This is a genomic window from Varibaculum timonense, from assembly GCF_027694345.1.
Classification (GTDB): Bacteria; Actinomycetota; Actinomycetes; order Actinomycetales; family Actinomycetaceae; genus Varibaculum; species Varibaculum timonense_A.
This window is the reverse complement of sequence record NZ_JAQEVU010000004.1, coordinates 57,672-115,342: the sequence shown is the minus strand read 5'-3', so window position 1 is coordinate 115,342 and position 57,671 is coordinate 57,672. Positions and strand designations below refer to the sequence as shown.

48 protein-coding genes and 1 tRNA gene (1 of these 49 only partly in view) are annotated in these 57,671 nt (G+C 50.1%); 19 read left to right on the top strand and 30 right to left on the bottom strand.

Annotated features, from left to right (window positions below; all coding sequences use genetic code 11):
• The 4 genes from PG728_RS04525 to PG728_RS04510 form a co-directional block, all read right to left on the bottom strand.
• Positions 1–3,734: the 5' portion of a VaFE repeat-containing surface-anchored protein gene (locus tag PG728_RS04525; RefSeq protein ID WP_270626057.1), read on the bottom strand. The gene continues 5,974 nt to the left of window position 1, outside the view; the window shows 3,734 of its 9,708 coding nt (coding positions 1–3,734); the start codon lies at positions 3,732–3,734; the stop codon falls past the left edge of the window.
• 526 nt (positions 3,735–4,260) lie between these two features.
• Entirely contained in the window at positions 4,261–4,707 is a 447-nt protein-coding gene (gene dtd, locus PG728_RS04520) for a D-aminoacyl-tRNA deacylase (RefSeq protein ID WP_270626056.1), read from the bottom strand.
• 10 nt (positions 4,708–4,717) lie between these two features.
• Positions 4,718–5,833: a CAF17-like 4Fe-4S cluster assembly/insertion protein YgfZ gene (gene ygfZ, locus PG728_RS04515; protein WP_270626054.1), complete on the bottom strand. Its 1,116-nt coding sequence runs from the start codon at positions 5,831–5,833 to the stop codon at positions 4,718–4,720.
• Positions 5,830–6,477 (bottom strand): heme-binding beta-barrel domain-containing protein, encoded by a 648-nt coding sequence (locus tag PG728_RS04510; protein WP_270626053.1) that lies wholly within the window; start codon positions 6,475–6,477, stop codon positions 5,830–5,832. Before PG728_RS04510 ends, ygfZ begins: the two co-directional genes overlap by 4 nt.
• Before the next feature lie 88 nt (positions 6,478–6,565).
• Here PG728_RS04510 and PG728_RS04505 point away from each other — a divergent pair, with 88 nt between their 5' ends.
• Positions 6,566–7,396: a hypothetical protein gene (locus PG728_RS04505; RefSeq protein WP_270626052.1), complete on the top strand. Its 831-nt coding sequence runs from the start codon at positions 6,566–6,568 to the stop codon at positions 7,394–7,396.
• Here the strand turns inward: PG728_RS04505 and PG728_RS04500 are convergent.
• From PG728_RS04500 to PG728_RS04485, 4 genes are read right to left on the bottom strand one after another with little or no spacing between them, the layout of a single operon-like run.
• The gene (locus tag PG728_RS04500; RefSeq protein WP_270626051.1) at positions 7,393–9,051 is read right to left on the bottom strand and encodes an NAD(P)-binding protein; all 1,659 of its coding nucleotides are present in this window, start codon (positions 9,049–9,051) and stop codon (positions 7,393–7,395) included. The genes PG728_RS04505 and PG728_RS04500 overlap by 4 nt on opposite strands.
• Positions 9,052–10,308 carry a thiamine pyrophosphate-dependent enzyme gene (locus tag PG728_RS04495; protein ID WP_270626050.1) on the bottom strand — a complete coding sequence of 419 codons (1,257 nt, stop codon included), beginning with the start codon at positions 10,306–10,308 and terminating at the stop codon, positions 9,052–9,054.
• 10 nt (positions 10,309–10,318) lie between these two features.
• Positions 10,319–11,584: a pyruvate ferredoxin oxidoreductase gene (gene porA / locus PG728_RS04490; RefSeq protein ID WP_270626049.1), complete on the bottom strand. Its 1,266-nt coding sequence runs from the start codon at positions 11,582–11,584 to the stop codon at positions 10,319–10,321.
• Position 11,585: 1 nt separating this feature from the next.
• Positions 11,586–12,161 carry a 2-oxoacid:acceptor oxidoreductase family protein gene (locus PG728_RS04485; protein ID WP_270626048.1) on the bottom strand — a complete coding sequence of 192 codons (576 nt, stop codon included), beginning with the start codon at positions 12,159–12,161 and terminating at the stop codon, positions 11,586–11,588.
• A gap of 271 nt (positions 12,162–12,432) precedes the next feature.
• Between PG728_RS04485 and PG728_RS04480 the strand changes: the two genes are divergently transcribed.
• Positions 12,433–13,791: a YwiC-like family protein gene (locus tag PG728_RS04480; RefSeq protein WP_270626047.1), complete on the top strand. Its 1,359-nt coding sequence runs from the start codon at positions 12,433–12,435 to the stop codon at positions 13,789–13,791.
• Between the two features lie 18 nt (positions 13,792–13,809).
• Here the strand turns inward: PG728_RS04480 and PG728_RS04475 are convergent, their stop codons facing one another.
• Both PG728_RS04475 and PG728_RS04470 read right to left on the bottom strand, forming a co-directional pair.
• A complete protein-coding gene (locus PG728_RS04475; RefSeq protein ID WP_270626046.1) occupies positions 13,810–15,168 on the bottom strand; it encodes a lipase family protein in 1,359 nt (452 codons plus the stop codon).
• 101 nt (positions 15,169–15,269) lie between these two features.
• Positions 15,270–15,533, bottom strand: a complete 264-nt coding sequence (locus tag PG728_RS04470) for a hypothetical protein (protein WP_072510495.1) — start codon at positions 15,531–15,533, stop codon at positions 15,270–15,272.
• Positions 15,534–15,696: 163 nt separating this feature from the next.
• Here PG728_RS04470 and PG728_RS09310 point away from each other — a divergent pair, with 163 nt between their 5' ends.
• Together PG728_RS09310 and PG728_RS04460 are read left to right on the top strand one after the other, a co-directional pair.
• Positions 15,697–17,574, top strand: a complete 1,878-nt coding sequence (locus PG728_RS09310; protein ID WP_333558163.1) for an ABC transporter ATP-binding protein — start codon at positions 15,697–15,699, stop codon at positions 17,572–17,574.
• Positions 17,571–20,126 (top strand): ABC transporter permease, encoded by a 2,556-nt coding sequence (locus PG728_RS04460; RefSeq protein WP_270626045.1) that lies wholly within the window; start codon positions 17,571–17,573, stop codon positions 20,124–20,126. The genes PG728_RS09310 and PG728_RS04460 overlap by 4 nt, the downstream gene beginning before the upstream one ends.
• Positions 20,127–20,242: 116 nt before the next feature.
• Here PG728_RS04460 and PG728_RS04455 read toward each other — a convergent pair whose 3' ends face one another.
• The 4 genes from PG728_RS04455 to PG728_RS04440 all read right to left on the bottom strand — a co-directional run bounded on the left by PG728_RS04455 (position 20,243) and on the right by PG728_RS04440 (position 21,994).
• Complete coding sequence (locus tag PG728_RS04455; RefSeq protein WP_270626044.1) at positions 20,243–20,455, bottom strand: DUF3073 domain-containing protein; 213 nt, start codon at positions 20,453–20,455, stop codon at positions 20,243–20,245.
• A 181-nt stretch (positions 20,456–20,636) separates the two neighbouring features.
• Entirely contained in the window at positions 20,637–20,918 is a 282-nt protein-coding gene (locus PG728_RS04450; protein ID WP_270626043.1) for a DUF3618 domain-containing protein, read from the bottom strand.
• A gap of 1 nt (position 20,919) precedes the next feature.
• Positions 20,920–21,477, bottom strand: a complete 558-nt coding sequence (locus PG728_RS04445; protein WP_270626042.1) for a phage holin family protein — start codon at positions 21,475–21,477, stop codon at positions 20,920–20,922.
• A gap of 112 nt (positions 21,478–21,589) precedes the next feature.
• Complete coding sequence (locus tag PG728_RS04440) at positions 21,590–21,994, bottom strand: sterol carrier family protein (RefSeq protein WP_270626041.1); 405 nt, start codon at positions 21,992–21,994, stop codon at positions 21,590–21,592.
• 94 nt (positions 21,995–22,088) lie between these two features.
• Between PG728_RS04440 and PG728_RS04435 the strand changes: the two genes are divergently transcribed.
• Positions 22,089–22,469, top strand: coding sequence for a hypothetical protein (locus PG728_RS04435; RefSeq protein ID WP_270626040.1), 381 nt, complete (start codon positions 22,089–22,091; stop codon positions 22,467–22,469).
• Between the two features lie 12 nt (positions 22,470–22,481).
• Here the strand turns inward: PG728_RS04435 and PG728_RS04430 are convergent, their stop codons facing one another.
• The 3 genes from PG728_RS04430 to PG728_RS04420 are packed head-to-tail and all read right to left on the bottom strand — an operon-like array spanning position 22,482 to position 23,472.
• Positions 22,482–22,952 carry a RidA family protein gene (locus PG728_RS04430; protein WP_270626039.1) on the bottom strand — a complete coding sequence of 157 codons (471 nt, stop codon included), beginning with the start codon at positions 22,950–22,952 and terminating at the stop codon, positions 22,482–22,484.
• Between the two features lie 4 nt (positions 22,953–22,956).
• A complete protein-coding gene (locus PG728_RS04425; RefSeq protein WP_270626038.1) occupies positions 22,957–23,115 on the bottom strand; it encodes a hypothetical protein in 159 nt (52 codons plus the stop codon).
• 27 nt (positions 23,116–23,142) lie between these two features.
• Positions 23,143–23,472, bottom strand: coding sequence for a WhiB family transcriptional regulator (locus PG728_RS04420; protein ID WP_072510487.1), 330 nt, complete (start codon positions 23,470–23,472; stop codon positions 23,143–23,145).
• Positions 23,473–23,657: 185 nt separating this feature from the next.
• Between PG728_RS04420 and PG728_RS04415 the strand changes: the two genes are divergently transcribed.
• The 8 genes from PG728_RS04415 to PG728_RS04380 all read left to right on the top strand — a co-directional run bounded on the left by PG728_RS04415 (position 23,658) and on the right by PG728_RS04380 (position 34,566).
• Positions 23,658–25,856, top strand: coding sequence for a transglycosylase domain-containing protein (locus tag PG728_RS04415; protein WP_270626037.1), 2,199 nt, complete (start codon positions 23,658–23,660; stop codon positions 25,854–25,856).
• 3 nt (positions 25,857–25,859) lie between these two features.
• On the top strand, positions 25,860–26,930 hold the full coding sequence (locus PG728_RS04410; RefSeq protein ID WP_270626036.1) for a metallophosphoesterase: 1,071 nt from the start codon (positions 25,860–25,862) through the stop codon (positions 26,928–26,930).
• 199 nt (positions 26,931–27,129) lie between these two features.
• Positions 27,130–27,645 (top strand): CarD family transcriptional regulator, encoded by a 516-nt coding sequence (locus tag PG728_RS04405; protein ID WP_072510809.1) that lies wholly within the window; start codon positions 27,130–27,132, stop codon positions 27,643–27,645.
• Positions 27,646–27,662: 17 nt separating this feature from the next.
• Positions 27,663–28,436 carry an IspD/TarI family cytidylyltransferase gene (locus PG728_RS04400; RefSeq protein ID WP_270626035.1) on the top strand — a complete coding sequence of 258 codons (774 nt, stop codon included), beginning with the start codon at positions 27,663–27,665 and terminating at the stop codon, positions 28,434–28,436.
• A gap of 12 nt (positions 28,437–28,448) precedes the next feature.
• Positions 28,449–29,867 carry an MFS transporter gene (locus PG728_RS04395; RefSeq protein ID WP_270626034.1) on the top strand — a complete coding sequence of 473 codons (1,419 nt, stop codon included), beginning with the start codon at positions 28,449–28,451 and terminating at the stop codon, positions 29,865–29,867.
• A 112-nt stretch (positions 29,868–29,979) separates the two neighbouring features.
• Positions 29,980–32,028 carry a DUF6541 family protein gene (locus tag PG728_RS04390; RefSeq protein ID WP_270626033.1) on the top strand — a complete coding sequence of 683 codons (2,049 nt, stop codon included), beginning with the start codon at positions 29,980–29,982 and terminating at the stop codon, positions 32,026–32,028.
• Positions 32,029–32,116: 88 nt separating this feature from the next.
• Positions 32,117–32,192, top strand: a tRNA-Thr gene (locus tag PG728_RS04385).
• 115 nt (positions 32,193–32,307) lie between these two features.
• Positions 32,308–34,566 carry a heavy metal translocating P-type ATPase gene (locus PG728_RS04380; RefSeq protein WP_270626032.1) on the top strand — a complete coding sequence of 753 codons (2,259 nt, stop codon included), beginning with the start codon at positions 32,308–32,310 and terminating at the stop codon, positions 34,564–34,566.
• Here PG728_RS04380 and PG728_RS04375 read toward each other — a convergent pair whose 3' ends face one another.
• Both PG728_RS04375 and betT read right to left on the bottom strand, forming a co-directional pair.
• Positions 34,567–34,935 carry a hypothetical protein gene (locus tag PG728_RS04375; RefSeq protein ID WP_072510481.1) on the bottom strand — a complete coding sequence of 123 codons (369 nt, stop codon included), beginning with the start codon at positions 34,933–34,935 and terminating at the stop codon, positions 34,567–34,569. It lies immediately after the preceding gene.
• Between the two features lie 208 nt (positions 34,936–35,143).
• Entirely contained in the window at positions 35,144–37,213 is a 2,070-nt protein-coding gene (gene betT / locus PG728_RS04370) for a choline BCCT transporter BetT (RefSeq protein WP_079985946.1), read from the bottom strand.
• A gap of 288 nt (positions 37,214–37,501) precedes the next feature.
• Between betT and trxB the strand changes: the two genes are divergently transcribed.
• The 3 genes from trxB (at position 37,502) to PG728_RS04355 (ending at position 39,624) form a co-directional block, all read left to right on the top strand.
• On the top strand, positions 37,502–38,422 hold the full coding sequence (gene trxB / locus PG728_RS04365) for a thioredoxin-disulfide reductase (protein ID WP_270626031.1): 921 nt from the start codon (positions 37,502–37,504) through the stop codon (positions 38,420–38,422).
• A gap of 34 nt (positions 38,423–38,456) precedes the next feature.
• On the top strand, positions 38,457–38,786 hold the full coding sequence (gene trxA, locus PG728_RS04360) for a thioredoxin (protein WP_072510479.1): 330 nt from the start codon (positions 38,457–38,459) through the stop codon (positions 38,784–38,786).
• 121 nt (positions 38,787–38,907) lie between these two features.
• Complete coding sequence (locus PG728_RS04355; RefSeq protein ID WP_072510478.1) at positions 38,908–39,624, top strand: LmeA family phospholipid-binding protein; 717 nt, start codon at positions 38,908–38,910, stop codon at positions 39,622–39,624.
• A gap of 207 nt (positions 39,625–39,831) precedes the next feature.
• Here PG728_RS04355 and pntB read toward each other — a convergent pair whose 3' ends face one another.
• The 4 genes from pntB to PG728_RS04335 form a co-directional block, all read right to left on the bottom strand.
• Complete coding sequence (gene pntB, locus PG728_RS04350; protein ID WP_072510477.1) at positions 39,832–41,373, bottom strand: Re/Si-specific NAD(P)(+) transhydrogenase subunit beta; 1,542 nt, start codon at positions 41,371–41,373, stop codon at positions 39,832–39,834.
• Positions 41,374–41,376: 3 nt separating this feature from the next.
• Positions 41,377–42,933 carry a Re/Si-specific NAD(P)(+) transhydrogenase subunit alpha gene (locus PG728_RS04345; protein ID WP_270626030.1) on the bottom strand — a complete coding sequence of 519 codons (1,557 nt, stop codon included), beginning with the start codon at positions 42,931–42,933 and terminating at the stop codon, positions 41,377–41,379.
• A 157-nt stretch (positions 42,934–43,090) separates the two neighbouring features.
• Entirely contained in the window at positions 43,091–43,309 is a 219-nt protein-coding gene (locus PG728_RS04340; RefSeq protein WP_072510475.1) for a carbon storage regulator, read from the bottom strand.
• 75 nt (positions 43,310–43,384) lie between these two features.
• Positions 43,385–43,786, bottom strand: coding sequence for a hypothetical protein (locus PG728_RS04335; RefSeq protein ID WP_270626029.1), 402 nt, complete (start codon positions 43,784–43,786; stop codon positions 43,385–43,387).
• Positions 43,787–44,200: 414 nt separating this feature from the next.
• Between PG728_RS04335 and PG728_RS04330 the strand changes: the two genes are divergently transcribed.
• Together PG728_RS04330 and PG728_RS04325 are read left to right on the top strand one after the other, a co-directional pair.
• Entirely contained in the window at positions 44,201–45,412 is a 1,212-nt protein-coding gene (locus PG728_RS04330; RefSeq protein ID WP_270626028.1) for a hypothetical protein, read from the top strand.
• 164 nt (positions 45,413–45,576) lie between these two features.
• On the top strand, positions 45,577–48,192 hold the full coding sequence (locus PG728_RS04325) for an MMPL family transporter (RefSeq protein ID WP_270626027.1): 2,616 nt from the start codon (positions 45,577–45,579) through the stop codon (positions 48,190–48,192).
• 61 nt (positions 48,193–48,253) lie between these two features.
• On the opposite strand, the gene dnaB is transcribed toward PG728_RS04325, so the two are convergent.
• Positions 48,254–49,579 (bottom strand): replicative DNA helicase, encoded by a 1,326-nt coding sequence (gene dnaB / locus PG728_RS04320; RefSeq protein WP_270626026.1) that lies wholly within the window; start codon positions 49,577–49,579, stop codon positions 48,254–48,256.
• Positions 49,580–49,825: 246 nt separating this feature from the next.
• Here dnaB and PG728_RS04315 point away from each other — a divergent pair, with 246 nt between their 5' ends.
• On the top strand, positions 49,826–51,136 hold the full coding sequence (locus PG728_RS04315; RefSeq protein WP_072510470.1) for an MATE family efflux transporter: 1,311 nt from the start codon (positions 49,826–49,828) through the stop codon (positions 51,134–51,136).
• 101 nt (positions 51,137–51,237) lie between these two features.
• Here the strand turns inward: PG728_RS04315 and rplI are convergent, their stop codons facing one another.
• The 6 genes from rplI to dnaA all read right to left on the bottom strand — a co-directional run bounded on the left by rplI (position 51,238) and on the right by dnaA (position 57,395).
• Entirely contained in the window at positions 51,238–51,699 is a 462-nt protein-coding gene (gene rplI / locus PG728_RS04310; RefSeq protein ID WP_072510469.1) for a 50S ribosomal protein L9, read from the bottom strand.
• A gap of 17 nt (positions 51,700–51,716) precedes the next feature.
• Positions 51,717–51,959 carry a 30S ribosomal protein S18 gene (rpsR, locus tag PG728_RS04305; RefSeq protein WP_072510468.1) on the bottom strand — a complete coding sequence of 81 codons (243 nt, stop codon included), beginning with the start codon at positions 51,957–51,959 and terminating at the stop codon, positions 51,717–51,719.
• 50 nt (positions 51,960–52,009) lie between these two features.
• The gene (locus PG728_RS04300) at positions 52,010–52,570 is read right to left on the bottom strand and encodes a single-stranded DNA-binding protein (RefSeq protein ID WP_270626025.1); all 561 of its coding nucleotides are present in this window, start codon (positions 52,568–52,570) and stop codon (positions 52,010–52,012) included.
• 21 nt (positions 52,571–52,591) lie between these two features.
• Complete coding sequence (gene rpsF / locus PG728_RS04295; RefSeq protein ID WP_072510466.1) at positions 52,592–52,876, bottom strand: 30S ribosomal protein S6; 285 nt, start codon at positions 52,874–52,876, stop codon at positions 52,592–52,594.
• Between the two features lie 212 nt (positions 52,877–53,088).
• On the bottom strand, positions 53,089–55,524 hold the full coding sequence (locus PG728_RS04290; RefSeq protein ID WP_270626023.1) for a transglycosylase domain-containing protein: 2,436 nt from the start codon (positions 55,522–55,524) through the stop codon (positions 53,089–53,091).
• Positions 55,525–55,982: 458 nt separating this feature from the next.
• Positions 55,983–57,395, bottom strand: a complete 1,413-nt coding sequence (dnaA, locus tag PG728_RS04285) for a chromosomal replication initiator protein DnaA (RefSeq protein WP_072510465.1) — start codon at positions 57,393–57,395, stop codon at positions 55,983–55,985.
• Positions 57,396–57,671: the final 276 nt, after the last annotated feature.

Genomic DNA, 57,671 nt, shown 5'->3' with positions numbered 1-57,671 from the left:
ATCGGGTTGGATAGTGCTGCGTTGTGCAGTACGTGTCCCCCGATGGTCACCTGCTGAGGTGCTTGACCATTAAAGGTGGTGGTCAAAGTGGTGTTCTGTACGTTGATACCGGTGGTATCTTCGTAGACTGCACATTGGGAACCTACTGGGATACCAGTAATCTTCTTGGTTTCACCTTTGTTTACGCTAATGGAGGTTAGCGGCTTGGTTACGCTTTCGGCTCTCTGTCCGGTGGCACAGATGTATTTCATTTCAAATGTGCCCGGAATCTTACCAGCACCAGCAGTTCCGTCTACTACCTGCTTAGAGATTTCCAGTTGCCCGGTCTTCTCGGTGTAGGTGTTGGTGGCAACTAGGGCGAGCTGGCTGGCAGCTTCTGCCTTGAAGGTTGCTACTCCTGCGGCCACGCTTTGGGCGCCTTGCCATTGCAGTTGCCGATCCAAGTTCTCCGGGGTCGCACTATTTTCCTTGATCCTGCAGGTTACACCGGGCTTTACTTTAACTGCCGCGGAGGTTTCGCCTGCTTTCAAGCTAGGTAGAGCCTTCCAGGAAGCATCTCCGTCACACTGGTAGGAGAAGTCGAAGGAGTTCGGCACACTGAAGTGGGTTACTCCGGCTGCTTCTACATTCTTGCGAACGGTGAATTTTGCTTCTTTCGGCGTGTAAGTGTTGGTGGCTGTCACCACTACGGTCTTAGCGTTGTCCTCGGTGAGGTTGAACTTCGCTACGGTACCGTCATTGTTGGTTTCGGTGCCAGTGAATTTAACTTTTACCGTGTTCAGGGTGTCGGTGACTGCTTTTTCACTTACCTGGCAGCTCATGCCGCTGGTGAGTGCCTTGTTAGAGACGGTGGTCTCACCTTGGGTTTCGCCTTTGCGCACCAACACGGTGGCGGTGGTCTTGAACCCGTCACAGCTTACATCGAAGTCGAATACCCGATCGGTGTCGGTGTTGCCACCTACGGTCTTTTTCACGATCTTGAACTCGGCTGGTACCGGGTTCTTGGGGGTCACGGTGATGGTTTGGGAACCATCGGTGATTTCTTCGTGTTTCGCGTAGGGGTCGCCACTCGGCTCGGTGCTTTGCTCACCTTGGTAGATGCGTTCGAATACTACGTATTTTCCGTCGGCTTTTACTTTTGAACCGGGTACGGTAAGTTCTACCAGGGTGCTTCCGTTTTCGGTGCCGTTGGTGAATACTTGACGTCCGCTAGCGATTATGTCTTTCGGGTTGTCTTTGTTTACCAGGGTGGCGAAAGCGGTGTAGGTTCCGGCTTTCAGGTTTTGGTATTCGATTTGGTCTTTGACTTTGAAGTCTTTGCCGTTTGCTTCAACGCTGGAAATCAGGGTGTTACCGTCGTCGCGTACCCACGCTTTGGTTTTAATGGTGGGTAGCTTGTGCTGTTTGGGATTAACGGTTACGGTTTGTCCCTTGTCGTTGGGGTCTTCGTGGGATGCCACGAGGATTCCGGCAGTGTTGTCAGCACCTTTGAATACTTTTTCGTAAACCACATAGGAGGCACCTGCTTCGATTTGCTTAGCGGGCAAGGTGAACGTTAGTTCCTGGGTGCCCTTTAGCTCTCCCGCGTTTACCGTGAAGTTTTTAGCTGCTTTAGTGCCCTCTACCGGGGTTACCTGGTTTCCTACTTTCTTCATCAGCTGTCCGCTGAGGGTGTAGGTTCCGGGGTTCAGCTTGTTCCAGGTAACCGTGTCTTTGATGAGGACGTCTTTACCTTCTTCGGGTACGGCTACTTTACCGTTGTCGGTGGATTCGCCTTGTGCCTGGGCACTGGTCCCGATGCGGGATTTTTCGGTTACGGTCTGGTTTTCGTCGGTCTTGTCTTTGTGTTCGGTAACTTTGATCCCGGTGTCAGGGTTTGTGCCCTGGTAGAGGGTCTCAAAGGCTACCAGTTTCGCGTTTTCACGGATTTTAGCTACTGGTACTTGGAACTTGATGTTGATGGTTCCGGAGTAGTAGCCATTGCCGTTGTCGCTTGCCCCGGACGCTTTGGGGTCAAAGGGGTCAGAGACGGCGGTTACGCCTACGCTGTTGCCATCACCATCTACGAGTTCGCCTTTGATGACGTAGTTTTGTCCGCCTTTAAGATTCTTGAAGGCTACCTTGTCGGTGAGGGTGACCGTGTCGGTATCGGCTTTACCCGCGGTATCGATTGCTTTAGCGCCATCAGTACCTTCTAAAGTAGTGCCAATACTAGGCTCCGGAGCCACCGGGCAAGTAGAGATGAAGTCAAAGGAGCTTTCCGCCGAGCCGGATACTGCTACTGCGTACTTACCAAGGTTTACTTGTGATTGGAACTGAACATACCCGCCCGCATTCTTAAATATGTAGGTGCGGGTTAGCTCGATACTACCTTTGAACGAGGCCTGAATACTGGCACGCTGAGCTTTACCGGAACATGCAAGGCGGGGGTCAAACTTAACAGCTACTAAAATTCCAGATGGAGAAGCTGCCTTTGCTATTGACAAATCAGAGGGAAGCTCTAGGTTACTAGACCCGCTAATTTGCAAGCTCCCTTTAGCCTGTTGCAATAGGGCTATAGCTTCGGAGCTGCCAATCAGATTTACTCGGAAATGAGTGTCATCGGCGCGACTTACGCTAAGTCGAATCGATTCCAGGAGCTGCTTATTGGTTTGATAAGTAGCTTCGTCCTTGGCCATGCTGGCAGCAGTTTCGGCTTTCCACTTTTCCAGAGCCTTTTTGTATGCATTCCAATCGGCAATTTTCTGCTCTTTAAGGGCTTGATAGGCCTGCCACATTTTAATTTCAGCATTCGCTATGTTCCTAATACGAGGTAGAATTGCGCGAGCTGCGTTGGTAACTTTCCAATTAACCTCGCCTTTTCGATAAACAATAATTCCATTCGCGTCAGAATTCTTCTCAATTGCCCAAATCAGAGCTTGTGCAGCCCCATTTTTCTCGTATTTATCGAGCTTATTCATCTCCGCTAAGGCAGCTTTATGCTCCTCAATTAGAATCTTGTTTTGCTCGTAAAAATCTTTCCCAGCTGGGAAACGAGTATCAATATCCATAAGGCGACGATCGCCACCGTTATAGATGTAAGCGAGGGCTTTTAGTTGGCGTTGAATATCCGGATCGGAAACTTTTCTATTTGCTTTAACATAACCCACTCTATCGTCAGCATCAATCGATACTTTCAAAGCTTTATTTAAATGTCCCGGCTTGCCCGGATCTAACCAAGAAGAATCAATTTTTAACTCGGGTTGAGCACAGAATATGCTGGTATAGTATTCAGGTGCTTTCGTAAGAAAACCGTGCTGATTAACATCCTGATAAACATCTTGACGATTCTTGACCATCAAGTAGTTTGCATTATGTCTGCGGAAGCTGTCCGAGAATTCTGCCTCCCAGTCATTTGACCAGCCATTGCTTTCCTTTACCGCATTATTATATAAATCTCTTTTTGCAAAATCCTCCCACTTGTTATTCCGTGGATTTTGACCAAACTGCCTTGGCCAGAATTCAGTTCCCTCGGTGAAAGGCGGATTGGCAACATCCCAGTTTTTGTCCTCTCTTTCCTGGAAGTTCATTCCGGCTTCGACAGCTTTAAAGTTCTTATCTAATTGGGCGCTTTCCCCATCGGAGGCCTGGGAGGGGGCTACCAGGGTGGTGATAGTCCAGGCCAGAGCTAAAGCGGCAGCTAAACCTGCAACAATCCAGCGCCGCAACAACTTCGCAGTTTGACTGTTAATCATTATTCATCCTGTGTCTACTAGAAGGAGGGATCGGCATCTCCACCAACAAGTCCTGAGGAGACGTTCGTCTGGGTTATGTCATGCCCAAATGCCCGTCTGGAGGGACCTGACCTGTTGTTAATGCCGACAGGAACACTATTAACTTGTCTGAGTGCAGTTAATATAGTTTAATGCAGCTACCATGTTACTAGATTTTCATGCAGAAACGCAATAGCATTTAGCGAGTTCTTCGCCATTTACTTAGCTAATCTTTAGATGTTAAGTCGCTACTAGCAGTAGGTTTCGCGAACCTTTACTGACAAAGAGCCATAAAACGTGCATAGATTCACAGGGATAACACCCTCCACAACGCCCCTAACAATTAAAAACCCATTAGAGCGTCCGGTCTGGATCCGCCGCCAGCCACTGAAACAACCCCTATACCCCCGAACCCAACTAAAGCACTCAGCTATAGCGCGAACGTTTCCTTAGCCACCACCGGCTGCCGCGCCAACTGGCAGGGCGACTCACGAATAAAAGGAGCAACTCATAACGGAAAGCCTGGTGGCTCCTTTGCCAGCCACAAAGTAAAAGGTCCCTCATTAACCAGGGAAACCTGCATCATAGCCCCAAAAATCCCAGTCTGAACCTGTGCGCCCCCAGCGCGCAAATCCGCAACCAGTTTCTCAAAAATAGGACGCGCCACCTCACCCGGCGCAGCATGAGTCCACGAGGGATGGCGCCCCTTACGAACCGAACCATACAAAGTAAACTGCGAAACCACCAACAAAGGCGCGCCCGCGCTCAAAACTGACGATCCGTCCTCAAAAACCTGTTGATTAAGCAGACGGCGCACCATCCAATCAATCTCAGCCTGCCCATCACCGGGGGTAACCCCCACAAACACCAACAGTCCTTGGCGGTCAAGACGGCCGACTACCTCCCCCGCTACGGAGACCTCTGCCGATGAAACCCGTTGAACTAGAGAGCGCATAAAACCCTACCTATCCTCCGATATTCAAAGAACGTGCAGCAGAGGGCGGTTTCAAATCAAAAAAGCCTTTGCGATCAACGCTCACCTGCCCGCGCCAAGAAACCCCAGAAGAATCCACAATCAGGCGTTGCAAAGCCGGTAAAGAAAACTCCTCGTCCCCGGCTCGCCACGAAACACTTAACTGCCCCAGAGGAGCCGCGCGCTTAACCAAACCCAAAGCAATCGGGCCGTCCTCAAAATGATTAGCGCAGCAAAGCACACTACCCACCCGGCCATCAGCAGAAAACAGCTCCGCCCCAGGAGGAGGCAACTGTGAAAGCGCCCCATCAAGCTGCAAAAACACGGCGCGGCGCGGCGGGCGACCCAAATTAACGATTCGTGCCACTGTCTCCTGCCCGCAGTAGCATCCCTTATTAAGATGTACCGCCGTGCGCAGCCAATCCAACTCGTGCGGCAAAGTGCGCTTATCAATATCGCGACCATAAGGACGCCACGCCGCAATCCGCAAAGCATCCCAATCAGAAACCTCAGCAAACACCGGAGCTGACAAACTATAGCCATCCTCAGTTTCCACCGGCCAAGAACAATCAGCCCAAACCGAATTCAAACGGGCACGCACCTGCGGCAACTGGGCGCGAGGAACCATCCCTAAATACGCAGCATAGCTTTCGCCGGGATGAACCAAATCGCGAGGAGAATAGGCAGTGCCACCCGCAGTAACCCCCGGCCAAGGGTCAGCCCAGATAGGCCCAAACTCCGCCAACACCTCTCGGGCAGCGCTGGGGGCAAAAAACCCCCAAACTAACAAATCAGAACGCAGCTTAACCTCCACCCGCGAGTGGAACTTCATCGACTCCAAAAACGCCGCCAAGCCGGGTGCATCCGCAGAAAACAGCCAAGCCACCTCACCTGCCCAAACAATCCCGGCAGCATGGCTAACATGACCTGCCGCATCTAAAAACAGCATTTCACGGCTCTCACCGGCCGTCATATCTGCAACTTTTTGCGAAGACAAAGTAGTAAGCCACGAGGGGGCATCCGGGCCTGAAATCGTCAAAACTTCCAAACCAGTCTCACAAACCCCAAGCCCCGAGAGTAAGGCCACCTGGTTATCAACAAAAGTCACTGCAAACCCTCCTCTCGCATCGGAAGCGAGCGCACCCCCGGAGCATTCAAAGTTTCTTCGCCAGCGGGAATACGTAGCAAGCGTGCCGAAAAATCAGACTCGCTCTTTCCGTCCAACAGCACCGAGTCCTGCGCCCAAAACAGCTCTGAAGAAACCAGCCCCATCATTCGCGAAAACTTTTCAAAAGGATTAGGGGCGCTAAGCGAAGAAACCATAACCCGAGGCCCCATCGAAACCGCTTCCCAAGAAACCTCGCTGGTAAACGGGCCGCCATTACTATCCAAGCGGCAGCGCGCCCTCGCCTCCTGTTCACTATCAGCAACCGCCGACGCCCTCACCTGCCAGGCAGTATCCTCCCGCCACAGCAAAGCACCCCGACGTAACTGAGAAAGCCCCGTCGCCGCATCAGCGCGCATACCAGGCTCTTCCCCAAATGCCTGTGCACCCCACGTTAGCGTCACCTGCTGCAGTGAAGTGCCAGTAGCGCGGAAAGAAGTCTCCTGCCAAATAAAACATTCCTGGCGCTCATCATCAGCATCTTCCAGGTTCTTCCACAAACGAGCCGTACCCCAGCCCCGCCAAGAACCCAAAAGCCATGCCAAAGGAATCAATTCCTTCGCCAGTCCCAAAGGTAAATCCATCATAAACAACAGCCTAGTAGAGTAGATGAAAAGCTATCCAATAGGCACAACTAATTGGGCGTAGAGCAAAACCCGTGAGAACATCAAGAACATGGAAGATATGGCAGCCAACCTAAAACACTCTCCTTCCCCCATAGCTGCCCGCCCCTGGTGGGTCGCCCTGTTAGCGGCGCTCCCGCCCTTAGCTATGTTGCTATTCCTGAACTGGAACCCCTACGTGCTGATAATTATTGCCGGGACAGTAACCGTGCTGGTCGCGATAAGTTGGGGCAGCCTTTCTCAAGCCCCCAGCCCCCCACGCACCGCGATTGTAGTGGGATTAAGCGGAATCGGTTGCCTCCTAACTGCTTTTTTAACCTCCAACCTCACCTGGGTGCCCCTGGTGCTCTCCTGGTGTGTATTTGCAGCCTTTATCGCCGAAATGACCCGCGGTAAACACCGTCCCCTAACAACCTGGTCACTGTCCAGCACAGTCACCGGATGTGCCCTGGTAGCAGCCGGTTCCGCATGGGGACTATCCACCGCCTACCCCACTATGAACCTCCTGGCTATGGCGGCGCTACCAGCCATGGGGCTAGCGAGCCTGACACTCGCACTACCCACCAAACATACCTGGATTCGCTGGCTATATTGCATCCTCGCAGGGGTAATCGCTGCCGGGATACTCACCTATTTTGTGCTATACGGATATTCAGACCTGGCACTGGCAATCCCCTTCGCCAGCCGCAACCCCTCCCTAGCAATCTGGGTAACCACCCTGGGGATAGGTTTCGGCTCCGGGCTGCTGGTTGGCTGCATAAACGTACTGTTTGTCGTACCCGCAGGTAAAAACTATCGCTGGCGACAACTAGCCCTCGCCCTGCTGCCTACCCTGTTTATATCGGTTCCGATTTACTCGCTAGCGCGCCTAATCACCGGCTAGTTTTCCTCTGGAACCATCATGATGGAACCGCAAGGACATTCCTCGACACAAATACCGCAACCCTTGCAGTAGTCATACTTGAACTCGTATTCGCCAGGCTTAATCTTCTTGATAGCGTTATCCGGGCACACCCCGAAACAGTTATCGCAACCAAAACAGTTGCCACAAGACATACAACGCCGCGCCTCAAATAGGGCAGAATCCTGATCTAAGCCCTGCACTACCTCGTCAAAAGTAGAAGACCGGCGGGCAGATTCAATCTTGGCGCGTACCCGGTGCGGAGCATCCGCGTAATACCAGTTAGTAAGCCGATCATAGGTAGCGTCCCCAGTAACCGGAGGCTTGTGGTACTCGGTGCCGTGCAGGAAAGCGTCAATATATCGGGCAGCTTTCTTGCCGTGACCGATTGCCACTGTAACGGTACGCTCGGAAGGAACCATGTCACCACCAGCAAACACGCCGCGGCGACCGGTCATCATTTGACCATCGACCTGAACGACCCCTTTTTCGATTTCAATATCGCGGGCACGCTCTACCAGACCCAAATCAGATTCCTGACCTAGCGCCATCACCACTGAGTCGGCGCCGAGTTCTTCAAACTCGCCGGTCGGTTGAGGGAAACCGTTCTCGTCCAGTTCCATCTTTTCGACCGTAAGTTTGCCGCCATCAATATGTTTAATGGTGGACAGCCAGCGCATCATAATCCCCTCTTCCTCGGCCTCTGTAACCTCAGAATCGTGGGCAGGCATCCGGTCACGGTTACGGCGATACACAATCACTGCTTCCTCGGCGCCCAAACGCTTCGCGGTACGAGCAGCATCAATCGCGGTATTACCCCCGCCATAGATAACAACCCGCCGCCCTAGCATCGGCTTGTCCTCGCCCTCCATATCGGCAAGCAGCTGAACCGCGTCCATAACTTTCGCAGAGCCACCAGCAGGAATATCTGCGTGACGCCCAATATGGGCACCGACCGCCAAAAATACGGCATCAAAATCATCGGCCACGTCATCAACGTTTTCAACCTTAGAGTTGAACTCGAAACGCACCCCCAAATCCTCGATCCGTTTAATCTCGGCATCGAGCACCTCGCGGGGCAGACGATATTTCGGAATCCCGAACCGCATCATTCCGCCCGCCATGGGACCCGCTTCTTTTACGGTAACTTCGTGACCTAGACGGCGCAGATGATAGGCAGCAGAAAGCCCCGAAGGCCCCGCACCCACTACCAGTACGTGTTTACCGCTGGGAGCAGCATCAACGCTAACATTCCAGCCCTGTTCAATGGCTTTATCGCCCAGGAAACGCTCAATCGCGTTAATCCCCACCGCTTCATCAACCTGACCTCGATTACAGGCAGTCTGGCAAGGGTGATAACACACCCGTCCCATAGTTGCCGGTAGTGGGTTATTTACCATGATTTCGCGCCAGGCAGCTTCGTAATCGCCCTCCTCGGCGTGGTAAAGCCAAGCCTGCACGTTTTCGCCCGCCGGACACGCCTTATTACAAGGAGGAAGCATATGCACATAAACCGGACGTTCAGTGCGCCAAGAACCAGTTTCGTTCGCCAGCGAAGACCCCACATTCAAAGTCACCGCCCAAGGAGCGCTCTCCTCAGCCCGAACTCTAGGTGTAGGCAGCTCAGTCGCAGTCATTTAGTTTTCCCCCTTTACGTCCGAATTAGCGGCAAGATGGCGCATTGCAGAAGCCGAAGTTTCCCCCGAAGCAGGTTGCGCCGCTAAAACATCACTTTGGGTACGTTTAGCTTTTGACGCTTCCTCGATAATTCGTTTCGTGTAGCGGCCCTCGGGATCTTCCCCGGCCGCCAAAATACGTTCCAAAACGTCCTCATCAAGCTGATCAGGATCAATCAAACCGTAGCGACGGATATTCCGGTCAGCGATTTGCTGCATTCTTTGTAGGACATCCTCTTGACCTGGTTTAAACACGTGAGCGAAACGACGCTGAGGACGCATATATTCAGTAACCGGCACCGGGCGGCGCAGCTTAGTTACCGAGGTAATCTCGCCATGCTCTGCCTCATAAACCGGGAAAAGCCCACATTGGGTGGCTAGGCGCGCCAGGCGAATAGTCAGGTTAGAGGGCGCGCCCCAACCTAGCGGGCAGGGAACCAGCACATGAATATAGCGCGAACCGCTAAAAGTCATAGCCTTGCGTACCTTGTATTCCAGGTCGCGCAAATCCGCGACAGTGGCGGTAGCAACATAGGGAACCTCGTGTGCCATGGCGATTCGTGGTACATCTTTACCCTGGCCAAACACGTTTCCGGGTTTTTCGCCTACCGGCTGGGTAGTGGCGGTACGCGCCGCGGGCGGAGTCGCCCCGCTGCGCTGCACCCCAGTATTCATATAGGCACCATTGTCGTAACAAATGTAGAGGACGTCGTCGTTGCGTTCAAACATTCCCGACAGGCAGCCCATGCCAATATCGACAGTGCCACCATCTCCGCCCTGGGCAACCACCCGGGTTTTCTTACCTTTAGCGCGAAGCGCTGCCGCCGCCCCCGAAGCAACCGCCGGAGCGTTACCGAACAGGGAATGAACCCAAGGAATCGTCCAAGCAGTTTCGGGGTAAGGAGTAGAAAAAACCTCTAGGCAGCCGGTAGCATTAACCGCCACCAGGTCGCGACCAGCAGCTTCCATTGCGGTGTCGAGGGCGTAACGCGCCCCCAAGGCTTCCCCGCACCCCTGGCAAGCACGGTGACCGGAAGTTAATGAATTAACCCGGTTCGGGTCAGACTGGACGGAACGATAATCAAGTTCCGCCAGGCGGTTACCCACCGCATAGGAGCCTACCTGGTAAAACTTTACGTTCTCGCGGGCTGGAATCGCAGTTTCGGCGCTTTCACGAAAACTTGGTGTCGGAAGAGGAACACTCATAGTTGCTGACATTGCCAACCTCCTAGATTCCGCGCGCCGCATTGGCACGCTGAGTGGCGTGACGTTGAATGTTTTCACTGATCGGACCAGAACGGCGAGTAGATTGTTCGCGTTTAAGTTCCGCTTCGACCAGCTCGCGATCTAAATCTAAGAACGTTAAATGTTCAAGCTGGTCAGTTAGTGCCTGGTCAATCATTTGATTTAGGGAACGCTCCGTAATGTTGCGTCCGCCCAAGCCGGCGATTACCTCGTAGTCGCGAACCGATTTTCCGACCATCGAAAGGGCGGAACGGCAATGAGGAGCCACGATTCCGCCGATACCCAGGCTAAAGGCTTTCTCTAAACAAATGAAGCGTTTAGCGCCACCCAGATAGTGGGCGACCTGTTCAAAGGGGAAAGGACGGAAAGAACAAATCCCGAGTACCCCGATTTTTTCGCCCGCTTCGCGTCGCTGATCCACCACGTCTTTAATCGTGCCCAGCACCGAACCCATTGCCACGATAATGGTTTCTGCGTCCTCAATCCGGTAAGGGCGAACCAGCCCACCGGAATCGCGCCCAAATACCTGCTTAAATTCGGCTTGTACCTGCGGAATCAGCTCTAAAGCTTGCAGCTGTTTAACGTGCTGGAGATATTTAACTTCCGTGAATGCTTCCGGCCCCACCATTGCCCCAATAGTGATAGGGTCTGCTGGGTCGAGGACGACGCGGGGATTATAGGGAGGCAGGAACTGTTCTACCTGCTCTTTTTCAGGTACATCTACCTGTTCGACCGCATGGGTCAAAATGAAGCCATCCATACAGACCATCACGGGAACCGAAAGTTCTTCGGCGATCCTGAACGCTTGTACGTGCAGATCCGAGGCTTCCTGGTTATTTTCGGCAAATAGTTGCAGCCAGCCGGATTCCCGCTGACTCATAGTGTCCGAATGGTCATTCCAAATGTTGATAGGACCACCAATCGCCCGGTTAGCCACCGTCATTACGATGGGCAACCCCAGCCCGGCAGCGTTATAAACTGCCTCTACCATGTAGAGAAGCCCCTGCGAAGCGGTAGCGGTATAGGTACGCGCCCCCACTGCCGAAGCCCCGATACACGCCGACATGGCAGCGAACTCGGATTCAACGTTTATATATTCCGCGCTGCCCATCTTGCCCGCTTTTACCAGGGCAGATAGCGCCTCTACGATATGGGTTTGGGGGCTAATCGGGTAGGCGCTGATTACCTCGGGGCTACAGGCGGCAACCGATTGCGCGATTGCTTGCGAACCTTCAATCTGTTTTAGCACGTTAGTTGCCCTCTTCTTTCATTGAGCTGACCATTTCATAGGCAGCAACCGCGGCTGCTACGTTGCCCTGCCCCACTTTTCCGTGGAAACGGTTTTGAATCGCCTGGGTAACGCTAGATAGCCTGACCATCCCAGTTAAGGCGGCGGCTCCCCCCAGCATTACCGCGTTCGGCAGTGGGCGACCCAGGTGCTTCTTAGCGAGATCAGTTGCGGGAATCATCACCACGTGCCCTTTGGGGTGAGCGGCTACCACTTCCGCTATCCCCAGCTCCTCAGCGGTTTTTGCCGAATTTACTAGGGCGAAGCCACCGGGTTTAAGCCCCGAAAATACGTCCATAATCGCCAGTAGGGTGGCATCTTGCACCACTACCAGGTCTGGTTCTTGAACGGGTTCGCGGGTACGAATTTCTTTATCTGCAATCCGGCAATAGGAAACTACCGGCGCACCGGTGCGTTCAGAGCCAAAAGAGGGGAATGCCTGTGCGTGATGCCCATCGGTGAATGCCGCGTAGGCAATCAGGTCGGCTGCGGTTACAACCCCTTGTCCGCCTCTGCCATGAATACGAACTTCAGTCATACTTTCACCTTAGGACTGCTGTCCCAGACAATTTGTATCCTTTGTTCTAAATTCGCGTTACCAGCAATTTTAATGTCCATTTTTATTAACGCTGTTCAGGGATTCCCTGACACCGATGTATCTTAAATAAGAAAAATCACCCTTTACGGTTGATATGAAAATGTAATCGAAGTGTTACAAAACCCTTTAACCAGCAATAACGTGCCGTTAGTTACGATAGGTATCCCTAGGTGAATCTCGGGGATTAAGCATAATCTGATTTGGTCATAGTATGGTTGCCCTTGTGTTAAATGCGAACGAAGCCGAACGCCCTCGCAGCCAAGAGGGACTAAGCGATACTTCGCGCACAAACATACCCGATACCACTATCCCCGTAAGCAGCGAGCAGGACACCGCCAGCCCCCTGCCGGAAAATCGCCCTAACCGGCGTTCACTGCTGGTACGTAAACCTCAAGGATTTAGCGCCGAGGACGGAAATACGGTTACCGCCACCGGCGGAGTTACTGCCGTTCCCAACACGGGAAATATTCAAAAAGTTCGCGCTCCGCTGCTAGGCAAAGATACCTCTAACCTCGCCACTGCTGCGAGCGAACCTACTTCGGAGGAGATTGCGGTTAAACCGACGGCAGATAACGGTTCTTCCGTATTAGAGAAACTGCAACTGCCAGGCGTAAAGGCACGCACCTCCCGATTTCGGCGGGTACACAAGAGCGAAAACACCGCTAAAACCCAGGTAAACACCGAAAACCCAGAAATAGTTAGCCGAAACAGCAATAAAGGTAAAGGCTTTAGGCACTGGGCGCGCGCTGGCTGGATTCCAACTCAAGAGGGCGCGTGGGCAATGGCGTTAATCCCCTATTGGGTTGGGGTTATCGAGTCGTCACTACTTTGGATTCACTGGCTGGTTTTTGCTTTATGGATTTTTGGATATTTTGCCTTTAATGTGGGGGGAATTTGGCTGCGCTCGCGCCGTAAAGACCGCTACCTACTTCCCTTGCAGGTCTATGGCTCAATAACCCTGGTTTTGGGGATTATCAGTGTTCTACTGGCTCCGCCCTTGCTGGAGTGGGCGTTAGTTTTCTTCCCGCTGATTCTTATTGCAGTGACCGAGTCTGTACGTCACCGCGAACGCTCATTTTTGGCGCGCACCAGCACTATTTTGGCAACCGGAGTTATGAGTCTGGTCGCTTACGATATTGGAACCCAGTTTTCTCGTTCTTTTGCAGCTATTTCTTGGCTAGAGCATACCGGCACTGCCAATGTAGACTGGGTGGTTTCCCCTACCGGCACCTTGCAAGGTTGGGGCTGGATGTTCGTAGTTGCCTGGGCTATCACCTCCTATTACTGGGTAACTATCCCGTATGTGCGTTCCCTGGTTAGGGCTCGCGGCTCTCAGACATTCCTGGCTTTCTCGGTTGGCGTTCACGCTGTTTTGACCGCTGTAATCTTGGCGTTTTTTATTCTGGGCTGGGTCACTTTCTGGCATCTTTTGGTGTGGCTAGGGCTATTTGCACGCTCCCTTGCCGTCCCCCTGATTCAGCAGCGTTTCCCGCAGACCGTCACCATCTCGAGGATTGGTTTCATCGAGGTTGCGGTGGCAATGCTGGTAATAATCACCTTGCTGTTTTAAGGTAAGCCTAATTTTTAGCTATCTGAGGCGTTTCACCACCTTTTCATATACTTTGGGATCGAAACTGCTGGGACTGGCCTCCCGCTGCACTACAAAGGATTGGGCAGTTGCTTGGGTGGTGTGGTTAATCCCCAGGTTGTAATTTCTAGCTTCAATAAAACGCGCGTAATCACCATCCCCAGACCGTTCCCACGCCCTTGCTACCTGGGCATATAATTCTTTGGAATGATTGGCGCTGATACCGCCAGCATTCTTGTAGGTTTGCACCGTAGTCAGATTAGGCACGTTGGGATTTGCTCTGCCATCTAGGCGAGGCACAATATCGGCAGTATTTTCTAGCGCCACAATGTGAACCCCCGGAGCTGGACGGAACCCTCCAGTGTTAGAACCTAACGTAACCACGCTTTTTACGTTATATTTCTTCGCCAATTTAGGGTCGGAACCTACTTGGGCGGCAACCGCGCCGCCTTGGGAATGACCTATCAGCTCTACCGGTTGCCCGCTGCGGTAACCAGCCTGATCAAGTGCGCGGGTAACCGCCTTGGTCATATCGGATTTACCCGCCAATCCGCAAGCATTCGTTTGTAGATTAGTACGCATATCCTGTGGGTTTGCACCGGTGACGCTCCAAACCTGGGTACCGCGAATATCTACCCGCCAGGAGATTTTATTACCTGTACGGTATTTAACTACCCTCAGCTCTCCATGATCTGGATAGGCCTGGGCTTGATTAAACTGGGTAACCAATTGAGATGCCGAAAGAGGAACCGGAACTTTTTGCTGGCTAGAACCAATTTTGGGCGTAACCGATACCCCCGGAGAACCGCTGGCAAGGGCGATTAGTCCCGCTAAATGGGCAGATGGTAGCGCTAAAAATAAGCCGGAAATACTCTCGCGGGCATTTTGAAAATAGTTTAGCCAGGATTCTTCGGTTTGCTGAGAGGTATTGCCAGCAGCACTGGCGTTAATATCTAGCTGTTTATTCAGGTACCACCAGCTAAGCGCTATTGGCAGTCCTAAACTTACCGAAGAGGGGAGGCTAGAAAGCGGGGAAAACAATTGCCGAGAACGAGCTTCACAGTTCTCGTAGCGAGCTGCCGCTAAATCCAAGCTGTTTTGCAGAGCCGTAATTTGAGAACACAAATCAGTAGCTGCTTGCATTAACCCACGTAGAGCGGTTTTCAAAGCAGTAGTGGCATAAATGTTGGGCAAAGCGCTAGCGGCACAAAGCGCCGCGTAAGAAATTTCTTTCACTTTCGATACTTTCAAAATCGCAGCGCTCAAATCACGGGCATTAGCGCGGATAGTGGCAGTATTAATCCCCAACTGGTGACCGCCATTTACGCTAATAGGAAGCAGATTATCATTCTGGGTCATGACACCTCCTTACGCAGCATAGTGCCGAACTCTAAATAAAGTTTTCCGGGCAGTTTTCCACCCTGCGTTATCCCCCAAATCCGCCACCGCCTGCCTATTCATCACAGTTTGCCAGCTTGTTGCAGCGCCAAAAGCGCTCCGGTCGTTTCCCTTGCCAACCGGCCAGCATTTACTGCCGCTTGAGCCAGTGCACCCATATCTTGCTGGCGGCGCTGCAAAACACTTTGGGCAACCATCCCGGCTTGTGATTCCCATTGTTCACGCAGATTTATCGCCGCTAACTGCGCCGCACTGCTACCAGCTAGGGACGCTGCTTGCTGCATATTTGTAGCGATACTGGAGACTATCGCAATCTCACCTGCCATCTTTACCCCTCTCTACTCGTTACTCGAACCCTAAGTTTTAGAAGATTCGCTATTCTTTTCGGCAATAACTATGCCGGGAAAACTACCCTCCATTACCCGGTGTGCACTAAACGCGCGTGAAAGACTAACGGCAGAGCTCGCCCTATGAGATAACATGAAACACATGGTGAAACCCGCACAAACTCGCCTGAAGTCAGGGCTGAAGTTGCCCTCAAGCGTTCCCGATCCGGTAATTGAGGTCAATGAGCTGACCAAAGATTATGTTTCTGGCGCGGGCAGCGTGCGCGCCCTAGACCATATTTCAATAGGAATCGCCAGGCGACGCTTTACCGCAATCATGGGTCCATCTGGCTCAGGAAAATCCACATTTATGCACTGTTTAGCCGGTTTTGAATCCGCCACCTCCGGCTCTATCAAAATTGATGGCACCGAAATTGTGGGAATGAATCAGCGTCGTCTAACTCGGCTACGTCGCGACCGTATAGGCTTTATTTTCCAAGCCTTTAACCTAATCCCCACCCTCAGCGCGAAAGAAAACATTCTTTTACCTTTTGAAATTTCCCGTCGTAAAGTTCCCGAAGACCGTTTCGAGCAGGTAGTTAGAGCTTTAGGGCTAGAAGATAGGCTACGTCATCGCCCCAGTGAGCTCTCTGGTGGGCAACAGCAGCGAGTAGCTTGCGCGCGGGCGCTAATGCAAGATGCGGTAGTGCTGTTTGCCGATGAACCAACCGGAAACCTAGATTCTGAATCCTCCAAGCAGGTGCTACGCTACCTGCGGGAAGCTGTTAATGATTTTGGGCAATCAGTGGTGATGGTTACCCACGAGGCCGCTGCTGCTGCCTATGCTGACCGGGTACTTTTCCTCTCTGACGGTCAAATAGTTGCCGAACTGAACCATCCGGAACGTGAAAGTGTGCTAGCGGCACAAAGCGAATTGCCTCACTTCATACAAACTCATCCGCTCAGCCGTGGTTCCCAAAATACCGATAAACCGCAAAACGGTGAGCTATCTAGTCCCGACTATCTTCCCGCCACTAATAAGGCTGGAACCTGGCCGGATAGGGAGAAAATGCAGACCCGACTCGCGAACTTGCAGATAGCGCGGGGAGCAAAAATAGATACCGCTCCTGCCATCATGCCACAAACCAAAGCACCGGCGATAGATGCGGGCGCCCTTAACGCTCTAATGGGAACCGCAAAACCGGTAGTACCAGCGGAATTACTAACTAAAGAGGGCGCACGGAGAGCCCTGGCGCAAAGCCGGCAAGAAAAGCCGCAAACCACTAAAACAACGCCTAATACCCGGAAGATACCGCTAAAACCCACACCCGCTAAAACGGATACGCCCGGCACTAATAAGCTACCCAAACAGCTACTTAACGGAAGCGCCTGGGAAAGCCGTGATGAACGTGGCACTACTTGGCGAGGTTGGACACCAAAGCCTGGACAAAATCAGCTAGCCAGCGAAAAAGATTCAGCGCCGCGCCCTAAAGAGACAAAAGCGCCTACAACCAGGAAAAAGCAGGAAAAAACTAGCGGGCAAACAAATAGGCAACTACCGAAAAAAGCGACGCCCGCTAAAGAGTCTCGCCACGATGCCGATAATAAGCGCTGGTCAGGGCTTTACTCGGTATTTTCTAATCCGGTAAACGAAACTTCTGGTTTTTGGGAGGATGCGCCCTCAGAAATAAAATCAGACAACCCAAATCGGGACGCAAAGAAAAAGGCACGGGCGACAATATCTGCCTCTAACACCACAAACGATATTAACTCTGCTCACTCTCGTAGTGCCAACGCCTCAAATAACCCTGGAGAAAGTAAGGGTGCGAAACCCCGAGTCGCTTCCCCCATTAAACCTAAAGTGGCAGTTCCAACAGGCACTAAATCCAGGCTGAGCTCAGCACCCATAGCACGCACCCCCGAAGAGACCCTAAATCAAGAAAAACAACGCCTATTCAACATGATTAAAAAAGCGGAAGCGCTGCTAGAGTCCTCACAAGATGCGATTGATTCTCTGCAAGATTCACAGGATAAAGCATGATAAAACTAGCCTGGCGTAATCTTTGTGCCCACCTGGTACGTTTTCAAATGGCACTGCTAGCAGTAGTGCTGGGGGTGGGGTTTCTATCCGGGATTTTCGCCCTCCGCGCCACCCTCGCTGATTCCTATAATTCCTTGATTTCCTCTGCAAACACCTATCAGTTTTACCTGGTAGGCAAGGTTCAAGGTGAAAAAGTCCCCGGGCAAGCCCCGGTAAGAGAAAACCTCCCTCTAAAACTAGCTGAAAAGGCAAGTAACGTAACTGGCGTAAAGGACGCCGACCCCTACCTGGTAGACGTTTGTATGCTTGCCAATCAAGACAATCAACGTCTAGGGCAAGGGGAGCAAGTATCGGTTTTACAGGCATTTTTCCCCGGTCACACCAGCCAACCACGCCTAGTTAAAGGATATGCCCCTACGGGCAGTTCCGAAGTCGCCTTAGAGGAATCCGCCGCCAAACGCCTGGGAATAACCACTGGTCAATCCCTTAAAGTCTATGTTTCTAGCGAGGGAAAAGACGCCAAGGTTAGCGGGATTTACCGTTTCCCCACTCCGGTAGCATTCACTAACTATGTGTTTGTAGGCGCAGACAGTTTTGCGAGCTTCACCCAAAAACCACGTCCAACCCTTACCAGCGCTATCGGTATCACCGGCGAAAAAGGGGTATCTTCCCACAACCTACAGGCAGAACTTAATAAAGAGTTTTCAGGCACTGCCGAAGTTATGACCCAGACCCAATACAACGATGAAATCAATGCGGCAGCTGCTAGCTCCCTAGCTTTTGTGAACATATTCTTGCTGGTATTCGCGGCAATCGCCCTCTTTGTGGGGGCGTTCATCATTGCCAATACTTTCCAAATGATGGTGCGTGCCGAGCAATCCCAATTCGCGATGCTGCGGGCAATCGGAACCGGACCTACCCAGGTATTTTCTATCGTTGCGCTCCAGGGGTTATTGGTAGGGATTATAGGATCCGTAATCGGGGTAGGAGCAGGGTTTTTACTGACCCGGCTAGTATCATGGGCGCTAGTTACAACCGGATACGAAGCCTTACAAATCGGCTGGTCATGGTCGATTACCTGGCTATCTTTAACGGTAGGAATCATAGTAACCGTGCTTGGTTCCCTCTGGCCTGCCCGCGCAGCTGCCCTTACCGCCCCGATAGAAGCTATGAGGCAAAATACCCAAACCCAAAAACCTATCTGGCCGCGTGCGATTATCGGGACGATATTTCTCGCCCTCGCTATCGGGACATTAGTTTGGGCTTGCTCAAAGGACGCAAAGAGCGGATCGGGTTTAGCTATCGGTGTCTGCCTGTTTTTGCTGTCCATGTTGATTCTGGTTACCCCGCTTACGGCGATAATCGTTAGGACGTTCGCTTTGCTTATCTGGTGGCTACGTCCTCATGCCCGCCTGGCAATGCGCACCTTGACCGCAAATAAGCGCCAAAGCGCCAATACTGCCGCCGCGTTAATGATTGGGGTGGCTTTGGTAGCCGTAGGGGCAACCCTAGCTGCTTCCACAAAAGCCTCCACCGAATCTACCCTGAATCAGCAGATAAACGCAGATTTAATGATTAGCCCCAGCCCTAAGGTTGTTTCAATTCCGGATACAGTAATAGACAAAGTTGCATCCGTTCCCGGGGTCAAACAGGTGGAACCGGTCACCGGCATGGGGCTATTTAGGGTGATAACTGACGCGAAAACCCCGGAAGAGACCATTACCCAAGTAACCTATCCTCATTTCAATCAGTACCGAAAAGTCCCGGTAGTTACCGGTTCGGTTAATAAGTATTTCTCGCAATCTTTAACTGCCCCTCAAGCCTTAGTTTCAAATTCTTGGGCAAAATCTCATGGACTATCCGTGGGAGATACTTTCCGAATCAGCGGTTTTAACGCATCAGAAACACTCACTATCGCTGCCACCATCGACGCGGGATTCTTGTTCCGGGATGTGCTGATAGAGCGTTCCTTAGCCAAGGAATTGGGATCGCAGGCACTTGATATTACCACTAGCTGCGCCATTAATCTTAAAGCAGGGGCAAATCAGAGCGAGGTACAAAAAGAGATAGAAAAAGCAATCTCCGATAACCCCTTTATGGTGGTACAAAATAAAGTACAAGCAGCCGACAAAGTAGCAACCACCATCAATCAGGTGCTGACAGTTCTCTACGCCCTCTTAGCATTATCACTGATAATCGCGGCTTTAGGAATTATGAACACCCTGTCACTGTCGGTACAGCAGCGTTTTAGAGAACTGGGGCTAATCCGCACGGTGGGGCTTTCTTCTTTCGGATTATCCCTGATGATTACTGTCGAATCTGTGTTTATCACTTTGGCAGGAACGCTGTTGGGGATTACCGGCGGGGTTTCCTTAGCGGTGTTCATCTGTAAATACCTAGCTGACTCGGGTATAACCACGATTGAGATACCGTGGGTTTCCCTAGGCTGGATTTGCCTATTGGCGGTGCTAGTAGGCACGATTGCTGCCGCAATCCCGGCGCGACGTGCCCGAAAAATACCTATGCTCCAGGCAATAGCCACCGAAGATTAATCGTAAAACTGGGGCTAATGCCTGTTTGGGTATTAACCCTAAAACTGCATCCTGGACAGTTAGTCCCCATAAAGGTCGTCTATTTCAAAGATGCACTCTGTCCTGATGGGCGACAGCTAGTTGAACCAATCGTCATCAGTTGCAGACGGAATGTCTTTACGCCAATCCTCTAGGTCTTCGCCTTGCTCATCATCGACATCGACATCGACATTATCGCGCTGTTTAGCCTGTAGTTCGCGCTGCAATGCAGCATAGTCCGTCTCGGGACTGTAGTACTTTAACTTACGTGCTACTTTTGTCTGTTTCGCCTTTTGACGGCCGCGCCCCATGGCGTGACCCCCTCCACAATAATCGCGGGTACGTTAGCGTACCCTAAAACTTACCTTAAATATCCTGTATAAAAGATACCCCATTGCGGGCATCAAGACCATTTTGATTCCACGGTTGAGGTGTACGGCACACCATGTCGTACACGGAAAATCTTCCGCTTCACCAACCCTAGCTTTAGAATTACTTTAACATACGCCGCACGATTAGCGCACCGAGCAGCACAGCCCCGCCGGCAACCGCCACCACCTTCTTGATTGCCTCCGGTTTGCCACTGCTTGCCGCTTCCACGGTTTCCTGGGCTTTATCGGCGAGGGCGCGTACCTTTTTTTGCGCATCCGCTTTTGCTCGCTCCACATTAGCCTTGGGAGAAAGATAATCAGAGAGCTCCTCAACAGTTCCGCTCAGATTCTTACGTGCAGCCTCCAGGTCTGCCTGTATTTGGCTTTCGCTACGCTGTGTCATCTTATTCAAGCCCTTTCTTTACCGCAGCAATACTTTCTTTTATCCCCTCTTGCGGAGCAGGTTTGTCAGATATTCCCTTTTGCAAAGAAGCCTTGCCTACCAGTGCCAATATCAACAGCACAACCAGTAGTATCCCGGCAACAATCAGTTTAGCTGCCCAGATAGGAACAACTAATGCCAGGGCACTAGCTGCTGCCCCAAAAAGGTATCCCAACATATAGAGGCCGAGCACCCCCGCTACTACCAGGAGGGCAATCCCCATTCCGGAACGTTTAGCCATATTGGTAGCTTTAACCTTTGCCAGCTCAATCTCGCCCTTTACCAGAGCCTGTATTTGATCGGAGAGCTTTGACAGCAGATTACCCAGATTGGGGCGCGTCGAAGCTGCGGAGTCCTCAGTAGATTTGGGGGTGTCAGGCTCTTGGTGAGGGACACCTGATTGCCTCGCATGAAAACCGGGAGTTGCAGGAACTCCGGGAACAGCGCGGTGAGCCGGCGCCGCCGAGGGAGCAGAATGATATCCGGGGGTGGCCGGTACCGACCGCTGAGGATTTGGCATAATCAAAATCTCTCCTATCCATTCTTGAGAGCAGTTTTTGCTAATTACTATCCATTCTATGCCTTGCGTGGTGTTTTATGCCCAGCATAAGTTTTTCGCTGCGCGAAACGCGCTAATGACACCGCTTGGAAGGGGCGGAAACAGGCTCAGATAGTGTAGATGGAGCTGAAAATACGGGCAAATAGGCGGACAAGTCCGAACCGACCCCGGTGGCGTTAATCTGACCGTCCACTACGACCTGTTTCCAGGAGATATTCCCGCAAGCTAACGCCAGCCAAGTGTCAGTATCCATTTCGACTACCGCCGGCGGAGTTCCCCGCCGATGCACGGTTCCCACCCCGATTTGCACCGCCCCAAAAGGAGGAACCCGCACTTCTACGGCTTGACCAGGGTGACGCTCTGTCAATACTTGCAGGCTATAACGCACAGCGCACGCTTTAGCGTCCCTGTCTGCTTGGTAAGCAAGCCAAGCCGCTATCGCCCTGCGCCCTAGAGAATCAGAGATTTTGCGTCCCAAAACGTTTACTCCTTTAGTTTTAGAATAGTTTTAGCATTTGCAGCTTTGCTTCGTTAGCCCTTAGGTTATACCGCTGCAGGAGGGAAATAAATATATGCTTGCACTGGTTATAGGAATCGTTTATCTACTTTTGGCAGCCTATCTGGGAGCGGGAATGATTCTATTTCATCACCGCCGCTTACCTATTGGCAGCCCACTCGGAATCGTTAATGAAGCGACCACTGCCGATGAGGACGCCTGGGGGCGTGCCCACCGCGCAGCCTGGCCACTACTGGGGGCAACCGCATTTGTGTGCGTCCTCAACGGGTTCACGATTGCTACCTTGAGCGCGCAAGCTGAGCTTTTCGTGCAACTTAGCATGGTTGCAGGAACCGCGATTTTCACCGGCATTGTGTATTGGGCGGCGCGCCGGGTGGCAAGTGTGAGGGCAAAAACCCTTAAAGAGGACGCAAACGTTCCTAAAACAAACCTTTAGCTTTACGGGTTATTAAGTGCGCGCCAGGAATTCAACCTCTACTTCGCAAGGAGCGCCCAGCGGCAGCGAAGCTACCCCAACCGCAGAACGGATATGGGGCTGGTCAAATAGTTTTCCAAAAGTATCGGAGACTCCATTAGCCACACTTGCCTGACCGGTAAAGTTGGGGATAGATGCCACGAAGACGGTCACTTTTAACACCCGCTCTAGCCTATCCACCCCGCCAGCAACCTGGGCGCCAGCAGCCAGGGCATTAAGGGCGCACACCTGGGCGGCGCTATATGCCTCCTGAGGGCTAACTTCTGCCCCTACCAGCCCGGTTGCTACCAGTTCGCCGTCTTTTACCGGTATCTGCCCGGAGGTACGCACCAGTAATCCGCCCTCGGTTTCAAGACCAATCGCCGGAGTGTAGGCAGCTACCGGAGCCGCCACCGCAGGCAATACCAAACCTGCCTCTTCTAAACGCTTTGAAACCGCCGACATTTAATTAACCACGCGGACGTTTAAGATAGGCTACCGGGTTTTCCCAGCCATTAGGACCGGCGATGACGCTGACCAGTTCCCAGCCGTCCTCGCCCCAATTGTCTAGGATTGCTTTCGTGTTATGCGACAGTAGCGGGATTGTCGCGTATTCCCATTTCGTCATGTTCTCAGTTTAACGACAGTTAGCGTATTAACGCACTCTTGCTAAAACGTTGGGAGTAGCCGGTTGGCGCAGCTCTACCGCAAGCTCATCAGCCGAGTTATTTAACCAATCCCACCAATCAGTTACGTCCTCGTAATAGCGCAGCATCGCGCGCCTTTCCCGCTCGGTCAGACCGCCCCACACCCCGTAGTTAGCCTCGGATTGGAGAGCATCAGCCAAACATTCAAGACGTACCGGACAGGAAAAACAGCGGGTACGAACCTGTCTTTGCGCCGCGCCCTGCACAAATAAAGCATCTGGTTCCTGACCAGCACATAAAGCTTGAGCTGCCCAAGTCTCGTCCTGTCTAAAGTCCATTGTTCACTCCTTGAACTATTACGGCTACGTTGCCTTTATATGTGACCGTACCCATATTTTACTAAAAACACAAAACGAAACCGTAAGCTAGCTTTAGTCAGTAACCTAGATAGTGATTGCCCACATTCTGTTTATTTACGTCGCTTAAGATGCCGAAATATAGGGTGGCAAAGTAGGCTAGGACTATGCAAAAAGGCACCAATCGTTATCTGCCGCGCCAGCAGCTACGCCGCACTCTAGCAGCGCTGGCAGCTTTGATTGCTCTGTCAGCAGTACTGCTGGCAGGATTGGCTCTGCCAGTCATCGGCGCAGCCGGGCTAACCGCCCGGGTAGGGGTAAGCGCCCTCACCGAAATTCCTAGCGAGTTCAAACCCACACAGCCCTCCCAGCAATCCGTGCTTTACTCTCGTGACGGCAAAGAAATAGCCCGCTTTTATGCAGAAAACCGGATTATCGTCAAACTAAAAAACATGTCCCCCTGGGTACAAAAAGGGACAATCGCGGTTGAAGATCACCGTTTTTATCAGCACCGCGGGGTAGACCTAGAGGGTATTGCCCGCGCCATTGTCAATAACTTAGCGGGGCGCGACACTCAAGGCGCTTCCACCCTCACCCAACAGCTAGTAAAGAACACCCTAATAGACAAGGGTCTACGTTCTGGAGATATGAACGAGGTTCGCAAAGCCCGCGAGCAGAGCATCTCCCGCAAACTGCGAGAAGCCAAAGACGCCCTCGCCATTGAAAAGAAACTAACAAAAGATGAAATTTTAGAGGGGTATCTAAATATAGCCCCCTACGGAATTTCGGTTTACGGGGTGGAATCTGCCAGTCGCTACTACTTCTCTAAAAGCGCGAAAGACCTGACGATTAGTGAGGGGGCGTTGCTTTCTGGCATCACCCAGTCGCCGGCAAAATATGACCCCACTATCCACCCAGATGCCAGTCAGAACCGGCGTGACCAGGTATTGAAAGCGATGCTGCGCGAGCAGATGATTAGCTACGAGCAGTACAACGAAGCCAAGGCGATAAAAGTTACCGATATGCTGAAAGTTTCTCCTGGTAAACAGGGATGTGCGACTGCTGGTAAGGCTTCTTATTTTTGCGCTTACGCGGTTAATGAAATCTACAATAATCCTGCTTTCGGCAAGTCCCTTAATGACCGGCGGCGTCTGTTGCTACGTGGGGGTCTGCAAATTTACACCACCATGGATTCCAATATGCAAAATGCGGCAACCGATACCGCTTTTAACCGAATCCCTGAGGCAGACGGTTCGGGGCTTTCAATCAGTATTACCTCCATTGAACCTGGCAGTGGAAAAATTCGAGCGATTGCCCAGAACACCACTTATGGCAATCCCGATAAGGAACACCCCCGTGCCACCCAGAACTCTTTCGGGGTGGATAAGGCTCACGGTGGGGGCGCGGGCTTCCAGCCCGGATCTTCCTATAAGCCCGTAACCTTGGCTACCTGGTTTGATAATGGCTACTCAGCCTATTCGGTGGTGGGAGGACGCACCCATTATTCCACCCGGGAATGGAAGGTTTCTGGTAACTGTCCGGTACATGCCAGCTCTTGGGATTTAAAGAACGCCACCGGGGGTAACAACTATGCCACTTCGGTTTTAGAAGGTACCCAAAAATCTTTAAACACCACCTATGCCGGGATGGCTACTAACCTTGACCTTTGCGATATCTACAAAATGGGTGAAAATCTTGGCGCGGTGAGCGGCGATCCTAATCTAAAACAGGATTTTTATCCGCCCTTCATTATTGGGGCGGGTTCGGTCACCCCCCTAAACATGGCGAATGCATTTGGCACAATTGCTTCCGGAGGTACGCTCTGCTCGCCGGTAGCGCTCGAAAAAGTGGTGGATGCCGACGGTAAATCTTTCAAAGTTCCTTCGGGAAACTGTAAACGCACCGTTGAAGAAAGCGTGGCTAATAAAACTGCTCAGGTACTGGTATCTACCGCTAATAGCTATGGGGGACGGGTGAGTATAGGTCGTCAGGTGATGGCGAAAACCGGGACTACTAACGGCCCGAAAGCAGCCTGGACCGTGGGGGCAACCCCGAATCTGGCAACCGCGGTTTGGGTCGGCTATTCCCAGGGAGGTCCGCGCAACCTGACGGGATTGAGGATTAACGGTGCTTACTACGGGATCGTTTGGGGTAACACCGTTCCTTCCACGGCGTTTAGACAGTATATGTCCACTGCGGTGCAAGGTCTGCCAGCGGCTAGTTTCCCAAGCGCGAATATCGCGGAGGGTAAGACCATTAACCAGGGTGTACCTCGCCCCAAGCCCACTAATCCCGATGATGCCCCTGACTCACCAAGTCCTGCGGTCAATGAAATTTCCGAAACTATCTATTACGAAGAGGACTAAGCTTTGCGGTACTTAGGTGCTTTGGCTCCCTTAGCTTTGGGGGCGACAGCCTATCCTTTTATTGAGGCGCGCCGTCCCCGGCTGCGACGCTATCAACTGGAAAAAGCGCCCGGTTCGCCTGCTTTAATTCCACTGAGGAATCCAGACAATACTGACTTGCCCTCCGACTGGCAGCTACGCATACTTCACCTTTCTGACCTGCATTTATGGTCTGGAAGTGAGTGGCTATGTGAATACGTGGCTTCCCTTAGCGAGTTCGACGAGATTGATTTTGTGGCTCTGACGGGGGATAACTTCTCTGATGCCTCTGGGCTAGCGATGTTAAAGAGAGCCCTAAAACCTCTATTTAAGTTTCCGGGAGCCTTTGTTTTTGGTTCTAATGACTATTATTCGGGACGGGCGAAAATACCGTGGCACTATTTTTTCCCGGACAAGAAACCGAAACTACGTACCGTTCCCGACCTGCCCACCGAGGAATTTCGGAGCTTCTTAACTGACGGCGGCTGGATAGACCTAAACAACCAGGTGGCAACCTTAAATACTACTTCCCCTGCCCGGCAAGGACGCAGCGCTATAGCACTCTCACTAGCGCTTTCTGGGGTAAACGATCCCCATATAGGACGGGACGAGACAGTGAAAGTACCTCCTACTTGGGGGCAATCTCAGTTGCGTCTCGCCCTCACCCACGCCCCCTATGCTCGCGTCCTCGACCAATATGCTACTTGGAGAGCTGACCTGGTGCTTGCAGGTCACACTCATGGTGGTCAGGTTTGCCTACCGGGATTTGGCGCGCTAGTAAACAACACCGACCTGCCACTTAGCTATTCTGGGGGACTGCATTTGTGGAAGGCAGGGACTGTAGATAACCCGGCGCCTCGGGTACATAAAGGTAAAATCTACCCGCTGCCCGATTTAGGAAAAATTGCTAAGGACGAGCAGATTGGTGTAACCCGCGAGCTCGAGCAAACTTGGGTACATATTTCCAGAGGGTTAGGCACTTCCAAGTTCACGCCGGTGCGCCTGGCTTGCCCACCTGAAGCTTCCCTAATCACAGTTTCTGGATATTCCAATTAGGGATTCCAACGCTTGCAATAGGTAAAGCGCCTGGTAAATCCGGTTAAAATCTGTCAGAAAAGCGCTTTTGAAAGTGCCGCATCACCGCAAACAACAGCTATTTCGGCTACGACCTTTGTGGCTAAGTCCTCTTTAGCAGGTAAAGAGGTTTTACGGTAGAATGGTATCCGGAAAATTTGTATTTGGGAGCCTAAAAGTTATGACATTTGAAATCGGTCAGACCGTTGTTTATCCCCATCATGGTGCCGCAGTGATTGAAAATATCACTACCCGTAAGCTCAAAGGTGAAGACACCACCTATCTGATGTTGCGGGTCACCAATGGTGATATGACCATCCAGGTACCGGCAGCAAATGTCGATATGGTTGGGGTTCGTGACGTAGTAGACGAAGATGGTCTAAAAGAAGTGCTTGACGTGCTACAGCAGCCCTATATTGAAGAGCCTACGAACTGGTCACGCCGCTACAAGGCTAACGGCGAGAAAATAGCTACCGGCGATATTCTAAAAGTCTCCGAGGTAGTTCGGGATTTAACATTCCGCGATAACGAAAGAGGGCTGTCTGCAGGTGAAAAGCGGATGCTTGCCAAGGCGCGCGCGATTTTAATTTCCGAACTTGCCCTGGCTAAACATGAGGACGAAGAGGCCGCCTCCGATCGCCTCGACAAAATCATGGAAGAAGCCCAAATAGAATACGACCGCGTCAATAACAAATAAGGGTTAGGAAACTGGCTATGGGACGCAGCATTTACTGCGTCGTGACCGCTGCTGGTTCTGGCACTCGCTTGGGACATAATGAACCGAAAGCGCTGGTAAACCTAGCAGGAAAACCGATACTGCACCATGCGCTGTGCGGTCTTGAACCTCTAGGTGACTTAGCGGGGGTAGCAATCACTGCCCCCGCAAACTATCTTGAGACCTTCACCCAGATTGCCCGCGAAGCCGCCCTATCCTATCCGTGGACAGTACTGCCCGGAGGTTCCTCCCGACAAAAATCTGTTTACGAAGGTCTTAAAGGATTATTGAGTTTTGAACCGGGCAATGGACAGCTGCCAGCAAACGACCCGACAGCGATTGTGCTAATCCATGACGCAGCCCGCGCCCTCACCCCGATAGCCCAGTTTGAAAGGGTATGTCAGGCAGTGGAATCCGGCTGCCCGGCAGTAGTGCCTGCTACTGAACTAATCGATACTGTACGAGAAGTTAAAGGCGACACCTTCACCCGCCAGGGACTCAAAATAACCCCCGCCGGTTCAACTCCTGACCGTTCCCGTCTGCGCTGCGTACAAACCCCGCAAGGTTTCGTTGGGGATATTATTTTTGCAGCTCACGACCGAGCCCGAGAGGAATCAATTTGCGAGGGCGAAGCTGTTGATGACGCTGTACTCGTAGCTACCCTAGGGCACGAACAGTATTTTGTTCCCGGCTCGATGCGCGCCTTAAAAATCACTTATCCCTTAGACTTGAAGCTAGCCACTTGGCTGGCAGAAAACCCCGACCGCGACTAAGGGCAGGAAGTTATGGCTGAGACCGCCGATAACCAGCAGAATTTGCCGGAACAAAGCAATGACCGCACCAAAGGCAAGATTTTTGCCTGGTCGTTATGGGACTGGGGGTCTGCCGCTTTCAATGCGGTAGCAACCACTTTCGTTTTCACCGTCTACCTAACCACCGAGGATTTATTCGCCCCCGGAAATGAAGCCACCACCGATTTATCAATCGGATTAGCGTTTGCTGGATTAGTAATTGCTCTGGTAGCACCGGTTTCTGGACAGAGAGCCGACCATAAAGGGCGCGGTACCCGGATGCTTGCGCTATTTTCTTGTCTAGTCACGATTTGTATGGCGTTAATGTTCGCGGTCTATCCCACTTCACCTTTAGGAAAAACCGGGGCGCTGTGGCTAGGGGTCGCCATGCTATCTTTTGGCAACATCTTCTTCGAGTTCGCCTCAGTGAACTATAACGCCATGTTGGCACGAGTTTCCACTAAAGAGAATATGGGGAAGGTTTCCGGTATCGGCTGGGGTATGGGATACCTGGGCGGTATTTTTTTGTTGGGAATTCTCTATATCGGTTTCATTTCCCCCGAGGTAGGCTGGTTTGGGGTTACCGGGGAAAACTATATGAATATCCGTATCGCCATGGTATTTGCCACCATCTGGTTCGCGGTGTTTAGCATCCCGGTAATAGTGGCTTTACCAGGCAGGAGGCGCGGAGCCGATGGGAAACTCCACCCGGTCACTATGGCGGGAATTGATTCTCAAGACAAAGAATCCGCCGGTACTCTTGCCGGAATCAAAGCTGCCTATATTGAGCTTTGGCAAACTATTACAAGTCTAGCAAAAACCGCTCCTGAAATCTTACGATTCCTGATTGCTTCCGCTATTTTCCGGGACGGACTGGCAGGGGTATTCACCTATGGGGCAATCCTAGCTTCCACCGTGTTCGGACTAGACCGCGGGCAGGTAATGATTTTTGCGATTGTCGCCAACGTGGTAGCGGGAATCGCAACTATCGGATGCGGAGCCGCTGACGACTATTTCGGCCCTAAAAAAGTCATGATTTTTTCCCTTGGCTGCATGACTATCCTCGGCTTAACTCTGTTCTTTGCCCACAACGGGGGAGCCAAAATTTTCTGGTCATTTGGGCTGTTACTTTGCATATTTGTCGGTCCTGTCCAGTCAGCCTCCCGTTCGTTCCTTGCCCGAATTATTCCCAAAGGGCGCGAGGGCGAACTATTCGGTCTGTACGCCACCACCGGACGGGCGGTTTCTTTCCTATCTCCCGCCCTTTTCGCCCTATTTGTGTGGATTGGGAAACTGATTGTTCCCGCCGGTAGCAGCTCCCAGCATTTCGGAGTATTAGGGATTACTCTGCTACTGGGAGTGGGGTTCGCGCTGCTCGCACCCCTGAAAGCCCCGGAGCGTCCTCAAAAATAGTTTCCATCCCTAAACGCATTTATAAAGATTGAAACCCAAGCTAGTGTTCATGTAGCGCAGACGGTAAAGTCTAATCAGAAAAATCCTCTATGGCTAAAGGTAAGGCAAGAAAATGCAGCTAGTCGCTATCTTTCTCGCGATGCTGGCATTTTCTGTGCTACCGGGATTCACCCTGATTCGAGCACTCATTCCGCGACTTTCAAAAAGGCTGACCCTAGCGGTTTCTCCGGCGCTTTCTTTTTTCTTACTTCTAGTATTAGCAGCTCTGCTTTCCCCCTCGAGTACCCTTTGGCTGGGAAAACTGGGCTTTTTCCCAGATTATTGGCGCTGGAAACCTGCCACAGTTTTCCCGCTAATAACCCTACTTAGCGTAATATTTGCTGCCCTCGCTACCTGGCGACGCCGCAATATCGGGTTTAATATCTCCTGGGATTTTCCGTTACTTGGCTCCGGATTAGGGGGTATCGTCGCAGGTATTGCCCCAATGCTGGCAACCGTGAACTTTTATAATCCCGCTCAACGTTGGGATCCCAGTTTCCACTACAACGCCCTCTCGTTGCTGCGCCGCACCCAAGATGCGCATCCTCTTTATGCCCTATCTGGAATGTATGGTGATGGTGCCAAACGTTATTATCCTGATGGTTGGCACGTGTTCACCGTCCTATTTACCGGTTCTAAATCCGTAGTTCCTGCCGCTAATCTCACCTTTGCATTGTTAGTGTGCTGGTGGATTATCGGAATATGTGCACTGGTAAGTCTGATAGGGATTTCTCGGCGCGCCGGGCTGCTGGTAACCGTATTGTCCGGATTCACTTTCTGTTTCCCGGCTGATTCCCTCGCCCGCTACGTGCAATGGCCCAATGGAATCGGACTGGCATTAGTGCCGGGAATTACAGCGTTAATCCTAGTTTTGGGTCGGATGCTCCTAGCTTATCTGCGAAAAGTAGCAGGGTCATCGCTACTTCCTGACCCCGCAGCTACCTATTTAATCCCCCTCGGATTACCCCTTAAGCTATCTTCGCTTTTAACAGTATTTTTTGTTTCCTGTTTTATGGGGATAGGGGCAGTTTGGGTTCACCCCGCGGTCTTTTTCAATCTGTTAGCACTACTTTTCCCGCCGCTAACAGCGCTTATTATTACTCATTTGTGGCAAGCCGTGAGGGGAGGAAAACTCTTAAGCCTTGCCGTATGGCTAGGAGCATGCCTTGGAACCTTGATAGTTCTCGAGGTTGCTTTCCTTAACCCCTCCAGTTTGGCGACCGCCCTATTTGATAGAAAAGGTGATTTGCTCCTTTCCTTTATTCGTCCTCTTTTCCCCGCTCCTTTCTTCTACCAGTCTCTGCCATTTATCCTGTTCATGGGGTTAATGACTGTGCTATTTATCTTTGGGATTTTAGCGGTATTTCACGGGAAGGCACCAAAGTGGTTGCTGGGAAGCTGGGCAGTTTGCGCTTTCTTGGTAATGGTTTCTTCCCTGCCAACCACCGAGCTAAAAGTATTAACCGGGCCGTGGTATTCGGATCCGCGCCGTCTAATGGCTCTACTACAGTTACCCCTAAACCTACTGGTTGGCGTGGGTTTAGACTTCTTTATAGTAAGAGGTTCTCGCTTCCTTAAATCCCGGCAGGTATCGCGCAGAGGACGTAAACTTGCGCTGGTAAGCGTCCTTTCACTCTCCCTGATTATCGGGATTTCAGCCTCGGACAGTCGGGTATGGGCACTCCAGTCAGTTTTTAATCCCAACCAGACGGGCACAGATGGGTTCGCAAACAGCGCAGAATTGGCTTTAATTAACCGCTCCGCTTCAACCTTGCCAAAAGATGCGGTAATCCTGGGAGATCCTTCCATCGGAACCGTCTATTTTGACTCTATAGCGGGACGTAAAGTGGTTTTCCCTGCCCTAAGTAAATCGGTTTGGGATTCTAAGCGCAGTCGGCTGTTCTACCATCTGAACGATTTAGGTAAAGACCCGCAGATTTGCCAGGCACTTAACAACCTAAAGGTAACTCATTTTTATACTCGCCCAGATAGCAAGTTCAGGGGGGTTTCGCGTAGCTTCGAATGGCCCGGTTTTTATGGAGTGCCTATCGACGGCTATTTCACAGAGGTAGATCGAGGAGGGCGCGCTGTTCTTTATCGCTTTAACGGCTGTCATCCCTAGCGTGGCGAAAATAACCGTTATACCTGGTTGATTAGTTTGGAAAGCAGGCATAAGGCTAGATAGACTGACACGGTGCTTTAAGCACTTTGCCGCTATAGCTCAGTTGGTAGAGCAACGCTCTCGTAAAGCGTAGGTCATCGGTTCAAGTCCGATTAGCGGCTCCATTAACTAAAACCCAGCAGCACCGGCTTCACTTTCGTTTCTTCACCCATCAGCAATCCTGTGGCGAAATCAGAAGCAACTCCTAGTAGCATAGAGCGCGAAAGTGAGAGGAAACCTATGGCAGATATTGAAAGCATTTCAGAAAACCTGGAACTAAAAATCGGGGGAATGAGTTGCGCAGCGTGTGCTGCACATATTGAAAAAGACCTCAATAAAATGCCGGGAGTAAGCGCCAGCGTAAATTACGCCACCGAAAAAGCCACCATTACAAAATCTGGAAATTTCGGCGTTAAAGACTTCATTAAAACAGTCGAAAACGCTGGTTACCAGGTTATAAAGCGCGCAGATACCGAAAGTGAAAATACAGAGAATAACCCGGACAGCAACGGTATTGAGGGCGAACTGTCAGCTTTGCGCAAGCGCCTACTTATCTGCGCTATACTCGCTGCTCCCGTAATTCTATTAGCTATGATTCCCCCACTACAGTTCAATTATTGGCAGTGGGTATCTCTGGCTCTCGCCACTCCGGTAACCCTATGGGGAGCCTACCCATTCCACCGCGCCGCATTCTTGAATATGAAACGGGGTGTCACCACCATGGATACCCTGATTTCGCTAGGAACCTTAGCTGCTTTCATCTGGTCACTTTTCGCCCTTTTTCTAGGGGACGCCGGCATGAGAGGAATGACCCACGATTTCCAACTGATTGCCCACCCAAAGGAGGCAAATAGCCACATTTACCTAGAAGTCTGTTCCGGGGTAACCGTGTTTATCCTGGCTGGAAGATATTTTGAAAAACGGGCTAAAGTTCGCTCCGGTAACGCGCTGCGCGCCCTCGCCAAAATGGGGGTAAAGGAGGTAACCGCAGTGCGCGAAGGCAGGCAGGTTAAAATCCCGATTAACGAGCTTAAAGAGGGCGAAGAGTTTATCACCTTACCTGGGGAAAAGATTGCCACTGACGGGGTAGTAGTATCTGGAATCAGCGCCGTAGATAACTCCCTACTCACCGGGGAATCAATGCCTGTAGAAGTGAGGATTGGCGATCGAGTTACCGGCGCTACTATCAACACGTATGGACATCTCGTAGTTCGCGCCACCGAAGTAGGTGCTAATACTCAGCTCGCCCAAATTACCCGTCTAGTTGAGCAGGCGCAGTCAGGAAAAGCTCCGATTCAGCGTCTCGCCGATCGCATATCTGCGATTTTCGTTCCGGCAGTAATCACTATCTCACTATTGACTTTTGTTATTTGGCTACTAATTGCCACCCCAGTTACCGCCTTTACCTGCGCAGTCGCAGTGTTAATCATTGCGTGTCCCTGCGCCCTCGGCTTGGCTACCCCCACCGCATTACTGGTAGGTACCGGCAGAGGAGCAGAACTGGGAATCTTAATCAAGGGAGCCGAAATACTGGAATCAACCCGGCAAGTAGATACGGTTATCCTTGATAAAACTGGCACTGTTACCGGCGGAAATATGGAAATGGTGAGCATTTTTCCCGAGGAAGAGGTCTCAGTTTTACACCAGGTCGCAATCCTTGAATCTGGTAGCGAACACCCCATCTCCCAGGCAATTATTCGGGCGGCTTCACAAAAAGGAATCACCCTTAATAGCGCTCAGATACCCGCCGATTTTCGTAACTATCCAGGAGGCGGTCTCAGCGGAACTGTCGAGGGTAAAGCGGTATTGGCGGGTAATCGCAGTTTTATCGAGGAACGCGGGGTTGGTATTGCGCCACAGATGTTGGCGGTGCTTAACGAGTGTTCCCGACGCTGTGAAACCGCCATCTTGGTGGCGGTAGATAAGCAGGTAAAGGCAGTTTTTGGGTTTGCTGATCGGTTAAAAGAAAACAGTGCCCAAGCCGTAGAGATACTTAAAGACCTGGGGTTAAAACCGGTGCTTTTAACCGGTGACGGGCAGGAGATAGCTCACCAGGTCGGCAAGAAACTGGGAATTACAGAAGTTATCGCGCAAGTGAAACCAAAAGATAAAGTTGAGGCGGTATTCGCTAAGCAAAGACAGGGCGCTTTGGTAGCCATGATTGGAGACGGAGTTAATGATGCCGCCGCCATTGCACAGGCAGATTTAGGAATCGCCATGGGTAGCGGAACTGACGTGGCTATTCAAGCAGCAGATATTACTTTAATGCGATCAGATTTGTTGGCGGCCATTGACGCTATCAGGCTTTCTAGACGCACCCTAAAAACCATTAAGAGTAACCTATTTTGGGCATTTGCCTATAACGTGGCTGCGATTCCTCTGGCAGCTGTAGGATTGTTAAACCCGATGCTCGCCGGAGCGACGATGGCTTGTTCCTCTCTGTTTGTAGTGGGAAACAGTCTGCGGCTGCGCTCTTTTCAGCCGGTTAATGCTGGATAGCTATTGGACGGGTCGAGTACCGTCTTGCCAAACCCACTGCGGACCATCATTGTGGTAGGCGGGACGGTCTAGAATTCCGGACTCGAACTCTATCATTAAATCTGGTCCGTTTGCCCAAGCTTGACCTTCAACTATTAGGCTCCAACCGTGGGGGTAGGGGCTTTGCCAAATCAAAGTAACGTTAGGGTTAGCTGCCCCATTTCGTAACGCCGAATCTTTTGCGTTCTTTATTACCAGGCGACCGTCCTCTATCAGCGGATCCACAGTATGAACGTCTACATGCGCACCATAGGGCAAAGTAATTAAAGAAGCCGAGTTAAAACAGGAGATAGCCTCCGGTAATCTAGGTAGTGACACCGGGATAGTCATTATTTCTTCCTCTCTAAAATGCTGGCACGACCTTACAAGATATCTTTATTGAATGATTAGCTTCACCAACGTTACCTTTTGAACCTAGCTAAAACGAATCACCTTGCATCTTGTCGATACTTGCAGCTTACCGGAAAAACTTGCCAGAGAATAGAAAACGCTACCCTGGGTTATTTAAAGTAGGACACTGCCTTTTCTCCGGCAGGTTTTAGGCATCATTTATCCGCCAATAATCCTGGTAACGGTCAAAATGGTCAAATGCATCTTGAATAATCGCGCTGCGAGAATACCCCATAACATCGTAGTCCTGATCGTTGTCAGGTAGATGCACCTCTAAACGGGTTGAACGCGAAGTATCCAAAGATGAACCCGCATAAATAGTACCCGGAGTATCAACCGCCAATATTCGGTAAACAAACTGGTCAGGGCCGCTAAATGCCGTCAGTTTTACCCGGTCATAAATTCGGGTCTGGGTGTCTACCTGTTCAAGAGGGTCATCATCTTTACGAATAACCTTTGCGGGAATCCCCTGCTTATTTAGCTCGGTAGCAAAGTCCCGCAGTGCCGGTTCAGCTACCCTATCCAAATATGCTTGTGCTTCAAGCGGAGTGACCTGTCCAAAAGTTCTGTTGAGCCGGTCACGCCAATTGGTTTCCAACCTGCCAGCTATAGAGCCAGTTCCGGCTAAAATATTGCGGGCAGAATGTGCTCGCAACTGCCGAGCACGCCTATCCTGTTTGAGGGCTTTCGCCAACCCAATCATCACCAGAATCATGACGACAGAGAAGGGTAGTCCCATGATGATGGTGGCATTTTGTAAAGCCGGAATCCCCCCAACTAATAGCATTCCAATAGTTAATAGACCAGTTACCGCTGCCCAGAACACTCTTAACCATCCCGGAGCATCACAGCGCACGGTCGGCAAGAATGAGGACAGGTTCGCCATTACTAAGGCTCCAGAATCTGCGGACGTCACATAGAATAGCAAGCCCACAAAGGTCGCTATCCCCATAATGAATACCGCTGCCGGGCATTGGTCTAGTAACAGATAAAATCCCATTTCAGGAGTTTTTAACGCAATTTCCCCGATAGTGGTATTTCCCTGTCTAATCATGTCGATTGCAGCGTTACCGAAAATAGCTACCCACATCAGGACGTAGGAAAAGGGAATCAGCATGGTTCCTACTACGAACTCCCGCAGGGTGCGTCCTCTGGAAATTCGCGCTAAAAACATTCCCACAAAGGATGCCCAAGCAACCCACCATGCCCAAAAGAACAGTGTCCAAGCCGCCATCCAAGCATTAACGTCAGAATAGGCGAAAGTTTCCAGGGAACGGCGAGGGAAACTCCAGATGAAATCCCCGATATTCATAACAATAGCGTTGAGGAGAAAATCGGTTCTACCAGTGAAAAAAACCCATCCAGCCAGGAACATTGCGAGTATCACATTGAGTTGGCTGAGGAAACGAATACCCTTATGGATTCCGGTAGTTGCCGAAATGGTTGCCATCACGACTGCTAAAATCACTAACCCTATTTGCGCGCCAATACCCTGTTTGATGCCAAAAAGGATTTCCAATCCCACATTTAACTGCACCACCCCTATTCCCAGCGTGGTCGCTACCCCAAAAATTGTGCCTAGTATTGCAGCAGCATCAACGATATGCCCCAAAGGACCGTTCAGTTTATCTCCAAAAATCGTGTATAGGGCTGAGCGTACCGATAAGGGTTTTTTACGGCGATAGGCAAAATATCCTAAAGCCATCCCCATAAGGGCATACATCCCCCATCCGGTGATTCCATAATGGAAAAGCGTCCAAACAGTAGCCTCGCGGGCAGCCTCAATGGTTTGCCCCTCACCTACAGGAGGGTGCATATATTGGCTGACCGGACCGGCAACTGAAAAAAACAGGATATCGGTACCAATACCGGCAGCAAATAGCATTGATGCCCAAGAGAAAGTAGAGAACTCTGGACGCGAGTTAGGAGGTCCTAGTCGGGTTTCTCCATAGCGAGAAAACCCAAGGAAAAACACGAAAATCAAGATTATGGCAGCCAGACCAATATAGAACCAGCCGAACCATTTTGAGATGGCTCCGACCGCCACCCCCAATACATTCGCCGCGCTATCAGGTGAGATTAGAGCCCAGAGCGCAATTAATAGAACCCCAGCTGAAGATCCTAGGAATACCGGAAAATTTACTTTTGCTTTTTTCTTTCCCTGTTCCGCCAGCGCCGCTTCCTGTTCAGTTGGGATTTCACCTGCAGATTGGCTCATTAGAAACCGCCTATCCCCTATTGCCTCTTTGTCTTAAGCCGTCACCTATAGGTTAATCGTTTTAACCTTCCTCTAGGTTAAAGTACCAATTTCATGAGCTTTCTACCTCGCGTTATCAATATGGGAAAGCTATCAAACTGGATTTTATTATGGGGTAAAGAAGTTTTGAGGGCGTGGAACATAAAGATTGGCTAGGTTTCGCTCACTGCGTTAAGTAGTTGCGCCCATCCCGTTTTGGCTGCGAAGATGTATTCAAATAAATGCTGCGCAAAGGCTTAGGGAGGCTTCATGTCGGTACGTGACATTATTATTATCGGTTCTGGACCGGCCGGCTATACGGCTGCCATTTACACTGCCCGTGCCGGATTAAAACCACTCCTCATAGCGGGAGAAGTAACCGCCGGTGGCGCCCTAATGAACACTACCGAGGTGGAAAATTTCCCCGGTTTCCCGCAAGGGATTCAAGGTCCTGATTTGATGGCCAATATGCTTTCCCAGGTAGAACGGTTTGGCTGCGAGATTATTTACGAGGACGCCCTAGAAGTTTCCCTTGAAGGAGCACAGAAAACAGTAGTCACTTCCGAGGGGCAGTATTCGGCACGCCGCGTTATTTTGGCTATGGGCTCTGAATACCGCAAACTTAACGTTCCGGGCGAAGCTGAACTGTCAGGACGCGGGGTATCTTACTGCGCAACCTGTGACGGTTTCTTTTTCAAAGATCAACATTTAGCAGTAGTTGGGGGTGGGGATTCCGCAATGGAAGAAGCCCTATTCCTCACTAATTTCGCGAAAAAAGTTACGGTAATTCATCGCCGCGACCAACTACGCGCCTCGAAAATTATGTCCGAACGTGCCCAAGCTAATCCCAAGATTGAATTCGCATGGAACAGCGAGGTTGAGAAGATTAACGGGGATAGCAAAGTTGAATCTATTACCTTAAAATCTACTGTGGACGGCGCAACCAGTAACCTGGACGCTACCGCAGTATTTGTTGCTATCGGTCACAATCCCCGCTCACAAATTCTTAAAGGACAGGTAAAGCTCGATTCGTCAGGATACGTTATAGTTGCTGAGCCGGGAACTGCCACTAACCTGAAAGGGGTATTTGCCTGTGGTGACCTCGTAGACCACACTTACCGCCAAGCGATTACCGCTGCCGGTTCAGGGTGTAGAGCCGCCCTTGATGCCGAGCGTTCCCTCGCCGACTAAACGCAGATTCTTAACCATTAAGAGAGGACAAAAAATGACTAAACCACTAGATGTAACCGAAGATACCTTTGAACAGGAAGTATTAAAATCTGAGGTTCCGGTTTTGGCTGACTTTTGGGCACCTTGGTGTGGTCCTTGCCGCCAAATGGGACCGGTAGTTGATGAGATTGCCGCTGAGGTAGCCGATAAAGCGAAGGTCGTTAAGGTAAATATTGATGACAACCCGGAACTGGCAGCAAAATATGGCATTAACTCTATCCCCATGTTTATGATTTTCAACCAGGGCGAGATAGCTCGAGGTATTTTGGGAGCCAACCCGAAGCGAGAACTGCTTGGACCTTTACAGCAAGAAATAGATAAATAACCCCCAGTTTGTCTAGCTAAAACTTCAGGACAGGTTTTAAGCTTTTAGCCACCGCCCTCTCCTAGCCACATTACTTAAGAAGCTAAGAGAGGGCGGAGCTGTCTTTCTATATACTTAACTGGTGCGAATCATAAAGCGATTATTAATTGTAATAGGCGTACTGGCACTGTTATTAGGTGCACTCGACCGGGTTTCTTGCTGGTGGGCTCAAAGTGAGGGCGCTCAGGTCTTAGAAAAGCGGGGCGCCGAGAACTCTGATGTTAAAATCGCTGACCTCCCCTTCTTGACCTCGGTCATTGGCGGAAACATTGGGGAAGTAAACCTTGAGATTCCGCGTTGGGATTTTCCCACCGAATCTGGGGCAATGCCTTTAACAGATATTCACGCCCAGATTAACAATCTGCAGCTGAGTACCGGGCGGTTAAATATCGAGAAAATAGGACATATCAAGGCGCAGGCAAATCTAACCCAAGCTGCATTAGAAAAAATAGTGGCAGCTAAGGCTCCGGGGGTAAAGACCAGTTTGCAGGACGGAAAGATTGTTTTTTCAGCTAAAAAATGGGGTCAAGAGATTCTTGCAGACGGACAGGTTGAGCTTAGTGACCCAAAGGATGGGAGTCCGCTTTCCTTAATCATTAAAGCTACGACCCTTAAAACTCAATTACCACGCCAGTTACAAGCTCGTCTTAAAATGCCACAGTCGCTGCCCACAATTAGAATCCCTATTCGCCATTTACCTACTCAGATGCAATTTAATAAGGTTGAAATACGTGACAATAAATTGGTCTTTAACCTGGTAGGCAAGGATATTTTGCTACCTAAGAAATCGCATTCCTAACCGGGGATTCTTCGAGCACAGCGTGATGGTTGCCGGTTTTCACCTAGGTTAATGCTCGGGTTAATACCCTCAAGGTATTAACCCGAGCATTAACGCTATCCACACCACCGTCAGCTAAAGGCGGCATGGAAATGGGGGCGGGGTCGAAAACCATTATCGACCCCGCCCCCAAAGTTATTGCTATTAAAGCTGCCGGTAAAAACGGGCTTACAGGTTGCGCACGATTTCTTCTACTGAAGCTTTCGCATCTCCAAAGAGCATATTGGTGTTGTCGTTAAAGAACAGCGGATTTTGCACCCCGGCATAACCGGGATTCATTGAACGCTTAAACACCACTACCTGGCGGGCTTTCCACACTTCCAGCACCGGCATTCCCGCAATCGGGCTGCCCGGTTTAGTGGCATCGGGATTAACGGTGTCGTTTGCCCCAATCACCAGAACTACGTCAGTATCGGGGAAGTCGTCGTTAATCTCATCCATTTCTAGCACCACATCGTAGGGTACTTTAGCTTCTGCCAGCAGCACATTCATATGTCCGGGCATTCGTCCCGCTACCGGGTGAATCCCGAAACGAACATTTACTCCTGCCTGGCGCAGCTTAGCGGTCAGGTCGGCTACCGGGAATTGGGCTTGCGCCTGCGCCATCCCGTAGCCAGGGGTAATAATCACGTTAGAGGCATCTTTAAGCGCTTGCGCGACCTCGGCCGCACTGGTTTCGGTGTAGTCACCGTAATCGGTATCTGCCCCCTTAGCCGGTCCGCCGTCAGAGCCGAAGCCACCCAAAATCACGGAAACAAACGAACGGTTCATGGCTTTGCACATGATGTAGGACAGGTAGGCACCAGAAGAGCCCACCAAAGCCCCCGCGATAATCAGCATATTGTTACCCAACATGAAGCCCGCGGCGGCCGCAGCCCAACCAGAATAAGAGTTCAGCATCGAAACCACGACTGGCATATCTCCACCGCCGATCGCGGCCACCAGGTGCAGCCCCAATACCAGGGCGATTAGGGTCATCACGATGATGGCTACCCACTGCATCCAGGTCAAGGTCATAGCGGTAGCGCTAAAGTGCGAGCCCCGTACCATCACCCCGATGAGCACTATGGATACGATAATGGCGATAGCGTTCAGCCAATTGCGTCCCGGCAAAGTCAGGGGAGCGCCCTTAATCTTCCCCGACAGTTTCAGGTAGGCAATGATAGAGCCGGTGAGGGTGACTGCACCGATGAAGATTCCTACTCCCACTTCACCTAGGTGGAACCCTACGGTGGCGGGCGTAATCGCGGTGGCTGCATCAACACCTGCCTTCTTGAATTCCCCGGGCATATGAATGAAAGTGTTGTATCCAACCAGCACTGCCGCTAAGCCTACAAAGGAGTGCAGCATGGCTACCAGTTCCGGCATCCCGGTCATGGGGATAGTTTTGGCGCGCCAAAGACCGATAATTGCGCCGGCAATCATCGCTACTGCAATTAGCAGCGCAGTTACCAGTGTCGATTGATAACCGGGAGCCCCTGCGTTATATAGTGCCACCGCGATAGTTGCTGCCACCGCAACAAACATTCCAATAGCCCCGAAGCGGTTACCCCGCAGGGCGGTCTCATTTTTTGACAGACCCGCGAGCGCCAGAATAAACAGCAGCGCCGCAATCAGATAGGCAATATTTTGTCCCCGGCTAATCCAAAATTCGCTTTTTGAGGCACTGGCAATCAGTGTGGGGGTTAGCGAAAATAACGTATTACTCATTTCTTATTTCTCCTCCCCCCGGAACATAGCAAGCATCCGGTGTGTCACTGAGAAACCACCAAAAATGTTGATTGAAGCCACTAGAATCGCGATAAAACTAAGCACGGAAACTAGCGGATTAGCGCTACCTACCTGCAGTATTGCGCCCACCAAAATAATTCCGGAAATGGCGTTGGTTTCACTCATTAAGGGGGTGTGTAGCGAGTGGGTAACCGAGGTAATCACATAGAAGCCAACCACAATCGCCAGCATCAAAATGAAATAGTAAGGGATTAAAGGTTTGGGGGTGACCGAAATCAGAGTCAATGCTAAAACGATTCCTAGCGTTGCCCACAGCAAGCGTTTACGCTTTTTAGAGGCTTTTTCTTCGGCTTGCTTGCGGGCGGCGGCTGCCGCGTCCTCTACCGATTCGGTTTTCTTTGGAGCCGGGCTCGCATGTACTTGAATGGGAGGCGGGGGGAACATATTTTCCCCATCTTTAGCAACCGTGATTCCGCGGACTACTTCGTCTTCCATATTGAGGACATAGTTGCCATCTTTTTCCGGAGTAATCAGCTTGAAGAGATTAACAATATTTTGTCCGTACAGCTGTGATGATTGTCCAGGCAAGCGTCCTGCGAGGTCGGTATAGCCGATAATGGTCACCCCGTTTTCGGTAACCACTTTTTCGCCCGGTCGGGTCAGTTCGCAGTTACCGCCGCCAGCTGCGGCCATATCCACGATGACTGAACCGGGAGCCATATCCGCTACTGCCTCTTTGGTGATTAGCAGCGGCGAGCGGCGACCGGGAATATTCGCGGTGGTAATCACGATGTCATTTGCAGCTGCCTGCTCGGTGTAGAGCTTGGTGGCAGCGTCCGCTTGATCCGCACTCATTTCTTTGGCGTAACCATCATCGGATTTTTCTTGCGCAATCGGGATGGGAACAAACTTTGCCCCTACCGATTCTGCTTGCTCGGCAGTTTCACTGCGCACGTCCGTGGCGCTAACCTGGGCTCCCATCGAGTTGGCGGTGCCAATAGCAGCGAGACCGGCTACCCCGACACCGATCACATAGACCTTGGCGGGCGGGATTTTTCCGGCGGCAGTCACCTGACCGGTAAAGAGGCGACCGAAACTTTCTGCGGCCTCGATAACGGCGCGATAGCCAGACACATTCGACATTGAGGAGAGCACATCCATGGACTGCGCCCGAGAGATTCTAGGAACCGTATCCATCGCAAATCCGGTGATACCTCGCTCTACCAGGGCATCTACGGTCTCGGGATGGCGACCTGGCGCCATCCGGGCGATTAGGAGCGCTCCGGGTTTAACCAGATTCAGGTAGTCGGTGGGGGGCGTATCTAAGACGGTGACAATATCGGCCTGCCAGGCGGCCTGAGTGTCCACGATTTGCGCTCCGGCTTGCGAATACTGCTCATCCAGGTAGGCGGCCTTTTCGCCCGCTCCCTGCTCGACCAGGACTTCATATCCTAGTTTGATGAGTTTTTTTACCGTATCCGGAGTGGCGGCGACCAAGGTTTGGTCTGGCGTGGGCTCTTTGGGAACTCCAATTCGCACAGTTACTCCTTATAGTTTTGGCTTTTCAAATACCAACACATTTTTATCCATATTTTGAAGCGGATAACTTGTTATTAGCGTACTCGGCGTCCCACCTAGGACGCATTTTAAGTCCGGCTACTAGGATGGTATCCCGGTATCGACTCCCTAAGAAAGCCTATTTACCCGTTTCTTGCTTTTTAGTCTCTGGCCCAGGACCTTGCAAACCGAGTCGCGTCCTCGCTTCCTCATCCAGTAGCTCCCCACGCCGAATAGATAAATTCCTAGGGGCGCTAATACCGACTCGTACTGAGTCTTTATGGGATTCAACTACCTTTATTACCACCTCGTCGCCGATGACGATTTCTTCTCCGCGCCTGCGGGTTAGCACTAGCATCCTTGCTTTCCTCCTAAATGACTATTACAAACTGCTATCCGAAGCGAATTACCTGATTAACTGCGCCTATATCATTTAATCTGCGTTGGGCTCGTCCTCATAACTGCCAATCTGGTTTGCGGATTCTGACTGACTGATTTGCGCTTCTACACGCGCTAACTGGTCGGCGAACTGGTCAGGGCAATCTTCTTCTCCTATCCAAGGAGGCAAAACCGAAACAGATTGAGGGGACTCACTCCGATTATTCCCTTCGATAGCTTCCTTAGATTTCCGCTGTTTCCACAACTGAGCACGCTCCCTTAACACCTGGGAATAGCTGCCTCGTTTTACTCCCCGTACTCTGTGCATCAACACATCTAAATCTCGATTTACCTGCCCATCTTCCCAGCGAGCTTTTTCAGCTAGCAGGGCGCGAGTATCAGCAAGCAGCGCTTCCAGCTCATGGTCACTGGGTATTGGGCGCTCAAGCTGTGTCATGGTGATACCTCCCTGTATTACTTCTCCGTTGCAATTGTAGATTAACCGCGGCAAATAGGGGAAGGAACTACTGGAATACCAAAAATTAGTTTTTGCTGTCTGGCGATAAAAGTAACTACCTGAATAGTCTGTATTTTAAAATCAGATTAGCTAGCTAATAGCCATATTTCCTGCACATTAACGGTTTCAATCCGGGAATAAATAATCATAATTAACCCTGTCACCGGCATCTATGCTTGAAAAGATATTGCCTGAATTCTTTGATAATTCTAGACTTAATCGAGCTGGAGCTAAAAATATAGTCAAGACAAGCATTTACCATACCCACCGGGAGACAAAATGACGATTCCTTACAACTCCTACCCAAGGGGAAGTGCCCGGTCTACACCTCCTCAACCTCCTACTGGCAGCTAAATGAATGGGAAAGTGCCGCTCTTAGACTCATTACCGAGCTTACCTATCCAGCCTTTGATGGAGCACTCGGTCATTGCACTAATAGGTTCTTTAGCGCTACTTATAGTGGCAGTACTGCTAATAGTGTGGACAGTTGTTTTCTACCAAAGCGCCTCGCGCCTACCAATTTTAACCTTTAATGCCCGCCGGCAAGAGAACCTTCGCCAGCTCCTAGAAACCTACCGCCAGCGTATTTTGATTCTAGTCACCGACCCCTGCTATAGCGTTCTTGATTTCAGGGAGCGACGCCACGTCCTCGCAAAAATCCTAATAAATCTCTCTCAGCAGTATTACCGCACCGCCGGTTGGGGTAACTATCACCCGCAACAACTACTGGCTACTGACTGGCCAGAGCTGGCTGCCCTGGTTTCGGGGCTGCCTTACCCCGGACAAACTCCCAGGGGAGGACGCGCCCAGGTTTCTCCCAGCGACACTGCCACGCTAACGGCCGTGCTCGCCCAGATTAGCTATCGCATCCAACTCCACGCCCACGCTTTAAATACTCGTCAGGATTTGGTAATCAAGCCTCCTCGCAGATCTCGGTTTTGGATAGTTCCCGTGACTTTAACCGTGCTCTGCCTGCTGGTTGTTTCGGGGCTACAAACCCACAGTTGGGCACTAGAACAACAGGCGGTACGTGCAGACCGGCAGGGAAATCATTCCTTGGCGCAAGATTTGCGTCTACGCCAAGCCGACTCCCGTCTACTAGCCGATAGGTGGCTGGTGAACTACAACCTGGGAACCACCTATCTAAACGCCGGCGACCTGCAAAATGCCACTATATATTTATCTCGTGCTAGCAAGAAAATGCCGTTCATTCTAGAAGCAAAAATGACTGAACCCCAGGCAGTATTGGCGGGCTGCCAGGTAAACTACAATCTGGCTTTAACCCGCTTTAAATCCCTGCCAGAATCCAAACCAAGCTCTTCCCTAGAAAAGGCTGCTGAACTGCTTATTTACTGCAATCAGGCAGCCTTGAAAGAACGGCAAAAATACTGGAAATCAGCGGAAATAGCTCCCGGCAGCGCTAAAGTTGCTTCCCAATTACACCAGCTAGGCACCGATAGCGATGAACTGCTCACGCAAATTCAAAAACAGGCAGGAGATGATTTCCTAATACCTCACCCCCTCTGGTTTGAGGATTTTTTAGCTGATGAGGACGCGCAAAGCTAATTGGGTCTCATCAAGTCACGCGAGTTCGCTAGAAACGCCCGTCTACTGCGATAATCTCCTTGCCAAACAGGGAGGGAAAATTTGGACAAAACCTGGTTCTCATTTGTTTTAAATCTACTCCCGATTCTGCTGCACCAAAGCCAACAAAGGATCACAATTGAATTATGAAGGCGATAAAGCGTTTTTGGTGGGGAAAACACCCTGGCTTTGTCGTAACTATCTGGCTGCTTTCAGTAGCAATCTCTTTACTTGCGGTGTTTTCCGGTCTTGGTGACCAACCCCTATTTGAACGTTTAGTCACCCCCCAACCCTCAAACCCGTCCTCACCATCAGCTATAGGCAAAAAGCTATACGAGCAGGCACACGCAGATACCTATCCCCTAACCGCGGTAGTAAAAGTTAAAGACCTGCAAAAAAATGCTGAGCAAGTAGCGAAAACCCTGCGCCCAATCCATTCGGACTTGATAAAAGTCAAAAAAGTTAAGGGAATTCTTGATCCATTTATCGCATTTGACCCCCAGCTACCTGCTGGCAAAAAAGCAGAGGAAGCCAAAACCAGCGCCCTAAACCAGGCATTGACTATTGCGCTTGAAAAAGCTGAAGAAACCGCGAAAGCTCGGCAAGCTAGCAGTTCACAAATCGAAAGAGCCAAACAAATTGCGCAAGCTCAGGTAAAAAAGGAATTCCAGGCACACCTGCCGCCAGTTTGGGACACTATTAACCGCAGTGAACTGAGGCAGATGATTGCTAATGACGAAACGACTTTTCTAATAAACGTGCAGCTAGAAGCGCAGGGATACGGTCAGGTTGATTCCAGCGCTCGCAAGCAAGTTGCCGAGATTTTAGATAGCTTACCTGACTATTTCGCAACTTCTTCACTCGATGTCAGCGTGAATATCGTAGATAATATCGGTCTACAAGAAGCCGCCAATGGGCAAGTTAAAGCGGATATGATTCGCGGGGAAGGAATCTCGATTCCGATTTCACTGATTATCATGGCGATAGTTTTTGGGGGGATGTTCGCGGCTTTAATGCCACTAATCGGTGCGGGAGCAGCTATCGGGATTACCTTGATGTTGATTTTACTGCTTACCTATCTGGTAACTGTGGAATCTTTCGTGGTGAACATTGTTTCTTTCTTGGGGCTGGGGCTTTCGATTGACTACGGTCTACTAATAGTGTCTCGCTACCGCCTGGAACTGCATAAACGCGGTGTTTATGGGCAGGGAGACACTTTTATTTTTTATCCGCGCCCAGTTCAACTATTGATTGGTTCGCATCCCGGTGGCAATGGCATCAGCCCGCTCCTTTCACGTAGACGCTACCGGGTAGAGCTTTTAAAAGCTCGTGAACCCTATATGCAAGCTTTAGATAAAACCATGGATACTGCGGGGGCAACAGTTTTCTTTTCCGCCCTCATCGTCTCTATGGCAATTTTGGGGCTTTGCATATTTCCGCTCCCCCTATTGCGGTTAATGGGCATTGGCGGAGTGGCAGTCACTCTTTTGGCAATGCTCGCTAATATGACGCTACTACCAGCACTAATGATGCTTTTCGGACCGGCTCTTGCTTCGCCCTCGAATATCGCTAACTGGGTGAACTGGTTTCGTCAGCATATTTTACGTCACCAAAATAAACGTTCAGAGGACGACCCTTCCCCACTTTTCCGCTCGGTATCGACTTTCGTTACCCGCCGCCCCTGGCCGGTTTTGGTAGCGGTAACCACAGTTTTAGTGGTGATGTCGATTCCGCTTTACCATATGCAGATGCGTTCATCCGCAGTAGAATCTATGCCTCGTTCGATACCTCAAATTGGGGCGTTATGGGATATGTGGGAACGGTTCCCGGATTCTGCTAACCCGCAAATTCGGGTGGTAGCGAAAACTGATTCTGTTCATCTGCAAGATTGGGCGGACACGAAAGTGAAACCACTTTCTCATGTTGAGCGAATCCGTCCCGCGGAAGAGTTGAATATTGCTGGTCAGCGTTATGCTTCTGTCGATATTTATACTAAAGAAAAAGATGCTTTTGCCGCCGACGTTAAACGGGTTATGCGAGCGATAAGAGATTTACCGGCTCCGTTTGAAACCTCGGTTACCGGCGAGGCTGCGCTGCAAACAGATTTCCAGCAAGCCCTATTTGAATATGCTCCCTATGTTTTTATTACCGTCGCCCTCACCACCTATTTAATGTTGTTCCTAATGACCGGAGCGCTATTGCTTCCCCTGCAAGCCTTGGTGTTAAACACGGTTTCGTTAATGTCGTCCTTAGGGATAGCGGTTTGGGTTTTTCAATATGGACATGGGGAAAAGTTTCTCGGGTTCACTTCCCTGGGAGCAGTGGAATCTTATGTAGTAGCAATCGTGTTCTGTTTCGGTTTTGGCTTGTCAATGGATTATGAAATGTTCCTTGTTTCTCGGGTTAAAGAAATCTGGGATGAAACTGGTGATAATAAACGCGCGGTTCGAGAGGGACTTACCCATTCGGCTTCTACGATTACTTCCGCAGCTTTAATTCTGCTGGTCGTATTCCTAGGTTTTACTACCGGAGGTATTCAAGCTATTAAACAGATTGGTTTCACTTTGGCGGTCGCAGTCGCCCTAGATGCTACCCTGGTACGTATGGGGCTAGTTCCCGCAGTCATGATGATTTGCGGACAAGCAAATTGGTGGGCTCCAAAATGGCTTAAATCTTTACATTCACGCCTACCTCTGCCGGGAAACAGCAATCACGACCAAGAATCACTGCATCTTAAAGAGGACGCGGGGAAGGCTCACTAGCTTTTACTTCACCGTTTACGGTGACAGTTACTGAATCTGATGCTACCCCTACCAGATCAAGTTATTCGCGGGCAGGATTACCAAACTTAGACAGGCGTCCTAGGAAGGTTAAGGGGATAGTGGCGGTAGGGCCGTTACGATGCTTGGCAACGATTACATCTGCCTCGCCGGGGCGATCTTCTTGGTTATAGACCTCGGGGCGATTTAGCAGCATAACCACATCCGCATCCTGCTCCAGTGAACCAGATTCACGCAGGTCAGCAAGCATTGGTTTATGTTCAATTCGCTGTTCAGGGCCACGGTTTAGCTGGGCAACTGCCACCACCGGAATATCGAGTTCTTTAGCCAGTAGTTTTAGAGAGCGGGAAAACTCGGCAACTTCTTGTTGGCGGGATTCGACCCTTTTCCCGGAACTCATTAGCTGAAGGTAATCGACTACTACCAGCTTTAGATCGTTTTGTTGTTTAAGTCGCCTACATTTTGAACGAATTTCCGGCATGGTCATATTAGGGGAATCGTCAATATATAGGGGTGCTTGGGAACACCTTGATAGTACCTGCGCTATTTTAGTCCAGTCAGCGTCCTCTAAATCACCAGAGCTCATCCGGGACATGGACACCCCAGATTCTGCCGAAATCATGCGTCGCGAAATTTCTACCCCATCCATTTCTAGACTGAAAATCACCGCGGTCATTTGGTTATGGATAGCAGCATTTCTGCAAAAGTCGAGAGCTAAAGTTGATTTACCCATAGCCGGACGCGCAGCTACAATCACCAATTGCCCCGGATGTAGACCGTGAGTGAGATTATCTAGCTGGTAAAAACCGGTGGGAATACCGGAAGCCATTCCCCCGTTTTTCTCCAGTTCTTGCAGTTCTTTAACGGTCTCATCTAAAAAATCACCAATTTGGCGATAGTCTTCGGCATTTCCACGCTCACTGACCGCATAGATTTCGCTTTGCGCCTGATTGATAAGCTCATCAACATCTCCGCCATCATCAGCGTATCCAAGCTGAACGACCCGAGTTCCCGCTTGTACCAAGGATCGCAGCTGCGCCCTCTCGCGGACAATCCGAGCATAAAATCCAGCGTTCGCCGCGGTGGGAACCCCGGAGATAAGTTGATGTAGATAGGGGGCGCCTCCGATTCTCTCTAGGTCGCCGTGACGTTTAAGTTCGCCAGCTACAGTGACAGCATCTACAGGTTCGCCGCGTCCAAAAAGGCTCAGGATAACTTCATGGATGGTTTGGTGAACCGGTCTATAGTAGTCCTCCCCTCTAATAATCATCGTCACGTCAGCGATAGCATCTTTAGAGAGCATCATAGCTCCCAAAACTGATTGTTCAGCGACAATGTCTTGGGGAGGGGTGCGATCAAATTCTGTCACCGATACCTCCTGATTCCTCCTATTAGGAATTTGAAACTCTTTAATTCTTTCATATACCGCTACTAGCTTTAGAAATTAACTTGTTAAAAACTTGCAAATTAGGGTGGATAAACTGTTAAAAACCTGTGGAAACTAGCTAAGTTATTGTGGGCAGTAAATGATGCAGAGTTTATAAACAACTTACAAACTGGGAAACTACTAACAGGGTTATTCACAAATTGTGGATAGAAACTGGAGGCTAGATTAGTGGATAAAGTGGGAAACAGTATAAATCGCCGTATTCTCCAGCTGGCGCTACCCGCCCTAGGATCACTGATTGCAGAACCTCTACTAACTATGGCTGATTCTATTTTGATTGGTCATCTAGGAACTTTTGAATTGGCTGGACTGGCTATCGGCTCAACCGTGTTAAACCTGATAGTTGGGATGAGTGTTTTCTTGGCTTACACCACCACTGCGGTCACCGGTCACGCCATTGGTGCTGGTAAAAGCCAGGAGGGGCTTAGAAAAGGCATTCAGGGAATATGGCTAGGAGCTGCATTAGGAACGATACTGGCACTCATCTTGATAGTTTTCGCATCCCCAATTGTTAGCGTTTTTAAGGGGCAAGAAGAAGTTTTAGGTTTCGCTCGCACCTATCTTTTAGTTTCCGCGCCCGGTCTAGTTGCTATGCTTTCAGTTTTAGCTGCTAATGGCGTTTTCCGCGCCCTTCTCGATACTCGAACTCCCCTAGTTGTCACCACCACTGGCGCGCTGATTAACGTACCTATTTCCACTATCTTGATATTTCCTTGCGGTCTAGGAATAGCCGGTGCCGGGGCGGGCACCGCGATTAGTCAGTTCATCATGACAGGTTGGCTGGGGATGGTGATAGTAAAAAAGCTGCATTTAGAGGGAGTGTCGGCGCGCCCTAGTTTTAAGCTGATTTTGCATTCTGGTCTGCACGGGATGCCACTGGTATTTCGTTCGCTATTTCTGCAAGCCGCTATCGTAGTCACCACTTGGCAGGCAGCCGCTTTTGGAGCTGTCACTTTAGCGGGCTACCAGATTCTAAAAACTATCTGGACTTTGGGGGCTTTTGGGCTGGATGCTTTAGCGATTGCAGCGCAATCTCTTTTAGCGAGGGCGCTTGGTGAGGGCGACCAGCGTCAGATTCGGACTTTGATTAAAAAGTTGAATGGGTGGGCGCTAGGCTTGGGAGGCGTAATTGGAGGGTTATTTATTTTGACTTCTCCCTTGTTACCGCAACTTTTTACTTCTGATAGTAGGGTTTTAGCTATCACCACTGCTGGTCTGGTTACTGTCGGTTTATTTCAACCTTTAGCGGCACTTACCTATATTTATGACGGTTATCTGATTGGAGCCGATGATAGTAAATATTTAGCGCTATCCATGGGTGTTGTTTTTATTCTGTATTTACCGAGTATTTTGTTGGTTCGTTTACTTCCGGCAGGAGTCATTTCTCTGGTAGGGATTTGGGCTATTTATGGACTGGTCTTTATCGGAGGAAGGGCACTTTCCCTTTGGCTACGTATCCGTACTGATGCTTGGATGTGAGTATAGAACAGGTACTATTTTACAAAAAGGCGGGTGAACCAGATTTTCACCTGGCTCACCCGCCTAATGCTAAGTGATATCAGTTATTAAGCGATTTCCACTTACTTTGATCCCTCAACGTTCAAAAACAGTTTGGCGCTAATATCTTCATGCAAATTGATTTGTATTTGATATTTACCGACTGCTTTAATCGGCTTTTCAATAATGACTTTGCGCCGATCAATAGTTTGCCCAATCTGTTCTTTAACCGCAGCCACCACATCCTGGGTGGATACGGCTCCAAACAGGCGACCGGAATGACCGGCTCGCTTGGAAACTACCACGGTATCGTGAGCTTCGATTGCGTCCCGAACTGCGCGGGCGTCCTCTACATTCGAAATTTCCCGACGCCTACGTGCCCGAAGCATTTCGTCTATCTGCTTTTGAGCACCCTTAGTCCAAGGGTGAGCCATTTTCCGAGGTACCAGATAGTTACGGGCATAACCACGCGCTACAGTTACTACGTCACCGGAGGAACCCAGCCCCGGTACATCCATATTTAAAATTACTTTGGCTGTTGCCATGACTATAATCCCTCCTATCAGCGACCAGAACTTGTATAGGGAAGCAACGCCATTTCGCGGGCATTCTTTACTGCTTTAGCGATGGCGCGCTGTTGCTGAACACTAACTCCGGTTACTCGCCGGGAGCGAATCTTTCCCCGATCAGAAATAAATTTCCTGAGGAAAGGGGTATCTTTATAGTCGATTTTATCAACCGGCATATTCCGTAACGGGTTAGCCTTTTTCTTTATCGGCTTAACGCGAAGAACTTTCTTCGCCATATTTACTCCTTAATGGTGCGACCTACTTTGTAGGTCTAATCCTGAAATATTTAAAACGGTGGCGCTTGATTGTCGCCGTTATCATCGGTAACAGGGGTAGCCCACGGGTTATCAACCCCGGCTGCCTCAGGCTGTGCCATATCCATAGAACCCGTTCCCAGATTCTGATTCATGTCCTGATTGAAACTGCCAGCTGGAGAAGCTTGCCCATATCCGCTCTGTCCACCCTGATTAAATCCACCGCCTGAACGAGGAATCCGGGTAACTTGAGCTTGCGCGTAGCGTAAAGACGGACCGATTTCATCAACTTGAATCTCTATTGAGGAACGATTTTGTCCATCACGTTCCCAATTGCGTTGTTGCAGGCGACCGTGAACCATCACCCGCATACCTTTAGTTAAAGATTCAGCGATATTTTCAGCCATTTCCCGCCAAGCGGAACAACGCAGAAACATGGCGGTACCATCTTCCCACTGTCCGGACGCGCGATTATAGGTTCTGGGAGTGGAGGCCACGGTAAATGAGGCCACTGGAACCGACTGCGCAGTGTAGCGCAGTTCCGGATCGGCAGTCAGATTACCAACAACCGTTATCTGGGTTTCTCCAGCCATTTTCGTTCCTCTCCGCGAAAATTAATCCCGCCGCAGCAGCTTGGTACGTAAAACTGATTCGTTTAGCGATAGCTGCCTGGTTAGCTCTTCAGCAATCTGCGGGGTAGTGGTCATATCAATAACCGCATAAATCCCTTCGGAATGCTTTTCAATCTGATATGCAAGGCGACGTTTGCCCCAAATATCGGTCGAATCCACACTTCCCCCGTTTGTAGAAACTACGTTTAGTAGCTTTTCTAACGCCGGGGCTACTGTGCGTTCGTCGATTTCGGGATTCAGGATCACCATCATCTCGTATTTGCGCATCTTAACCCACCTCCTTTGGTCTAACGGCCACGGTCCTTCCGCGGCAGGAGGGCATATGCATTTGACCCGAAAGTCACGTTACAGAATAACGAAGTTAAGGCAGTTTTTCTAGCTATTTCTTAACTTTGTTAGTAAATGCTCTTTTTCGCCACTACCGCGCTCTATTAGGTAGGTAGCTTTTATATGTCCTAGCTATTTTCTTTCCCAGCTCTCTATGGGCTAGGACTCGTGCTTGGTTCCTCAGAGGGCGCAGGCGGATTTTCGCTCACGCTACTAGAGGGCACTTTGAGTGGCGTTTCTATAGTTTGCGGTGGCGGAGGAGAGGGAACTTCTGCTGTCTGATAGGGAGTTTTTTTGGGTCTGGGTTTAACTCTTTGTTTTCCGTTTTCAACAGAAAATAGTGGTTGCTCAGGTAAATCTTTTACAGCATCTTTCATATATGCCAACCATATTTTTGCTGGCCAGGTTCCCCCGGTTACTTCTCTGACTCCCCCGAATGGGGTAATCGATTGTTCGGAACCGTCCTTACCCACCTGATACATAGAGACCGCAGTGACCATTTGCGGAACATACCCCACAAATTGTGCCGAACGGTTATCATTTGAAGAACCAGTTTTTGCAGCTACCGGTCGTCCTAGTTTTCCGGCAGTAGCACCTGTTCCACCGCTTTCGGTTACTGCCGCTAAGGCCTTGGTTAGCTCAGAGATGTTTTCTTCTTCAAATTGTCTGGTGCCTTGAGTTTCAGCTTCATAGAGGATATTGCCAGCTGAATCAGTAATTTTGGCAATTATGTGCGCAGGTCTGCGCACCCCTCCGGTAGCGAAAGTAGTGTATGCCTCGGCAATCTCATAATTGTGTGGAGAACTTGTTCCCAAAACCCCCACGATAGAGTTTTTATCCAGCCCTACGGTGTCTTTCGAATATCCGGCAGAAATTGCTACCTGCCTGGTTGCTTCCATCCCAATCTCACTATTGAGTCTGACATAAGCGGTATTTATTGAAAGCTTAGTTGCCCTTATCAAATCTACTTTTCCATAGGAGGCACCGCCATAGTTACCGACCCAAGCATCATTGACTTTCATCGGTCCAGAACCATCAAGTTGTTCGCTTAACTTGTGCCCTTTTTCTAGGGCGGCTAATAGGGCGAAGGGTTTAAATGTTGATCCGGCTTGCGCCACATCCTGGGTAACGGCATTTCGCTGAACTTTTTGATAGTCAGAACCGCCATATTCAGCTAAAATCGCGCCAGTTGCAGTGTCTACAGAACTGGCGGCCACCCGCAATCCCTCTGGTCGTTTATCTGGAAGAGCCCCGATAGCATCTTCTAGCATTTTCTGTTTTTTAGGATCAATGGTGGTATAAATTTTGATTCCAGCGCGATCTATTTCGTCCTCGGTATAGCCAATTTGTTTGACTAATTCTTGTCGTACGTGCTGTAACAGGTAACCGGTAGTTCCTTTAAAGTAGGTGGCCTGTGGTTTCTTCTCTATTACTTTGGGAAAAGTGGCGCTAGCCTTTTCTTCTTCCTTAATCATGTTATCGGCAGCCATTAGGTTTAATACCCGTTGCCAACGTTGTTTTGCCTTGTCAGGATTGACAAGTGGATCCCATGAGTTCGGGGCTGGAATTATTCCCGCCAACATTGCCGACTCTGATAGGTCTAAATCCTTGGCGTCCTTACCGAAATAAGCGTTTGCAGCAGCTTCAATCCCGTATGCACCGCGTCCAAAATAGATTGTATTTAGGTAGTCATTGAGGATTTTTTCTTTAGAAACCTGCCGATTTATCTTCAAAGCTAAAATTGTTTCTTTAAATTTCCCGGTATAACCAACATTTTTTCCGGTGTAATAGTTTTCTACATATTGCTGCGTAAGGGTGGAAGCTCCCTGTGTAGGTCGTCCTCTGACGTTATTCCAAAAGGCACGGACTATCCCCTTAATATCAATCCCGCTGTTTTCGTAGAAAGTACGGTCTTCGCTGGCTACTACCGCATCTTGAATATAGGAGTTTTTAAAAGTCTTGGTATCAACGATGGTGCGATTTCGTTCGGCAAACTTTCCCATCATTTTATCAGTGTTACCCCAATAAACCGTAGTTACCTGGGCGTGAGCAAACTTTTGAGCCTCTGGTATTTCCAGGCGATAATAGGCAATTAAGAAAGTTATACATCCGGCGATAATTGCCACTAAAACTAACCCGGTAAGTATCCCAATGATTCGTTTCGTCCAAGTTAGGACGCGACTGCGTTTAGGGGGACGGTTATTTTTGCTGGCTTTCTTTCTTGGCTTGCTCGTGTCTTGATTTTGAGCCTTTGCTGGGTTTGATGATTTTTTCAGGTTTTTAGAATGCTGACTGTTAGCAGGTTTTGTACTGACAGCTATTTTTTTGGGTTTTCCTGCTGGTTCTAGTTTTGAGGGGGACATACCTTGTCGATTTTTTGAGCCGTTTGAGCTACTGACTTTTGAGGACGATTTTAGCGGTTTTACGTCTCGGGCATATTTAGCAGGGTTCAAGGGTGCAGCGGTTCGCTGAGCGTTTGCTTGTGCTCTGGCTTGTAACTGCTCTTTTTCATGTTTGCGGCGTTGTCTGCGGCTAGGAAAGTCCTGTCCGCTAAATTTAGAGCCACGCGATGAATACTTATCCGTCATAGGTACAGGTTAGCTTAGCAAGATAGCGATTCAGTGCTGATTTTTCAGTAATAAATAGTTTTCTGTTTTGGGCAGCACTTAAATTTTGGCGGGTTGTTTATACATAGATTTTTTATTGTTTATCGTTATCATCACTACCTAGCATTGGTGGGATTGAAGGATAAAATCCCAGGTTAATTTATGTTTATTGCTGTGAATGTTTGTGGGGATGTCTGGGGATTAGTTGAGGATTATTCGGTCTGGAAAGCAGTTTCGCCGAAAAATATACACAATTTGTCACTTGCAATCCCCAGATATACACAGGGTTATTAACAGCTGTGGAGAAACACGGTTTAACCTGTGTTCATGAGAACTACATTTTTGTAGTTTCGCTGGTAGCAGGAATCTAAAATTAACTTAAAATAATTCTTATGTCTTCTTTATAAATACTAGGATATAGAGCTGTTTTATTAGATAAATCACTTAGAATGTCGTGCTGCTTGCCGTATCTGATTTGTCAGCTCATTAACGTGATCAAAAATCTGGGGCTTAGATTTCATCATCTGGGTGATTTTCTTATTTGCATGCATAACCGTAGTGTGATCGCGTCCTCCAAACTCTTTTCCGATTTGAGGAAGCGACAGTTCGGTTAGTTCTCGGCAAAGATACATTGCGATTTGACGAGCCTCGGTAAGCGAACGCGAACGTGAGGGCGAACATAAATCATTAACGGTGGTTTCAAAATATCCAGCGGTTTGTGCCTTGATTAGGGCGGGGGTAATCTCTTGATCATTAGGGTCAGAAACAATATCTTTTAATACCATTTCCGCAAGCTGCAAGCTTAAAGGTTGCTTTGTTAAAGAGGCGAAAGCACTAACCCGCAGTAAAGCTCCCTCAAGCTCACGAATATTGATAGTAAAACGGGAGGCTATATAGGCCAATACCTCCGAGGGTGCCTCCACCTCCTCTTGACGAATTTTATTACGCAAAATAGCGATTCTAGTTTCTAAGTCAGGAGGCTGGACATCGGTTAAAAGTCCCCACTCGAAGCGAGAACGCAGGCGTTCTTCAAATCCTTCAAGTTTTTTGGGAGGAACATCGGAGGTAATAACTACCTGCTTATTGTCATTATGGAGCGAGTTGAAAGTATGGAAAAACTCTTCAATGGTTTGTTCTTTACCCTGCAAGAACTGAATATCGTCAATCATTAGAATATCGATATTGCGGTAACGGCGTTGAAACTCGTGGGCTTTACCCTCGGAAACTGAATTAATGAAATCGTTAGTGAACTCTTCGGAATTAACGTAACGCACCTTGATATGAGGATAGAGGTTTAGAGCGTAGTTTCCGATTGCATGTAGTAGGTGGGTTTTGCCTAGACCTGATCCGCCATAGACAAAAAGCGGGTTATAGGCTTTAGCGGGGGCTTCGGCAACTGCGATAGCTGCAGCGTGGGCAAAACGATTTGAACCACCGATTACGAATGATTCGAAGGTATATTTCGAGTTCAGGCGACTTTCAAAAGGTTTTTTAGGTTTAGCGGGCGGAATTTTTTCTTGTGCAGTGGTTTCGAAATTTTGCGGGGCAGGAGCGATTTCTTGTTCATTATTAGGGCTAACAGTTTCTCCTTGATCTAGGGAAGGATCTACAGAGATTGCCAAGATAACTTCACGGGAAGTGCTGGTAGACAGAGCCTTCCGTAAAAAAGAACCCAGTCGGTTTTCGAGGACGGACTTCGAGTATTCATTAGGGGTCGCGATTACGATGGTGTTTTCGTAAGTGGTCAAAGGGGTAGACATTCTTAGGAACGCCAAGTCTGCTTGCCCGACTTGTGGATTTTCTTTTAGTTGTCTTATCGCATCTTGCCAGAGTGTCTGTAGCGAACTGGACATTGATTTCTCCAAAATTCCTAATAAAAGCAGTGAGGAATCCCCAACTGTGGGGTTATTGATGATTGTAGGGCAAAAACTAGGTTATCCCCAATCTGGGGAAAATATTGTGGATAACTTACGTGGTTGTAGTTTAACGATGAAAATAGCTTCCTGCGTGCATAAACTGCAAAAATTTGAAACTTGGCAATAATAGAAAATTAACATCTTACATCTTTGTAGTTTTTTCAAGTTCCACAGCTTTGCAAACCTGTGATTAGAAATTAGTGGTTATAACCA

Coding starts and splice junctions, on each gene's coding strand:
- PG728_RS04390 (WP_270626033.1), top strand. CDS start 29,980: ATGCAGCTAGTCGCTATCTTTCTCGCGATGCTGGCATTTTCTGTGCTA.
- PG728_RS04500 (WP_270626051.1), bottom strand. CDS start 9,051: ATGACTGCGACTGAGCTGCCTACACCTAGAGTTCGGGCTGAGGAGAGC.
- PG728_RS04435 (WP_270626040.1), top strand. CDS start 22,089: ATGCTTGCACTGGTTATAGGAATCGTTTATCTACTTTTGGCAGCCTAT.
- PG728_RS04425 (WP_270626038.1), bottom strand. CDS start 23,115: ATGACGAAATGGGAATACGCGACAATCCCGCTACTGTCGCATAACACG.
- trxB (WP_270626031.1), top strand. CDS start 37,502: ATGTCGGTACGTGACATTATTATTATCGGTTCTGGACCGGCCGGCTAT.
- PG728_RS04420 (WP_072510487.1), bottom strand. CDS start 23,472: ATGGACTTTAGACAGGACGAGACTTGGGCAGCTCAAGCTTTATGTGCT.
- PG728_RS04395 (WP_270626034.1), top strand. CDS start 28,449: ATGGCTGAGACCGCCGATAACCAGCAGAATTTGCCGGAACAAAGCAAT.
- PG728_RS04480 (WP_270626047.1), top strand. CDS start 12,433: ATGGTTGCCCTTGTGTTAAATGCGAACGAAGCCGAACGCCCTCGCAGC.
- PG728_RS04335 (WP_270626029.1), bottom strand. CDS start 43,786: ATGACACAGCTTGAGCGCCCAATACCCAGTGACCATGAGCTGGAAGCG.
- dnaA (WP_072510465.1), bottom strand. CDS start 57,395: ATGTCCAGTTCGCTACAGACACTCTGGCAAGATGCGATAAGACAACTA.
- PG728_RS04330 (WP_270626028.1), top strand. CDS start 44,201: ATGAATGGGAAAGTGCCGCTCTTAGACTCATTACCGAGCTTACCTATC.
- PG728_RS04485 (WP_270626048.1), bottom strand. CDS start 12,161: ATGACTGAAGTTCGTATTCATGGCAGAGGCGGACAAGGGGTTGTAACC.
- rplI (WP_072510469.1), bottom strand. CDS start 51,699: ATGGCAACAGCCAAAGTAATTTTAAATATGGATGTACCGGGGCTGGGT.
- PG728_RS04455 (WP_270626044.1), bottom strand. CDS start 20,455: ATGGGGCGCGGCCGTCAAAAGGCGAAACAGACAAAAGTAGCACGTAAG.
- pntB (WP_072510477.1), bottom strand. CDS start 41,373: ATGAGTAATACGTTATTTTCGCTAACCCCCACACTGATTGCCAGTGCC.
- PG728_RS04290 (WP_270626023.1), bottom strand. CDS start 55,524: ATGACGGATAAGTATTCATCGCGTGGCTCTAAATTTAGCGGACAGGAC.
- PG728_RS04505 (WP_270626052.1), top strand. CDS start 6,566: ATGGAAGATATGGCAGCCAACCTAAAACACTCTCCTTCCCCCATAGCT.
- PG728_RS04445 (WP_270626042.1), bottom strand. CDS start 21,477: ATGCCAAATCCTCAGCGGTCGGTACCGGCCACCCCCGGATATCATTCT.
- PG728_RS04450 (WP_270626043.1), bottom strand. CDS start 20,918: ATGACACAGCGTAGCGAAAGCCAAATACAGGCAGACCTGGAGGCTGCA.
- PG728_RS04405 (WP_072510809.1), top strand. CDS start 27,130: ATGACATTTGAAATCGGTCAGACCGTTGTTTATCCCCATCATGGTGCC.
- PG728_RS04340 (WP_072510475.1), bottom strand. CDS start 43,309: ATGCTAGTGCTAACCCGCAGGCGCGGAGAAGAAATCGTCATCGGCGAC.
- PG728_RS04380 (WP_270626032.1), top strand. CDS start 32,308: ATGGCAGATATTGAAAGCATTTCAGAAAACCTGGAACTAAAAATCGGG.
- trxA (WP_072510479.1), top strand. CDS start 38,457: ATGACTAAACCACTAGATGTAACCGAAGATACCTTTGAACAGGAAGTA.
- PG728_RS04495 (WP_270626050.1), bottom strand. CDS start 10,308: ATGTCAGCAACTATGAGTGTTCCTCTTCCGACACCAAGTTTTCGTGAA.
- PG728_RS04375 (WP_072510481.1), bottom strand. CDS start 34,935: ATGACTATCCCGGTGTCACTACCTAGATTACCGGAGGCTATCTCCTGT.
- dtd (WP_270626056.1), bottom strand. CDS start 4,707: ATGCGCTCTCTAGTTCAACGGGTTTCATCGGCAGAGGTCTCCGTAGCG.
- PG728_RS04325 (WP_270626027.1), top strand. CDS start 45,577: ATGAAGGCGATAAAGCGTTTTTGGTGGGGAAAACACCCTGGCTTTGTC.
- PG728_RS04415 (WP_270626037.1), top strand. CDS start 23,658: ATGCAAAAAGGCACCAATCGTTATCTGCCGCGCCAGCAGCTACGCCGC.
- PG728_RS09310 (WP_333558163.1), top strand. CDS start 15,697: ATGGTGAAACCCGCACAAACTCGCCTGAAGTCAGGGCTGAAGTTGCCC.
- rpsR (WP_072510468.1), bottom strand. CDS start 51,959: ATGGCGAAGAAAGTTCTTCGCGTTAAGCCGATAAAGAAAAAGGCTAAC.
- PG728_RS04460 (WP_270626045.1), top strand. CDS start 17,571: ATGATAAAACTAGCCTGGCGTAATCTTTGTGCCCACCTGGTACGTTTT.
- PG728_RS04470 (WP_072510495.1), bottom strand. CDS start 15,533: ATGGCAGGTGAGATTGCGATAGTCTCCAGTATCGCTACAAATATGCAG.
- PG728_RS04430 (WP_270626039.1), bottom strand. CDS start 22,952: ATGTCGGCGGTTTCAAAGCGTTTAGAAGAGGCAGGTTTGGTATTGCCT.
- PG728_RS04400 (WP_270626035.1), top strand. CDS start 27,663: ATGGGACGCAGCATTTACTGCGTCGTGACCGCTGCTGGTTCTGGCACT.
- betT (WP_079985946.1), bottom strand. CDS start 37,213: ATGAGCCAATCTGCAGGTGAAATCCCAACTGAACAGGAAGCGGCGCTG.
- PG728_RS04510 (WP_270626053.1), bottom strand. CDS start 6,477: ATGATGGATTTACCTTTGGGACTGGCGAAGGAATTGATTCCTTTGGCA.
- rpsF (WP_072510466.1), bottom strand. CDS start 52,876: ATGCGCAAATACGAGATGATGGTGATCCTGAATCCCGAAATCGACGAA.
- PG728_RS04300 (WP_270626025.1), bottom strand. CDS start 52,570: ATGGCTGGAGAAACCCAGATAACGGTTGTTGGTAATCTGACTGCCGAT.
- PG728_RS04475 (WP_270626046.1), bottom strand. CDS start 15,168: ATGACCCAGAATGATAATCTGCTTCCTATTAGCGTAAATGGCGGTCAC.